The 57,671-nt window shown below is 72.3% G+C and carries 48 protein-coding genes (2 of these 48 cut by a window edge); 36 read left to right on the forward strand and 12 right to left on the reverse strand.

What is annotated here, in order from left to right; genetic code table 11:
• The 6 genes from mqnE to MTQ01_RS11470 form a co-directional block, all read left to right on the forward strand.
• A protein-coding gene (gene mqnE, locus MTQ01_RS11445) for an aminofutalosine synthase MqnE (protein ID WP_247489336.1) crosses the window boundary here: on the forward strand, positions 1-360 show its end. 807 nt of this gene lie to the left of the window's left edge; 360 of the gene's 1,167 nt are visible here — the last part of the coding sequence; its start codon lies off the left edge, out of view; the stop codon is at positions 358-360.
• Between the two features lie 2 nt (positions 361-362).
• Positions 363-887, forward strand: coding sequence for a GNAT family N-acetyltransferase (locus MTQ01_RS11450; RefSeq protein WP_247489338.1), 525 nt, complete (start codon positions 363-365; stop codon positions 885-887).
• A 133-nt stretch (positions 888-1,020) separates the two neighbouring features.
• On the forward strand, positions 1,021-1,467 hold the full coding sequence (locus MTQ01_RS25295; protein WP_374207705.1) for a DUF4229 domain-containing protein: 447 nt from the start codon (positions 1,021-1,023) through the stop codon (positions 1,465-1,467).
• 527 nt (positions 1,468-1,994) lie between these two features.
• On the forward strand, positions 1,995-3,443 hold the full coding sequence (locus tag MTQ01_RS11460; RefSeq protein WP_247489340.1) for a dicarboxylate/amino acid:cation symporter: 1,449 nt from the start codon (positions 1,995-1,997) through the stop codon (positions 3,441-3,443).
• A gap of 283 nt (positions 3,444-3,726) precedes the next feature.
• Complete coding sequence (locus MTQ01_RS11465) at positions 3,727-5,682, forward strand: long-chain fatty acid--CoA ligase (RefSeq protein WP_247489342.1); 1,956 nt, start codon at positions 3,727-3,729, stop codon at positions 5,680-5,682.
• 202 nt (positions 5,683-5,884) lie between these two features.
• A complete protein-coding gene (locus MTQ01_RS11470; protein ID WP_374207706.1) occupies positions 5,885-6,397 on the forward strand; it encodes a GNAT family N-acetyltransferase in 513 nt (170 codons plus the stop codon).
• Between the two features lie 239 nt (positions 6,398-6,636).
• On the opposite strand, the gene MTQ01_RS11475 is transcribed toward MTQ01_RS11470, so the two are convergent.
• The gene (locus MTQ01_RS11475) at positions 6,637-6,840 is read right to left on the reverse strand and encodes a cold-shock protein (protein ID WP_093718378.1); all 204 of its coding nucleotides are present in this window, start codon (positions 6,838-6,840) and stop codon (positions 6,637-6,639) included.
• Positions 6,841-7,156: 316 nt separating this feature from the next.
• Here MTQ01_RS11475 and MTQ01_RS11480 point away from each other — a divergent pair, with 316 nt between their 5' ends.
• From MTQ01_RS11480 to MTQ01_RS11515, 8 genes are all read left to right on the forward strand, one after another.
• Positions 7,157-8,041 (forward strand): menaquinone biosynthesis protein, encoded by an 885-nt coding sequence (locus tag MTQ01_RS11480; protein WP_247489346.1) that lies wholly within the window; start codon positions 7,157-7,159, stop codon positions 8,039-8,041.
• 207 nt (positions 8,042-8,248) lie between these two features.
• Positions 8,249-9,976: a serine/threonine-protein kinase gene (locus MTQ01_RS11485; RefSeq protein WP_247489988.1), complete on the forward strand. Its 1,728-nt coding sequence runs from the start codon at positions 8,249-8,251 to the stop codon at positions 9,974-9,976.
• A 95-nt stretch (positions 9,977-10,071) separates the two neighbouring features.
• On the forward strand, positions 10,072-12,219 hold the full coding sequence (locus MTQ01_RS11490) for a hypothetical protein (RefSeq protein WP_247489348.1): 2,148 nt from the start codon (positions 10,072-10,074) through the stop codon (positions 12,217-12,219).
• 142 nt (positions 12,220-12,361) lie between these two features.
• Positions 12,362-13,807: a hypothetical protein gene (locus tag MTQ01_RS11495; RefSeq protein ID WP_247489350.1), complete on the forward strand. Its 1,446-nt coding sequence runs from the start codon at positions 12,362-12,364 to the stop codon at positions 13,805-13,807.
• A 236-nt stretch (positions 13,808-14,043) separates the two neighbouring features.
• Positions 14,044-16,377 (forward strand): hypothetical protein, encoded by a 2,334-nt coding sequence (locus tag MTQ01_RS11500; protein WP_247489352.1) that lies wholly within the window; start codon positions 14,044-14,046, stop codon positions 16,375-16,377.
• Positions 16,364-17,791, forward strand: a complete 1,428-nt coding sequence (locus tag MTQ01_RS11505) for a hypothetical protein (RefSeq protein WP_247489355.1) — start codon at positions 16,364-16,366, stop codon at positions 17,789-17,791. The genes MTQ01_RS11500 and MTQ01_RS11505 overlap by 14 nt, the downstream gene beginning before the upstream one ends.
• Positions 17,792-18,048: 257 nt before the next feature.
• Positions 18,049-19,245: a cyclic dehypoxanthinyl futalosine synthase gene (mqnC, locus tag MTQ01_RS11510; protein ID WP_247489356.1), complete on the forward strand. Its 1,197-nt coding sequence runs from the start codon at positions 18,049-18,051 to the stop codon at positions 19,243-19,245.
• A gap of 8 nt (positions 19,246-19,253) precedes the next feature.
• A complete protein-coding gene (locus tag MTQ01_RS11515) occupies positions 19,254-19,775 on the forward strand; it encodes a hypothetical protein (RefSeq protein ID WP_247489358.1) in 522 nt (173 codons plus the stop codon).
• Between the two features lie 134 nt (positions 19,776-19,909).
• Here MTQ01_RS11515 and MTQ01_RS11520 read toward each other — a convergent pair whose 3' ends face one another.
• Both MTQ01_RS11520 and MTQ01_RS11525 read right to left on the reverse strand, forming a co-directional pair.
• Complete coding sequence (locus tag MTQ01_RS11520) at positions 19,910-20,413, reverse strand: DUF3515 family protein (RefSeq protein ID WP_247489360.1); 504 nt, start codon at positions 20,411-20,413, stop codon at positions 19,910-19,912.
• 181 nt (positions 20,414-20,594) lie between these two features.
• Positions 20,595-21,944 (reverse strand): MFS transporter, encoded by a 1,350-nt coding sequence (locus tag MTQ01_RS11525; RefSeq protein WP_247489363.1) that lies wholly within the window; start codon positions 21,942-21,944, stop codon positions 20,595-20,597.
• Between the two features lie 216 nt (positions 21,945-22,160).
• Here MTQ01_RS11525 and MTQ01_RS11530 point away from each other — a divergent pair, with 216 nt between their 5' ends.
• Positions 22,161-22,730 carry a CGNR zinc finger domain-containing protein gene (locus MTQ01_RS11530; protein WP_247489365.1) on the forward strand — a complete coding sequence of 190 codons (570 nt, stop codon included), beginning with the start codon at positions 22,161-22,163 and terminating at the stop codon, positions 22,728-22,730.
• A 62-nt stretch (positions 22,731-22,792) separates the two neighbouring features.
• Positions 22,793-23,488, forward strand: a complete 696-nt coding sequence (locus tag MTQ01_RS11535; RefSeq protein ID WP_247489367.1) for a demethylmenaquinone methyltransferase — start codon at positions 22,793-22,795, stop codon at positions 23,486-23,488.
• A 114-nt stretch (positions 23,489-23,602) separates the two neighbouring features.
• Here MTQ01_RS11535 and MTQ01_RS11540 read toward each other — a convergent pair whose 3' ends face one another.
• Positions 23,603-24,277: a TIGR00266 family protein gene (locus MTQ01_RS11540; RefSeq protein WP_247489368.1), complete on the reverse strand. Its 675-nt coding sequence runs from the start codon at positions 24,275-24,277 to the stop codon at positions 23,603-23,605.
• A 206-nt stretch (positions 24,278-24,483) separates the two neighbouring features.
• Between MTQ01_RS11540 and MTQ01_RS11545 the strand changes: the two genes are divergently transcribed.
• Entirely contained in the window at positions 24,484-25,776 is a 1,293-nt protein-coding gene (locus MTQ01_RS11545; RefSeq protein WP_247489371.1) for a geranylgeranyl reductase family protein, read from the forward strand.
• Positions 25,777-26,131: 355 nt separating this feature from the next.
• Here the strand turns inward: MTQ01_RS11545 and MTQ01_RS11550 are convergent, their stop codons facing one another.
• On the reverse strand, positions 26,132-26,953 hold the full coding sequence (locus MTQ01_RS11550) for a C40 family peptidase (protein WP_247489373.1): 822 nt from the start codon (positions 26,951-26,953) through the stop codon (positions 26,132-26,134).
• A 1,256-nt stretch (positions 26,954-28,209) separates the two neighbouring features.
• Here MTQ01_RS11550 and MTQ01_RS11555 point away from each other — a divergent pair.
• From MTQ01_RS11555 to nuoN, 14 genes are all read left to right on the forward strand, one after another.
• Positions 28,210-28,569: an NADH-quinone oxidoreductase subunit A gene (locus MTQ01_RS11555; RefSeq protein ID WP_211040500.1), complete on the forward strand. Its 360-nt coding sequence runs from the start codon at positions 28,210-28,212 to the stop codon at positions 28,567-28,569.
• Between the two features lie 77 nt (positions 28,570-28,646).
• Complete coding sequence (locus tag MTQ01_RS11560; protein ID WP_211040499.1) at positions 28,647-29,201, forward strand: NADH-quinone oxidoreductase subunit B family protein; 555 nt, start codon at positions 28,647-28,649, stop codon at positions 29,199-29,201.
• Positions 29,198-29,971 (forward strand): NADH-quinone oxidoreductase subunit C, encoded by a 774-nt coding sequence (locus MTQ01_RS11565; protein WP_247489375.1) that lies wholly within the window; start codon positions 29,198-29,200, stop codon positions 29,969-29,971. The genes MTQ01_RS11560 and MTQ01_RS11565 overlap by 4 nt, the downstream gene beginning before the upstream one ends.
• On the forward strand, positions 29,971-31,338 hold the full coding sequence (locus MTQ01_RS11570) for an NADH-quinone oxidoreductase subunit D (RefSeq protein ID WP_247489377.1): 1,368 nt from the start codon (positions 29,971-29,973) through the stop codon (positions 31,336-31,338). Before MTQ01_RS11565 ends, MTQ01_RS11570 begins: the two co-directional genes overlap by 1 nt.
• Positions 31,335-32,189 (forward strand): NADH-quinone oxidoreductase subunit NuoE, encoded by an 855-nt coding sequence (gene nuoE / locus MTQ01_RS11575; protein WP_247489380.1) that lies wholly within the window; start codon positions 31,335-31,337, stop codon positions 32,187-32,189. The genes MTQ01_RS11570 and nuoE overlap by 4 nt, the downstream gene beginning before the upstream one ends.
• Positions 32,186-33,535: an NADH-quinone oxidoreductase subunit NuoF gene (nuoF, locus tag MTQ01_RS11580; protein WP_247489381.1), complete on the forward strand. Its 1,350-nt coding sequence runs from the start codon at positions 32,186-32,188 to the stop codon at positions 33,533-33,535. The genes nuoE and nuoF overlap by 4 nt, the downstream gene beginning before the upstream one ends.
• Entirely contained in the window at positions 33,532-36,063 is a 2,532-nt protein-coding gene (locus tag MTQ01_RS11585) for an NADH-quinone oxidoreductase subunit G (protein WP_247489383.1), read from the forward strand. Before nuoF ends, MTQ01_RS11585 begins: the two co-directional genes overlap by 4 nt.
• Before the next feature lie 50 nt (positions 36,064-36,113).
• Entirely contained in the window at positions 36,114-37,478 is a 1,365-nt protein-coding gene (gene nuoH, locus MTQ01_RS11590; protein WP_247489990.1) for an NADH-quinone oxidoreductase subunit NuoH, read from the forward strand.
• Complete coding sequence (gene nuoI, locus MTQ01_RS11595; protein WP_247489385.1) at positions 37,471-38,145, forward strand: NADH-quinone oxidoreductase subunit NuoI; 675 nt, start codon at positions 37,471-37,473, stop codon at positions 38,143-38,145. Before nuoH ends, nuoI begins: the two co-directional genes overlap by 8 nt.
• Positions 38,142-39,098 (forward strand): NADH-quinone oxidoreductase subunit J, encoded by a 957-nt coding sequence (locus MTQ01_RS11600; protein WP_247489387.1) that lies wholly within the window; start codon positions 38,142-38,144, stop codon positions 39,096-39,098. Before nuoI ends, MTQ01_RS11600 begins: the two co-directional genes overlap by 4 nt.
• Positions 39,098-39,397, forward strand: a complete 300-nt coding sequence (nuoK, locus tag MTQ01_RS11605; protein ID WP_211040491.1) for an NADH-quinone oxidoreductase subunit NuoK — start codon at positions 39,098-39,100, stop codon at positions 39,395-39,397. The genes MTQ01_RS11600 and nuoK overlap by 1 nt, the downstream gene beginning before the upstream one ends.
• Positions 39,398-39,410: 13 nt before the next feature.
• Positions 39,411-41,312: an NADH-quinone oxidoreductase subunit L gene (gene nuoL, locus MTQ01_RS11610; RefSeq protein ID WP_247489389.1), complete on the forward strand. Its 1,902-nt coding sequence runs from the start codon at positions 39,411-39,413 to the stop codon at positions 41,310-41,312.
• 12 nt (positions 41,313-41,324) lie between these two features.
• Complete coding sequence (locus MTQ01_RS11615) at positions 41,325-42,932, forward strand: NADH-quinone oxidoreductase subunit M (RefSeq protein ID WP_247489992.1); 1,608 nt, start codon at positions 41,325-41,327, stop codon at positions 42,930-42,932.
• Positions 42,929-44,578, forward strand: a complete 1,650-nt coding sequence (gene nuoN / locus MTQ01_RS11620; protein WP_374207707.1) for an NADH-quinone oxidoreductase subunit NuoN — start codon at positions 42,929-42,931, stop codon at positions 44,576-44,578. Before MTQ01_RS11615 ends, nuoN begins: the two co-directional genes overlap by 4 nt.
• A gap of 168 nt (positions 44,579-44,746) precedes the next feature.
• On the opposite strand, the gene MTQ01_RS11625 is transcribed toward nuoN, so the two are convergent.
• The 3 genes from MTQ01_RS11625 to MTQ01_RS11635 all read right to left on the reverse strand — a co-directional run bounded on the left by MTQ01_RS11625 (position 44,747) and on the right by MTQ01_RS11635 (position 47,747).
• Positions 44,747-45,496 (reverse strand): MerR family transcriptional regulator, encoded by a 750-nt coding sequence (locus MTQ01_RS11625; RefSeq protein ID WP_247489392.1) that lies wholly within the window; start codon positions 45,494-45,496, stop codon positions 44,747-44,749.
• A gap of 207 nt (positions 45,497-45,703) precedes the next feature.
• Complete coding sequence (locus tag MTQ01_RS11630) at positions 45,704-46,453, reverse strand: NPP1 family protein (protein WP_247489996.1); 750 nt, start codon at positions 46,451-46,453, stop codon at positions 45,704-45,706.
• A 796-nt stretch (positions 46,454-47,249) separates the two neighbouring features.
• On the reverse strand, positions 47,250-47,747 hold the full coding sequence (locus tag MTQ01_RS11635; protein WP_247489394.1) for a hypothetical protein: 498 nt from the start codon (positions 47,745-47,747) through the stop codon (positions 47,250-47,252).
• A 248-nt stretch (positions 47,748-47,995) separates the two neighbouring features.
• On the opposite strand from MTQ01_RS11635, the gene MTQ01_RS11640 reads away from it, so the two are divergent.
• Entirely contained in the window at positions 47,996-48,334 is a 339-nt protein-coding gene (locus MTQ01_RS11640) for a DUF1905 domain-containing protein (protein WP_282613563.1), read from the forward strand.
• 164 nt (positions 48,335-48,498) lie between these two features.
• Here the strand turns inward: MTQ01_RS11640 and MTQ01_RS11645 are convergent, their stop codons facing one another.
• Both MTQ01_RS11645 and MTQ01_RS11650 read right to left on the reverse strand, forming a co-directional pair.
• A complete protein-coding gene (locus MTQ01_RS11645; RefSeq protein WP_247489397.1) occupies positions 48,499-49,434 on the reverse strand; it encodes a serine hydrolase in 936 nt (311 codons plus the stop codon).
• Entirely contained in the window at positions 49,431-50,465 is a 1,035-nt protein-coding gene (locus MTQ01_RS11650; protein WP_247489399.1) for a LysR family transcriptional regulator, read from the reverse strand. Before MTQ01_RS11650 ends, MTQ01_RS11645 begins: the two co-directional genes overlap by 4 nt.
• Positions 50,466-50,691: 226 nt before the next feature.
• Here MTQ01_RS11650 and bla point away from each other — a divergent pair, with 226 nt between their 5' ends.
• The gene (bla, locus tag MTQ01_RS11655; protein WP_247489401.1) at positions 50,692-51,684 is read left to right on the forward strand and encodes a class A beta-lactamase; all 993 of its coding nucleotides are present in this window, start codon (positions 50,692-50,694) and stop codon (positions 51,682-51,684) included.
• A gap of 247 nt (positions 51,685-51,931) precedes the next feature.
• Complete coding sequence (locus tag MTQ01_RS11660) at positions 51,932-53,503, forward strand: amidase family protein (protein ID WP_247489403.1); 1,572 nt, start codon at positions 51,932-51,934, stop codon at positions 53,501-53,503.
• Between the two features lie 402 nt (positions 53,504-53,905).
• On the opposite strand, the gene MTQ01_RS11665 is transcribed toward MTQ01_RS11660, so the two are convergent.
• On the reverse strand, positions 53,906-54,433 hold the full coding sequence (locus MTQ01_RS11665) for a DinB family protein (protein WP_247490000.1): 528 nt from the start codon (positions 54,431-54,433) through the stop codon (positions 53,906-53,908).
• A gap of 290 nt (positions 54,434-54,723) precedes the next feature.
• Positions 54,724-55,593: a GNAT family N-acetyltransferase gene (locus tag MTQ01_RS11670; RefSeq protein WP_247490002.1), complete on the reverse strand. Its 870-nt coding sequence runs from the start codon at positions 55,591-55,593 to the stop codon at positions 54,724-54,726.
• A gap of 125 nt (positions 55,594-55,718) precedes the next feature.
• On the opposite strand from MTQ01_RS11670, the gene MTQ01_RS11675 reads away from it, so the two are divergent.
• Complete coding sequence (locus MTQ01_RS11675; protein WP_247489405.1) at positions 55,719-57,152, forward strand: serine hydrolase domain-containing protein; 1,434 nt, start codon at positions 55,719-55,721, stop codon at positions 57,150-57,152.
• 87 nt (positions 57,153-57,239) lie between these two features.
• Positions 57,240-57,671 carry the 5' portion of a histidine phosphatase family protein gene (locus MTQ01_RS11680; RefSeq protein ID WP_247489407.1) on the forward strand. 204 nt of this gene lie beyond the right edge of the window, so 432 of the gene's 636 nt are visible here — the first part of the coding sequence; the start codon lies at positions 57,240-57,242; its stop codon lies off the right edge, out of view.

A 57,671-nucleotide genomic window follows, 5' to 3' on the forward strand; every position in this document is an offset into this window, starting at 1 on the left:
CAGGCGCGCACCACGATGGCCTCGGGCGCCGAGGCGCTGCGTACCTTCGCGGTCTCCCGGCTGCTGTTCGACAACGTCCCGCACGTGAAGGTGTTCTGGGTGATGCACGGGGTGCAGACCGCCCAACTCGCTCTCCAGCACGGCGCGGACGACATGGACGGCTCGGTCGTCGAGTACAAGATCACTCACGACGCGGACAACTTCGGCACCCCCGACAAGCTCGGCCGCGAGGACCTGCTGGAGCTGATCACCGACGCGGGATTCCGGCCGGTGGAGCGCAACACCAGGTACGAGATCCTCCGCGAGTACCCGGGCCCCGACCCGCAGCGCCGCGAGTCCCCGCAGCCGATGAGGCTCTGACCGTGGTGCTGCGATACGAGCTGGACCCGGTCGCCGACCAGCAGCTCGCGACCGGGATCAGCCGGCTGTGGGCGGACGTCACCAACGCCGGCGGCGCGGTGGGGTTCCTGCCGCCCGTCACCCCGGCGGAGACCCGGCCCGAGGTGATCATGCACTTCGCCGCGGTCTCCGAGGGCCGCACCCGTCAGCTGGTGGGGTTCGACGCCGACGGTGAGGTGAAGGCCACCGCCTACATCACCTTCAACCGGCGCTCCCTGATGCGACACTGGGTGTGGCTCTACACCGTGATGGTCCACCCCGATCTCCAGGGCCGGGGCGTGGGCCGGGAGTTGATGTCCGCGGTCGCCGAGGAGGTGCGCGGCTTCGAGGGGGTCGGGGCCATCCGGCTCACCTGCCGGAGCAACCAGGGCAACGAGCGCTTCTACGAGGCGTGCGGCTACAAGGAGGTCGGGCGGGTGCCCGGCGCCATCAAAGTCGGCGAGGGCGAGTACCGCGACGACGTCACGATGTGGCTGACGCTCTCCTGAGGGCGGACGCCCGCGGGCGTTCCCGGTGGGGCGCGCGCGAGGGCGTGCGCCGGGTGCGTCCGGCCCGTACGTCCGGTGCGTGCGTCAGGTCCGCACCGCAGTCAGCAGACCCGCAGCAGAAGGATGATCCGCAGTGACCAGCACACAGAGCACGCCGCGCTCGGGCAAGCCCGCAGACGAGGCCGGGGGCAAGCCCGCCGACAAGTCCGAGGGCAAGCCCGCCGTCACGGCCGCGGACGAGTCCGCGGGCAGGTCCGAGGTCGCGTCGGCGACGGGTGGGAAGCCGACCGCGGCGCGCGCCACCCTGCACTACACGCTGCTGCGGCTCGCGCTGTTCGTCGGGACCTTCGCGGTGCTGGCCGCGCTGGCCTGGGTCGGAGTGATCCCCGAGGGCATCGGCAAGTCCAACCCGCTGTGGCTCTTCGCGCTGGCCATCCTGATCTCCGCGCCGCTGAGCCTCGTACTGCTGCGCAGGCAGCGGGACGCGATGTCCGAGCAGATCGTGCCCAAGGTCGAGCGGGCCTCGTCGAGCTTCAAGGGCAGGCTCGCGGAGAACCGCAGCCGCGAGGACGAGGTGTGACAGCCGCTGCCGCTGCCGCTCGCGGTCGAGCACGGCGTCCGGCGCTGTAACGCTCGTCACTCACCTTCGCGCACCCCGACGGGAATCTCCTTTCCCGCTCGGGGTGTTGTGCTTCCACGAGTTCCGCAGTAAAAGTTTGGCTTTGAGTGCATCAAAGCCTGGGTGTTAGCGTGGAGGCCATGACAAACGCAGCCGTACGACCCGCACCGGCGAGCGCGACGCTCGTCGCGCGGCTGCACGTCGACCTCTGCCGCTGTGTCGTCGCGGCATGTCCCCCCTGTACCGGCCGGGCCCGACCCGGCTGTCGCCGCGGCTGACGCAGCCGGTCGGCGCGGACACACCGGTCAGCCGGGTCTCCGCCGCCGACCGTCTCCCGCAGTCCGGCCGACCGCGTCCCGGCTGCCCCCGCGCCGGACACGCACCCGGCACGCCCGCCGCGCAGCGCCGCTCGGCCCCCGCCCGCGCCTCGACGGCGCACCGCTGTTCTCCCCACCGCCCGTCTCCTTCCACGCACCCGGAGTGTGCCCGTGTCCTCCTCGTCCCCGACGTCCGCTCCCAGACCCGCCGAATCGCGCGGTCTGCTCGCACGCATACCCAAGGTGCCGTTCTGGGCCCAGATCCTGGCCGGTCTGGTGCTCGGCGTGCTGCTGGGCTGGCTGGCCCGCAGCGGTGACATCTCCTGGCTCGGCACCGCGCTGGAGCGGATCGGCGGCACCTTCGTCCAGCTGCTGAAGCTGGCGGTGGCGCCGCTGGTGTTCTTCGCCATCGCCATCTCCATCACCAATCTGCGCAACGTCTCCAACGCGGCCCGGCTCGCCGGTCGCACGCTGCTGTGGTTCCTGATCACCTCGCTGATCGCGGTCGGTGTCGGTATCGCCATCGGCCTGCTGAACAACCCGGGCTCGGGCAGCGAGCTCGACCCCAAGAGCGGTACGGCGCCCGAGACTTCGGGCTCCTGGCTGGACTTCCTGACCGGCATCATCCCGGAGAACGTGATCACGCCGTTCACCGAGCTGAACGTGCTGCAGATCGTGTTCATGGCCGTGGTGACCGGTGTCGCCGCGCTCAAGCTCGGCGCCAAGGCCGACCCGCTGCTGACCTTCGGCGAGTCCGTGCTCGCGCTGCTGCAGAAGGCGCTGTGGTGGGTCATCCGCCTCGCCCCGCTGGGCACCCTCGGTCTGCTCGGCAACGCGATCAACGAGTACGGCTGGGGCCTGATCGGCGACTACGCGACCTTCACCCTCGACGTCTACATCGGCTGCCTGCTGATCCTCTTCGGTGTCTACCCGCTGCTGCTGGCACTGGTCGCCAAGGTCAGCCCGCTGCAGTTCTTCCGCGGTGCCTGGCCCGCGATCCAGCTGGCCTTCGTCTCGCGCTCCTCGGTCGGCACGATGCCGGTCACCCAGAAGGTCACCGAACGCCTCGGTGTGCCGAAGGAGTACGCCTCCTTCGCCGTGCCGTTCGGCGCGACGACCAAGATGGACGGCTGCGCGGCGATCTACCCCGCGCTGGCCGCGATCTTCGTCGCGGAGATCTTCGAGGTGAGCCTCGGCATCCAGGACTACCTGCTGATCGTCCTGGTGTCGGTCATCGGCTCCGCGGCGACGGCCGGTCTCACCGGCGCGGTGGTCATGACGACCCTGACCCTCTCCACCCTGGGCCTGCCGCTCGAGGGCGTGGGCCTGCTGCTCGCCATCGACCCGATCCTGGACATGATCCGCACCGCCACCAACGTGGCCGGGCAGGCGGCCGTACCGGTGCTGGTCGCCGCGCGCGAGGAGATCCTCGACCTGGAGACGTACAACTCGGCCAAGAGCTTCGACATCGAGGCCGAGAGCGGTGCCGACGAAGCCGGCTCCCCGGGCGGCTCCGACGGCCGGTCCGACGGAGGCGCGGGCGGCGGTTCCGACAGCGGTTCGGACGGCGGTACGGGCGGGCCCTCGGGCTCCCGGCCCGATCCGGTTCCGGCTTCCTGAGGCCGACGCCTCCCGGCGCCCCGGGCCGCCTGCGCACCCGCGGTCCTTCTCGAAACAGCACGGCGCCCGCCGGTCAACCTCCGGCGGGCGCCGTGCTGTTGTCTGTGCGTTGCCGCGGGGTTTCGATCAAGCACGCGCGGGACCGCCGGTCGTTCCGTGCCCGTCCGGTGAAAGTCCCGCCCCGTCCCCTCCCGGGTCTGGCCAAATACGCGCGCGCACGAGACCCTACTCCTCAGTAATTGTTGAAACTCTGTCAACAGCACGAGCGTTGGAGGGAGGCCGTATGTCCGCGCAACGTTCGCCCGCGGGCCACGACCCGAACCAGGCCGCCCTCGACCTCCCGGAAGTGCTTCGCCGCCCCGACCTCCGCCAGATCGCCGGCGTGGTGCGCGAGGCCGAACTGGCGCCGCTCGCCCCGCCGGTGCTGGAGGGCTCCCTCGCCGACATCCCGTTCCTCAACGCGGCCGAGGCGCCCGCCGACGTGGTGTACTCCCGCAAGGACGAGACCGGCCACTGGTACGACGTCACCTCCGGCGAGTTCGCCGCCGAAGTCCTCGCGGTGGCCAAGGGGTTGATCGCCAGCGGGCTCCAGCCGGGCGACCGGCTCGCGATCATGTCGCAGACCCGCTACGAGTGGAACCTGCTCGACTTCGCCGCCTGGTCCGCCGGCCTGATCACCGTCCCGCTCTACCCGGGTTCCTCGGGCTCGCAGATCCGCACCGTCCTCCAGGACGCCTACGTCTCCGGGATGGTCGTCGAGGACGTCGAGGGCGTGCGCGAGGTCAGCGCGCTGCGCGGCGCCGTACCGGATCTGGAGCACCTCTGGCAGCTGGACAACGGCGCGGTCGGCCAACTCGCCGCCGCCGGCCGGAGCATCCCCGACGCCCTGGTCCACGAACGCCGCCGGGCCCAGCAGCCCGACACCGTCGCCACCCTCATCTACACCTCCGGCACCACCGGCCGTCCCAAGGGCTGCGTAGTCACCCACGCCAACTTCTTCGCCGGCGTCGACAACGCCGTGAGGCTGCTCGACCCGGTGTTCCGCGGCGTCTCGGGCCAGCCGGCCAGCACGCTGCTCTTCCTGCCCCTCGCCCACGTCTTCGGCCGGATGGTCGCCGTGGGCTGCCTGCGGGCGCGCGTACGACTCGGCCACCTCGCCGGCATGCAGGCCGAGCAACTCCTCGCGGATCTGCGCACCTTCCGGCCCACCTTCCTGCTCGCCATCCCGTACGTGCTGGAGAAGGTCTTCAACACCGCGCGCGCCACGGCGGAGGAGATGGGCCGGGGCTCGTCCTTCGACCGGGCCGCCAGGATCGCCTCGCGCTGGGGCGACGCCTGGAGCCAGAGCCTCAAGGGCGAGGGGAAGGGCCCCGGTTTCGGTCTGCGCGCCGCCCGCGGGGTGTACGACTCGCTGGTCTACAAGCGCATCCGTGCGGCGCTCGGCGGCAACGTCCGCCATGTCATCTGCGGCGGTTCGCCGCTCGGCGAGCGGCTGAGCGCCTTCTACGCAGGCGCCGGCATCGAGGTGTACGAGGGGTACGGCCTCACCGAGACCACCGCCGCCGTCACCGTGACCCCGCCGCTGCGCCCCAAGCCCGGTACGGTCGGCTGGCCGATGCCGGGCATGGCCGTCCGGATCGCCGACGACGGCGAGATACTCCTGCGCGGCGGCCAGGTCTTCTACGGCTACTGGGACTCCCGGCAGCAGACCGTGCCCAAGGAGACCGACGACGAGGGCTGGTTCGCCACCGGCGACATCGGCGCGCTCGACGACGAGGGCTATCTGACGATCACCGGCCGCAAGAAGGATCTGCTGATCACCTCCGGCGGCAAGAACGTCGCGCCCGCGCCCCTGGAGGACTGGCTCCGCTCCCATCCGCTCATCGACCAGGTGCTGGTCGTCGGCGACAACCGCCCGTACCTCACCGCGCTGGTCACCCTGGACCCCGAGGGCCTCGCGCACTGGCGGCGGATGCACAAGAAGGACGATGTGCTGCTGCACCGGCTGGTGGACGACGCGGAGCTGCGGGACAACATCCAGCAGGCGGTCAACGAGGCGAACAAGCTGGTCTCGCGCGCCGAGTCCATCCGCCGCTTCGCCGTCCTCCCGCTCCAGTTCACGGCCGAACACGGCCATCTCACACCGACGTTGAAGCTGCGCCGGGCGGCGATCCTGCGCGAGTTCTCCCGCGACATCGCCGACCTCTACGCGCGCGACGGCCTCGACTCGGGCGACTGACCCCGCCCCCGCCCCCGCTCCCGCGCGGGCGCCGGGGCGCGTGCGGGGCGCCCGGGTGTGCGGAGCGGCGGGCGGCGTCGCGGTTGGCGGCGGTCGTGGGCGGGTACGTACCCGCGACCTCCTCCCGCGCCGAAGGTATCGCGGGCGTGTCGGTGGGTACTGCTCAACCAGTCACGGTGCGACCGGTGCTGGTCCGGTCGGGGTGGAAAGGAGCGTCGTGGGCTTCACGTTGCGGGTGCCGACGGAAGAGGACGCGTACGTCTGGCACGAGCTGTTCGACGACCCCGAGGTCATGGAGTTCCACGGCGGCAGGGCGCATTCGGTCGCCGTCTACGAGGAGTTGACGGCCCGCCAGCGCGCGCACGACGCCACTCTGGGCTACTGCCTGTGGACGGTGCTGAGCCCGAGCGGTGTTCCCGTCGGGTTCGTCGGCGCCCAGCCCTGGCAGCCGCAGGACTGGGGCCCGGTGGGCGAGATCGAGATCGGCTGGCGTCTGGGGCGCGAGCACTGGGGCCAGGGATACGCGACCCGCTGCGCGCAGGAGACGCTGCGCCGGCTGAAGGAGATGGGCGTGCCGCGGGCGGTCGCCATGGTCGCCGAGGGCAATCACCGTTCGGCGGCGGTGGCCGAGCGCCTGGAGATGCGGCACGTCGAGTCGTTCACGATCCCGCACCGCGGCACCCGCGGCCGTCGCTACGAACTCGCCCTGGCCTGAGGCCGGTTCGGCCGCCCCGGCACCGGGTCTCGCGTCGGCCGGTCTCGCAGGCCGGTCTCGCGCCGGCCACCTCCGGCGCAGGCCGGTCCCGCGCCGGCCGGGCGGCGGGGGCAGCCCCCGCGCCGGGGCCGGGCCGCGTCCGCCGGTTCGGTTCGCGTCCGGCGGGGGCGGGCACACATGCAGGAGCCCCCGCTGGCAGCGGGGGCTCCTTGGTGCTCAGCAGGTGCTGAAGCTTCAGATCAGAGAGCGGTGACGTTCTCCGCCTGCGGGCCCTTCGGGCCCTGGGTCACATCGAAGCTGACGGCCTGGTTCTCCTCGAGAGAACGGAAGCCGTTGGCGTTGATTGCGGAGTAGTGGACGAAGACGTCGGGGCCTCCGCCTTCCTGAGCGATGAAGCCGAAGCCCTTCTCGGCGTTGAACCACTTCACGGTTCCGGTAGCCATAAGCCCTCCTTGGGCCTATTAAGGGTCGCCCTGCTCCAGAACCTGCAAGAAGTCTGAAAATGACGAAAGCCTGCGGTCACAAGGTCCGCAGGCTCTGTACTGCAAGGGAAACCAAACTGCAACTTGCGGCGAGCCTAGCACGCTGAGTAGGCGAGAGGGAAGGGTTGAAAGATCGCTGCGAGCGTACTTGCAAGGTGGTGTCGCGAGGGTTCTGCGCGGCGCTGACGTGGGTAGAGGAGCAGGTTGGTGCGCGGCCGCCCGGCGAGCCGGGCACCGGTCGGAGGGCCGCGGGCGGTGCAGGCGTACGCTCCGAGGTGTGAGCGCACAACCGAACGCACCCCGGTCCCGCCCGCGAGTCGGGCACATCCAGTTCCTGAACTGTCTGCCCCTCTACTGGGGGCTCGCGCGGACCGGGAGTCTGCTCGATCTGGAGCTCACCAAGGACACTCCGGAAAAGCTCAGTGAACAGCTCGTGAACGGTTCTCTCGATATCGGGCCGATCACTGTTGTTGAATTTCTGCGCAATAGCGACCGGCTCATCGCCCTACCGGATATCGCGGTCGGCTGCGACGGCCCGGTGATGTCCTGCGTCATCGTCTCCAAGGGGCCGCTGGAGGAGCTGGACGGGCAGCGGGTCGCGCTCGGATCGACGTCGCGCACCTCGGTGCGGCTGGCCCAGCTGCTCCTCGCGGAGCGCTACGGGATCGCCCCGGACTACTACACCTGCCCGCCGGACCTGGGCCTGATGATGCAGGAGGCACAGGCCGCGGTGCTTATCGGGGACGCGGCGCTGCGGGCCTCGCTGCACGACGCGCCGCAACTCGGGCTGCGGGTGCACGATCTGGGGCGGATGTGGAAGGAGTGGACGGGACTGCCGTTCGTGTTCGCGGTGTGGGCGGCCCGCCGCGATTTCCTGGAGAGCGAGGCGGAGACGGTCCACGAGGTCCATCGCGCATTCCTCGCCTCGCGGGATCTCTCGCTCCAGGAAGTCGCCAAGGTCGCCGAGCAGGCGGCGCGTTGGGAGTCTTTCGACGCCGAACTGCTCGCCCGCTACTTCACCACTCTCGACTTCCGGCTCGGCGAACGGCAGCTCGCCGGTATTCGCGAGTTCGCGCGGCGCACGGCGCAGGACACCGGGTATCCGGCGGACGTGCGCGTCGACCTGCTGCCCGCCCCCACGGGGGACACCGCCCGCTGGTGACCGCCCGGCGCGCCGCTCCCTCCCACGCCGCTCCTGTCCGGCCCGCCGCGCCCGTCCGCCGTGCCCTCCGCGCGCCGTACGGTCCGTCGAACCGCCGCCGCACGCCGACCGGTTCACCCGCGGGTGCCGGACGTCGCGACCCCGGCGAAGTTCCGAACGACAGGCCCTAGGCTTGCGCCGACGTTCGAACAGGGAGTGGGACAGCAGATGCAGCCGCTGGGGGAGGACGATCCGCGCTCGATCGGCGAGTACCGACTGCTGCGGCGGCTCGGCGCCGGAGGAATGGGCCTGGTCTACCTGGGGCGCAGCCCGGGCGGTCGTACGGTCGCGGTGAAGGTGGTGCACGCGCACTACGCGGCCGACGAGCACTTCCGGGCGAGGTTCCGGCTGGAGATCGAGGCGGGGCGCCGCGTCGGCGGCGACTGGACGGCGCCGGTGCTGGACGCCGACCCCGACGCGCCGACGCCGTGGGTCGCGACCGGCTATGTGGCCGGGCCCTCGCTGCGGCAGGCCGTGGAGACGCAGGGCGCGCTGCCCGAACAGACCGTACGGGCGCTGGGGGCGGGCCTGGGCGAGGCGTTGACCGCGGTGCACCGGCTGGACCTGGTGCACCGGGACGTCAAACCGTCCAATGTGCTGCTGACCCTGGACGGGCCGCGGCTGATCGACTTCGGAGTCGCCCGGGCGACCGATGCGACCGCCTCGCTGACGGCGACCGGGGTGTCCGTCGGCTCGCCGGGCTTCATGTCTCCCGAGCAGGTGCTGGGCCGGGACACCGACCGGGCGGCGGACGTCTTCTCGCTCGGCGCGGTGCTCGCCTTCGCGGCGACCGGTGAGCCGCCCTTCCCCGGGTCCAGCTCGGCCACACTGCTCTACAAGGTGGTGCACGAGGAGCCCGAACTCCACGCGCTCACGGGCGAGTTGCGCGAGCTGGTGGCCGCCGCCCTGGACAAGGACCCGGCCCGGCGGCCGACTTCGGCGATGCTGGCCGACCGGCTGAGCGGCGGCGAGGGCGCGGCGACCCTGGTCGTCCCCGGCTGGCTGCCGCCGCTGGTCGTGGAGGGAGTCAGCCGCCGGGCGGTGGAGCTCCTGGGGCTGGAGGCCGACGGCTCCGCACCCCGGACGGATGCCCGGCCGCCCGCGGACACCCCGACCGCTCCGCTGGGCGGTTTCGGTCCGCCGGGCTCCGGGCTGCCGTCCGCGTCGCCGTACCGTACGCCGCCCCCGCAGCCTGCGCCGTACCCGCACCTCGCCGCCCCCCACCCGAGCCCGGCGGCTGCCGCCCGGCCCATGGCGGCCTCGCCGCGGCCCGGTTGGAGCCAGGGACACGGCACGATGGCGCCGCACTCCGGTGACACCCCGCCGCCGGGCGCGCCCGTGCGGCAGCCGCCGCGCGCCAAATGGGGCAAGGGGCGGCGGATCGCGCTGGCTGTCGGGCTCGTCATCGCCACGGGTGTGGTGCCGGGCGGGATCTCGCTGATGCTGCCGGACGGCGGCGGTTCGGGCGGCGGTTCCAGCTCCGGCACGGACTCCGGCGGCAAGGGCGGAGCCACGAAGGACGACGATCCGTCGGCGCTGCCGGTGAAGTGGGTCGGCACCTGGCGCGGCGTCATCACCTCGCGCGCCGGCGACCGGATCGATCTGACCACCACCATCCGGGCGGGCAACCGCGAGGAGCGACTGGTGCGTACGACGCACGACGTCCAGGGCGTGCAGTGCAAGGGCGTCGCGAGGGTGGACCGGATCACCGAGGCCAAGCTCGAACTCACCGAGTTCTCCGACGGGGACTCCCCGGAGGTGCTGGGAATGAAGGTGTGCGCGGAGGGCTCCTCCAGGGCCGACCTCCTCCTCGGCGAGGACGGCACCATGACCTACCGCTCGCACGAGGAGCGCAGCGGGCGCCCCACCGGCGAGTTGGACAAGGACGGCGACTGACCCGGCGGTTCGGTTCCCGGCCCCGCGTCATAGCCTGGAAGCTCGCGCCGGCCGCTGCCCGCCGGCTCGGGCGAAGGCGGCGAAGGAGAGGTGCGATGCGCGCGCGAAGAGCCGTTCGGCTGCTCCTTCCGCTGCTGGCACTGGGCTGGCTGGCACTGGGAACACCGACCGCATCCGCGGCCCCCGCGGCAGTAGCGGCACCCGCTGCGCCTGCCGCTTCGACTGCCGCGCAGGACGACGGGTACTGGGAGCCCACCTGGCGGGAACGGGCGCAGGCCGAGTTCTACGCCGAGCGGCTGCGCGAGTCCCCGGTGTACATCACCGACCAGGCGCCGCGGGTGATGCCGCGTTCGGCCGCCCCCGACTTCCGCGCGCAGGCGAAGCGCACCGGGGTGCCGACGTACGTGCTGGTGCTGCCGTACGAGGTGGTCACCGTCGAGCAGCGGCTGCTGCGCGCGATCCACGAGGAGTTGGGCGAGGACGGCATGTACGTCCTGGTCGAGGCGGACGGCGGCGGCATCGGCGGTGTCGACGTGCTGACCACCTCCGCCGAGGCCCGCGAACCGGCCCTGCGGGCGGCGCGCAGCGCCTCCTCCCGGCTGCCCGACGACGCCACCGCGCTCGACCACTTCCGCTATTTCGTCGACGATCTGCGCGACGGCAAGGGGCCCGGCTCGGGCGACGAGGACCCGGACGACCTCTACGCCGACCACGAGTCCCGGCGGACCCACTCCGTGCTGACCGGGATCGGGACCGTGCTGCTCCCGGCGCTGGTGCTGCTGGTCGGTGTCGCCGAGGTGCGCCGCCGCAGCCGTACGGGCGAGGCGCGCGGCGGACGCGGCGGCACCCGGCGGGCGGTCGTCGCGACCACCGGCGGCGCGCTGGCGCTGGCCGTGCTGGTGCCGTTCGGCGCCGGCGCGTTGGCCACCGCGACCCGGGCCGGCGGTTCACCGGACCCGACCGCCCGCGACATGGCGCTGCGGGTGGACCGGGTCGCGGCGGGGCTGCGCGAGAACCCGGTGTACGCCGACGAGGAGCAGCCGCCGCCGCTGAACCCGAAGCGGCTGCGCGCGCTCGAACGGCGAATACAGGCACTGGACGTGCCCATGTACGTCGTGCTGATGCCCTCCGAGTACGACGACGAGTCGGACGGCGACGCGGAGGCGTTCCTCGCCCGGGTGCAGGAGTCCACGGGCCGCGACGGGCTGTACGTCTCCGTCGACACCTCCGGACTGACCTACGGCTTCGTCCGGCTCGCCAACCACGGCGCCCGGCTGGCGGCCGAACCGCTGCGCCAGCTGCCCGAATCCGTGCGCTACGGCGCGGACGACGACGCCGACGGGGTCGACCGCGCCGACGCCGATGTGCGCGAGGCGAGCCTGTCGGCGCAGCTGACGGCGCTGGTCGAGCATGTGGCCGACACACCTACCGGCCCGCCGGGCCAGCCCGAGCCGGAGTACGACGTCCCCGACCCGGTCGCCGAGAACACCCTCGCCCCGCTGCTCTCCGGCCCGTTCTGGACCTCGCTGCGGGTGACCGGCCTGGTGCTGCTCGGTGCCGGCGGTGCCTGGGCGCTGGCCCGGTGGCGGCGTCAGGGCGCGGTGCGGACCGGGAGCGGCGGGGCGGCGGACACCGCCGAATCGCCGTACGAGGACACCCCCGAGAACCCCTCGGCGCGCTGGCTGCGCGGGGCTCTGGTGCGCGAACTGGACGCTCTCCAGGAGGAGTTGCCGAAGTTCGGGGGCAGCGAGCGGGCCCGGGTGCAGGCGTGGGAGTGCCTGGACGCCGCGCTGCTCCAGCTCTCCGAGCACGGTGACTGGCGCCTGGCCAAGCAGATGCCCGAAACGGAACTCGCCACCGCCCTCGTACTGGTCAGGGCCGGCACCACGGCGCTCGCCACCGCGGGCGGAACACGTGGCCAGCGCAAGGGCGTCGGGCGGCTGTGCCATCTGAACCCGCTGCACGGCAGGGCGCCGCAACTGCTGGACGTCACCTCCTCGGTGGCGCCGCGCGGCAGCCGGGCGCTCTGCGGGCACTGCGCCCGGCTGCTGCGCAACCCCTCGCAGCAGAAGGCCCGTGCCGCCGCCGACCGGCGGGCGCTGCGGCTGCCCGGCAGCGTGGGCGAGCGCTCGGTGCCCTACAGCGGCGTTGCCGGGCCGCTCGGCTCGCTGGCCGCCGACGGCGAGGTGACGGTCGCCGGTCTCGTCTCGCAGGTGAAGGAGCAACTCGGTGTCCACAGCTAGCTCTTCGCGCCCCGCCGCGTGCTCGGAACGCCCCGCCGCCGCAGGCTCTGCCCGCCCGGGGGCGGGCGCGTTCCGGGCCTCGTTCCGGGGTGTCCGCTCGGGTCCGGTCGGACGGGGCGGTCCGGCTGCCCGGCTGCGCGGTGTGCTGCCGCTGGTGGCGGGAGCGCTGCTGCTGGCGCTCTGCGCGCCCGCCGCTGCTGCCCAGCCGTCCCAACTCCCGTCCGTCCAGCGGCAGTCGGCCGAGTCGATCAAGGCGGCCGAGTCGATCAAGGCGGCCGAGTCGGCCAAGTCGGTCGAGTCGGTCGCGGTCAGCGAGATCGCCGAACAGCTGAAGCAGTCGCCGGTCTACGTCGACGCCGGTTATCGCGCCCAGGTGTCCGACGCCCAACAGCGGAAGCTGGCGCGCCAGATCGAGAAGACCGGTGTCAACCTCAAGGTCGTGCTGGTCACCTTCCGCTCCGAGGACCGCTGGGGCGGCGACGCCAAGCAGTTCGCCGGCGCGCTGCGGGACCGGCTGGAGGTCGCCGACGACGAGCATCTGATCCTGCTCACCCCCAACTCCTGGTACGGCAAGAGCATCAGCGGCTTCGAGTGGCCGGACGACAACCGCTACGACGCCAACTACGCCGCGATGGCCGTCTCGGTGCGCCACGACGAGAAGAGCATGCCGATGGCGGACCAGGTCCGCCGCGCGGTGGAGATCATCGACGCCGGTACGGGAATGCGCGAGTACGAGAAGGCCCGCGAGGACAACCCGTTCAAGTACTCCACCGGCGGTCGCGACGGAGGCGGGCCCGGCGCGTGGCTGGTCGCGGGACTCGTCGCCCTGGTGCTGGTGCTCGCCGGGCTGCTCGGCTGGGCGCTGTGGCGCAGGCGCAGAACCGGCGCCGGGCTCGCGAAGCTTCCGCAGCACGTCTACCTGGCCGCGCGCGCTGCCGACGAGGACGCCGTGCGCCGGCGGGCACAGGAGGAGGTGCTGGCGCTGGGCGAGTCGGTGCGCGACCACCGACCCGCAGGGGCCGGTCCGGGCGCCCCCAACTCCTCGGGCACATCCGGTACTTCGGGCGCCTCGGCGGACGACACCGCGGCCCTGCGGCTGGCGCTGGACGCGTACGACAGCGCGGGACGGGTGCTGGACGCCGCCGGCGGACTGCCCGATCTGGTCGGTGCGCTCGCCCTGGTCATCGAGGGCCGGGACGCCCTCACCGCCGAGGACCGGCAGCGCAGGGGACGCCGAACCGGCGGCGCCGGTGCCGCCGCGCGACTGCCCGCCCACCGCCTGCCGTTGTGCTTCTTCCATCCGCTGCACGGCCGCGCCCACACCAGGGTCCACTGGCGCGCGCTCGGCAGCCGGGAGGCGCTGGACGTGGCGGCGTGCAAGGAGTGCGCGAGCGCGGTCCGCCACCGCCGGGTGCCCGAGGCGCTCACCGACCGGTACCGCGGCAGGTCGGTGCCGTACTTCGACGTGCCCGCCGAGCAGAGCCTGTGGGCGGCGACCGGCTACGGCTCGTTCGGCGACGAACCGCTCGCCGTGCGCGTACAGCGCGGCGACTTCACCCGCGCCGCCGCAGCCCGCGCCCGCGACTGACACCCCCGACCGATCCGCCGACACACCCCGGTCGCCGCGAAACGGACCGCTCCGCACACCGTCCGGCGTGCGCGACCGCCCGAACCGGCCGCGCACGTCAACCGGTTCGGGCGACCGGGATCGGACGGACCGTACGGGCAGGGCGGATACGGGCCGTGCGGGTACGACCGGCGGGGGTACGGGCTGACAGGGGTACGCCGCGCCAGGCGGGCAGAGAGCGTAAGGAGAGGCAGCGCATGTACGCGAGACGGTCCCGGGACACCACTGTGCCGTCACCGCCCCCTGCCCGCGCTCGTACCCGCTTGCGGGCCGGTGTCCCGCTCACCGTCCTGCTCGCGGTCGCCGTGCTGTGCGGAGTCCTGCTGCCGGCGTTCGCCCTGTTGTCCGCGGACCGTGCCGAGGCAGGCACCATCGGGACGCCCCCGACCGCGACCGGCCCCCAGCCGGCGCACGGCACCCACGCCGCACCCGCCACGCTGCCGACGCACGCCGCACCCGCCACGCTGCCGGCACCCGCCGCCCACGCCGCGCGGCCAGGACAGCCCGCGCGCTCGGCGTCGACGGGCTCCGGCGCGAGCGACTCGGCCGCGCAGGCGCGCTACTACGCGCAGCAGCTGCGCAGTTCAACGGTGTACGTCTCCGACCAGCTGGCCCGGCTCGTCCCGCGTTCGCTCGGTCCGCGCTTCGCCGCGCAGCTGCGGCGCACCGGGGTGCCGGCCCGGTTGCTGGTGCTTCCGCACCACACCCACTCGACCCATGTCGACCTGCCGGCCGCCGTGCACCGGGAGTTGGGCCGCGAGGGCCTGACCCTGGTGCTGGAGGTCGGTTCGGGTTTCGAACCGAACCGGCTCACCGCCGCGCACAGCGGTGTCGATCTGCCGGTCGAGAGGGCGAGGGAGCAGGTCGGGAGCCGGCTGCCGCACGACGCGACCGCGCTGGACCACCTGGGGCGCTACGTCGACGCCCTCCTCGGCCGGCCCGCGGACGCCCCCGGCGGGCCCCACGACCGTTCGCGCGACGGCCGCGTCCTCGGCATCGCGACGGTGGCGTCGACGACGGGCGTGCTGTTCGTCGGCTGCCTGCTGGTGCGCCTGTGGCGCGGACGCCGCGACGAGCACTACTGGATACCCGTCCTCGCGGCGACGGCGGTCGCGTTCGCGGTGCCGACGGTCACCGACGCCCTGACACAGGTGCCGCGCTCCCAGACCGTCACCACCCCCACCGCGCGCGACCTCGCGGCCCGTGCCGAACGGGTGGCCGCCGGGCTGCGGGACTCGCCCGTTTACGACGACCGGGAGTCGGCCGCGGCGCTCCCCGAGGACCGGTGGCGGTCCCTGGCCGGGCGCTACGAAGCGCTGGAGACACCGGTGTACGTGGTGCGGCTGCAGATGTCGCCGGACGACGAGTCCGCCGGTCGCGGGGAGCGGTTCCTGAAGCGGCTGCACACCACGACCGGCCGCGACGGCCTCTACCTCCTGGTGGAGACGGAGGGTGCGACGAGCCGTCTGCGACTGGCCAACCACGGCGTCGAGTTGGACGACCGGGCCCTGCACGAGTGGGCCGGCCCGCGGTACTTCGGGCTGCCGGGCGACCCGCGCGGACGCCGGGCCGACGACGCGGACCCCGGCAGCGGGGACCGGCTCCACCGTGAACTCGCGGCGTTCGCCGAGCTGGTGGACGAGGCCCCGCCGGGCCCGCCCGTCCGGCGCCCCGGCGGCGAGCCGCCCGAGGTCGAGCCCGTGGAGCATCTGACCGCCGTGCCGCTGATCTCCGACGAGTTCTGGAGCGCCTCGCGCAACGGCGCTCTCCTCGTCGGTGGAAGCGCCCTGGGTCTGTGGCTGCTGTACTCGGTGGCGGCCGACGGGCTCCGTCGCCCGGCGGCGGGCGCGCCGCCGCCCCCACCCATGCTGCCGGGGACGTACCGAGCCGTGCCGGACCGGCAGTACGCCGCCGCGCCGGCCCGTCCCGGCAGGCGCTGGCTGCGGCGTCGGGCGCAGCTGGAGCTGCGCGCCCTCCACCGGGAGCTGGCCGGTTTCGCCAAGGACCACGAGGCACGGATGCGCGCGACGGACTGCCTCGACCTGGCGACACTGCTGCTCGACCGGCGCGGGGAGCAGCGCATCGCCTCCGAGGTGCCGACCTGTGAACTGGCCACCGCCCTGGTGCTGGTGCGGCTGGGCCAGACCGCGCTCGACACCGGCGGCGACCCGGCGTACGAGTACACCGAACGGCTCTGTGTGCTCAACCCCCTGCACGGCGTCGCCTCCGCCGCGGTGCCCCTGCTCCCGGACGAGGACGGGCCGCAGGGCCCCTCCCGCGGCGGGCGGTGCTGGATGTGCCAGTCGTGCCGGACGGAGGTGCTCTGGGACCGGAGCGGCAGCGACCCGGTGGCGACCCGAACCCGCCGCGCACGGCGCAGGGTGCTGATGCTGCCCGACAGGACCGCGTCGCGTCGCGCCGTCGCCCACCACCGCCACCACGGCGCGCTCGGCCGCAGCACGTCCTCGGGCGTGACGGACCCGGCCGTACTGATCGACGAGCTGAAGGGAGAACTCGGTGTTCACCACTAGAAGTCGGAGTGCGGCCGTCGGTCCTGCGGGCGCGCTGCGGGCCGACGCCGGCGAGGCCCCGGCTCGCAACCCCGCGCCGCGAGGTGCACCCGCCGTCGCGGTCGTCGTGGTGGCGCTGCTGCTCTGCGCACTGGGCGCCTCCCCGGCCCGCGCGGACCGGGCGCCGACGATGGAGGAGATCGTCGAGGGCCTCAAGTCCTCGCCGGTGTACGTCGACGAGAGCTACCGCTCCGAACTGCCGCTCTCCGCACGGCGGGCGCTGGCTGAGGAGGCCGGGGCGACCGGACTGCGGCTGAGCGTGGTGCTGGTGCGGCTGAAGCCGGGTGACGCCTGGAACGGCGACCATGTGCACTTCGGCGAGGCGCTGCGGGACGCGCTCGGCCGGCCCGACGGGGAGCACCAGGTCGTGATCGTCACCACTGCCCAGAAGGACCGCACCCTGCACGCCTTCGAGTGGCCCAAGGGCGACCGGCACCAGGCGGGCGCCGCCGCGAGGGCGACCTCCATGGAGCACGAACTGCGCGGTGTGCCGCTGCGCGAACGCCTCAGCCGCACCATCGAACTGGTCGGCAGCGGCGAGGGGATGGTGGCGCTCGACCGCGTACTGGCCGAGAAGATCTCGGGCGGCAAGCGCAAGGGAGGGGACGAGTCGGCGGGCGAGGACGACAGCGCGGCGGGCCGGGACTCCGGCCCGTCCTGGGGATGGGCGGCGCTGCTGATCCCGGTGGTGCTGCTGGCCGGGTGGTGGGCGGCGGCCCGCCGCCGCGCCGACACCGCGCTGCCGCTGGCACCGCACGTCTTCGCCTCCGCCAGGCAGGAGAGCGAGGGCGCGCTGCGGCGCCGCGCGAAGAAGGAACTGCTCGCTCTCGGCCAGGAGTTGGGCGCGCACCGCTCCACCGCGGACGACCGGACCGACCCCGCCCCGCTCCGTCTGGCCCTCGACGCGTACGCCGCGGCCGGCAGGGTGCTGGACGACGCCACCGGCACACCCGACCTCGCCGGCGTTCTCGCGCTGGTCACCGAGGGGCGCGACGCCCTGGAGGAGGACGACCGGGCACGGGCGGAGGGCGCCTCGCGGAAGGCCGCCGAACGTCCGCTGCCGCTGTGCTTCTTCGACCCGCTGCACGGTCGTGCCGAGCGCCGCCACCTGTGGCGACCCATCGGCCGCCGGGACACCCTGGACATCGCCGCCTGTGCGCACTGCCTGGAACTGCTGGCCCTGCGGCGCAGCCCGCGGATGCTGGCGGACCACCACGACGGCACCGGCGTGCCGTACGCCGAGGTGCCCGCCGAGCAGAGCCTGTGGGCGGCGACCGGCTACGGCTCGTTCGGCGACGAACCGCTCGCCGTGCGCGTACAGCGCGGCGACTTCACCCGCGCCGCGGCAGCCCGCGCCCGCGCCGCCCGCGACTGACGCCCCCGACCGTCCCGCGCCGCCGCCGCCGCCCGCGAACGCGTCGCCGCGCCAGTCCCGCCGCCGGCTGACCGCGCCCGTCCCGCCGCGCGGTGCACACCGCCGCCGGGCCTCGTGCCGCTGTGCGCCGGTACGGCGGCACGTCGGGCGGACGCCGGGCGCCGGGTGCGGGGTGCGGGGTGAGGCCGGGCGAGGGCTTCGCCGGTGCTCGCGTACGCTGGGACGGTCGTGACCACCCCGGGGAAGGAGCCGTTCCGGTGCCCGAGAACGTCGACATCCAGTCCGTACTCGACCGGGCCGCGGCAGGCGGCCGGATCACTCCCGAAGAGGCGCTCGTCCTCTACCGGGACGCCCCGCTGCACGCGCTCGGCCAGGCCGCGGACGCGGTGCGCCGCCGCCGCTACGCCGGTACCGAGCACCTCGCGACGTACATCATCGAGCGGAACATCAACTACACCAACTCCTGCGTCACCGCGTGCAAGTTCTGCGCGTTCTACGCCCCGCCGAAGAGCGAGAAGGTGTGGACCCGCGATCTGGACGACATCCTGCGGCGCTGCGCGGAGACGGTGGAGCTGGGCGGCACCCAGATCATGTTCCAGGGCGGCCACCACCCCGACTACGGCGTGGAGTACTACGAGAAGCACTTCGCCGCGATCAAGGAAGCCTTTCCGCAGCTGGTGATCCACTCCCTCGGCGCCTCCGAGGTGGACCACATGGCCCGCATCTCCGGTGTCTCCGCCGAGGAGGCCATCCGCCGCATCCACGCGGCCGGCCTGGACTCCTTCGCCGGCGCGGGCGCCGAGCTGCTGCCCGAGCGCGCCCGCACCGCCATCGCGCCGCTCAAGGAGTCCGGCGAGCGGTGGCTCGAAGTCATGGAGATCGCGCACAACCTGGGCGTGGAGTCCACCTCCACGATGCTGATGGGCACCGGCGAGACCAACGCCGAGCGGATCGAGCACCTGCGGATGATCCGCGAGGTGCAGGACCGCACCGGCGGCTTCCGGGCGTTCATCCCGTACACCTACCAGCCGGAGAACAACAAGCTGCGCGGGCAGACGCAGGCGACTCTCTTCGAGTACCTCCGCATGATCGCCATCTCCCGGATCTTCCTGGACAACGTGGCGCACATTCAGGGCTCCTGGCTCACCACCGGCAAGGACGTCGGCCAGCTCTCCCTGCACTACGGCGCGGACGACCTCGGCTCGGTGATGCTGGAGGAGAACGTCGTCTCCTCCGCCGGCGCCCGGCACCGCTCCAACCGGATGGAGCTGATCCGGCTGATCCGCGCGGCCGGCCGGGTCCCCGCGCAGCGCGCCACCACCTACGAGCACCTCGTCGTCCACGACGACCCGGCGAACGACCCGGTGGACGACCGCGCCGTCTCGCACATCTCCTCCACCGCGATCGAGGGCGGCACCGCACATCCCGGCCTGAAGCTCGTCGACGCCAACTGAGGGGCCCCGTGCGGACGTTGCACATCGGCGAGGACGACGGACTCGCCCTGCTCGCCGACGGTGAGCTGATCGCCGCGCTGGGCCCGGCCGAGCAGTTGGCCGCGGCGCACCCGGCTGCCCGGGAGCGCCGCTGGGCCGGACGTCTGGACGCGGGCCGCTGCGAGCGGGACCCCGCCGAGTACCTGGAGCGCACCTACCACCCGGACCCGCGCGAGGCCGAGCAGCTGGGCTCGGCGCCGATCACCGGCGAAGCCGCCCTGGCCGCGCTGGAGTTGACCCCGACCCGCTGGGGCGAGTCGGCCCGGCGCGGCGTGCGGAGCCTGCTGGCCTCGGGCGTCACCTGCCTCGCGGGCCCGCTCACCACCGAGCCCGCCCGCAACGCCGTACGCCGTGCCGGGCTGCCGGTCCGGGACCTCGGCCACCCGCCGCGGCTGGCCGTCGGCAACCGGGCCGACTTCACCGTCCTGGCCGCCGACGGCCGCTGCCTGGCCACGGCCCTGTCCGGCCGCCTCCTCCACCGCACCCGCTGACCCGCCGCCCGCTGACCGGCACAGACCCATCACCCCCTGCACGGGACGTACGGAGCACGGGCATGTGTACGCACAGGCGCACCAGGCTGGCGGTGGGTACGGGACTCAGTGGGGGCGTTACGGAGCGGCGGGGTTCAGCTCAGGCACTTCTCGGTCTGCTCGACGGGCTTGACGAGCTTGCTGAGTTCGATCAACACCGAGTCCAGTGCGGGGACTTCGTCGGCGACGGAGGCCTGCACTCCGGGCTCCCGGCCGAAGGTGAGCAGCACCTTGCGGCCCTCGCCGCTCTCCCGCTCCCGCCAGAGCCAGTCGACGCCGTCGACCGTCGCGCAGGAGTCGGCCGAGGGGACCGGCCGCTTCATCCCGCAGCGCAGCACGACGCTGCCGTCGCCCCACGAGGCGGCGCCGGCCGCGTCCGTGTCGTCGCGTTCCATGCCGTCCAGCCGGTCCGGGTAGCCCTTCTCGATCCGTACGCACGCGGGGTCGTCGGCCAGCGGGGCGGGCTCCACCTCGACGCCGGAACCTCCGTCCGCGGTCATCGCCCGCACGGTGAGCACGCCGACCACGACCAGCGCGGCCAGCGCCGTCGCGACAAGGACGCGCGTACGGCGGGAGAGCTTGGATGTGCGGGCGATCAAGGAAGTACCTCGGGAGTCTCGACAGGCCGGGACAAACGGTACGCGGGTGTGGGAGCGGCGCGTCGGGCGGGGGACCGCCGACGCCGTGCCGGCGGCCCGTGTGCGCGGGAGGTGCGGGGTCGTCGGTGCGGTGCCGCGTCGCTCGTGCAGGGCTTGCGCGGCCCGGCTCGCGCGGCGTTCCTCATCGGGCGGGGCGGTGCCCGCGGCCGGCGAGCAGTCCCAGCGGTACGGCTGCGAGCTGGGTGGCGGCGAGACACAGCAGCAGCGTGCCGGGGGAGACGCTGCCCGCCGCGACGCCCACCAGTGCCGCCCCGGCCGCGGCGGCGGAGATCTTCAGCCCGGCGGCGGTGGTGAAGACCTGGGCGCGCAACCGGGCCGGCGAATGGTCGGCGCGGATGCGCAGCGTGGCGCCGAGCAGCGGGCCCTCGGCCGTACCGGCTGCCGCGAAGAGTGCGACGCACTGCGCCCAGTGCGAGGTGAACGAGGCGGCGGCGAGCGCCAGTCCGAGTCCCAGCAGACTCCAGGAGGCCAGCGCGGGTGCGGGCGCCCGCGGCCACCAGCGTGCGCAGGCCAGTGAGCCGAGCAGCGCGCCGACCGCGAACGCCGTGACCAGCAGGCCGCCCGCACCGGGGGAGCCCCGGCTCTCCGCCAGCAGTACGGCGGTGGTGCCAAGCCCGCCGAGTCCGACGAAGGCCAGCGTGGTGCTGGTGGTGATCGCGCGCAGCTGGGGAATCCGCAGGACGGCCAGCAGCCCGGCGACCAGATCGGCCCGGAAGGAGGGAACTCGCTGCCCGGCCTCGCTGTCCGTGGCGCGTCTGCTGTCCGTGGCGCGTACGCTGTCCGGCCCGTCCTCGCCGTCCGTGCCGCGTCCGCTGTCCGGCCCGTCCTCGCCGTCCGTGGCGCGTCCGCCGGTCGTCGTGCGGCTGCCGGTCGGCTGTGCGGTCGGGTGTGGGACGAGCGGTGGTCGTCGGGCGGGCAGGCGCAGGGCGAGCAGTGCCGCCAGCGCCGCCGAGCCGGCGAGGGCGACCAGCGCGTACGCGGGGGAGGAGGTCACCGCGACCACGGTGGCCGCCGCCGGTCCGCCGACAGAGGCCGCGTTGTACACGGCGGCGTCCAGACCGTAGGCCCTGCCCAGGCGTTCGGGCGGGACGAGGTCGGCCAGCAGGCTGGACAGCCCGCCGGAGACCACCGGTCCGCACGCGCCGCCGAGCGCGGCCACCGCGAGCGTCAGCGGTGCCGGGACCTGCCCCAGGCAGGCCGCGAGCACCGCGATGGCCGCGGCGAAGCCGCCCAGCGCGGCGACGTACCAGCGTCGTACCCGTCGGGCGCGCGCGAGCAGTGCGCCTGCGAGCGGGGCGGCCACGACATGCGGCGCCATCCAGGCGGTGAGGACGAACGCGCCCTCGGCCGCTCCACCTGTGCGGTGCAGCGCCAGCAGCACCACCGCGACGGCGACGCCCTCGTCCGCGGACCTGGCGAGCAGCGCGGTCGCCAGACAGCCGCGCAACCCAACCGCCTGCTCTCGGTGCACTGCCGCCCTCCCCGTGCATCTCGCCCGGTTCCGTCCAGCCGCCGGACCGCTCCGCGCCGTCCGGACCGCGCCCCGCGCCCGTGCCGGTCGCGTCCCGCGCCGCCATGGCCCGTACGTCGTGTAATGCCTTAACATCACAAGACGTTACACCGTGCTGCCCGCCGCCCGACCCGGCTCTCGCCGAACGGGCCGGGCACAGCGAGGAGGAGAGGCACCGTGCCGCAGCAGCCGGACCGACCGGCCGACGACGGGCCGCGGGGGTTCCGTCCCGCCGAGCGGCTGGTCGAGGCCGCCAACGCCGTACGCCGTTCGCCCCTGCTTTCGCGTGCGGAGCTGGCCGCGCTGCTGGTGCGGCACGGCGAACGCGCCGCCGACGTCCGCGCCGACGCCTTCAGCGAGGCGGACGCCGACGAACTCCGGGACGCCGCCCGCACGTTGGCCGACGTACTCGCCGAGCGCGACCCCGACCGCGTCGCCGAAGCGCTCAACGAACTGCTCGCGCGCCACGGCGCCCCGCCCCGGCTCTCCCGCCACGACGGCCACCCCTGGCATCTGCACGTCGACCGTGGCGAGCAGGCCGGCTGGGGCGAGTGGTTCCTGGCCTCCGGCGCGCTGGCGCTGGCCCAACTGCTCACCGAGCGCGGACGCGTCGCCTGGGGGGAGTGCGCCGCGTCCGGCTGCCGCACGCTCTTCCTGGACACCGGGCCGGGCAGCGCGCGCCGCTACTGCTCGACCGGCTGCGCGACCCGGACCCGGGTCGCCGCGCACCGCCGTCGGCAGCGGTGAGGCGCGGCACGCGGCGGCGGGGGTGGTGCGCCGCCCGCCGGGGCGGTGAGGAGAATGGGGAGATGACTCGCGCTTCGCTGGACAAGCAGCCGCACGAGGTCGCGTCGATGTTCGACGATGTCGCGGCCCGGTACGACCTGACGAACGACGTGCTCTCCCTCGGCCAGGCCCGGCTCTGGCGCCGAGCCGTCGCCCGTGCCGTGGACGCCCGCCCGGGCGAGCGGGTGCTGGACCTGGCCGCCGGTACGGGCACCTCCGCGCTGCCCTACGCGGCCGACGGCGCGTACACCGTGGCCTGCGACTTCTCGCTCGGGATGCTGCAGGAGGGGCAGCGCAGGAATCCGCAGCTGCCCTTCGTCGCCGGCGACGGCACCCGACTCCCCTTCGCCGACGGCACGTTCGACGTGGTCACCAACTCCTTCGGGCTGCGCAACTTCCAGGACGTCGACCTCGCACTCGCCGAGCTGCTGCGGGTCACCAAGCCGGGCGGGCGGGTGGTGATCTGCGAGTTCAGCCAGCCGGTCTGGAAGCCGTTCCGCACCGTGTACACCGAGTACCTGATGCGCGCGCTGCCGCCGCTGGCACGCACGGTGTGCAGCAACCCGGACGCCTACGTCTACCTCGCCGAGTCCGTGCGCAGCTGGCCCGACCAGCCCGCGCTGGCGGGGCGGTTGCAGCACGCGGGCTGGCAGCGGGTCGCCTGGCGCAACCTCTCCGGCGGCATCGTCGCGCTGCACCGCGGTCACCGCCCGGACTGACGCCCGCCCCGGCTCACGGCCGCCCCGACTCAAGGCCGCCCCCGCGCCCGGCCCCCGTCTCCGCCTCCCCGCCCAGCCCGCGTCTCCGCCTTCCCGCCCGTCCTCGCCCGGTCCTCAGCCCCGGGCGGGCAGGGCCCCGGCGAGCCAGGCGAGCAGCGCACGGGGGTCGCGGCTCTGGGACCACAGCAGTCCGGGACCGGTGAACTCGAAGACCAGCCCCTCCCCGGACTTCAGGGTCTGCATCACGCCGCCGGCCACCTTGCGGGTGGTGTACGAGACGCTGTCGTCGAAGGCGACGAGGTGGCCGGAGTCCAGGACAATCCGCTCGCCGGCCGCCAGTTCGATCTGGTCCACCGCGCCGTAGCAGGCCGCGAGCACCTGGCCCCGGCCCTCGCCGTGCACGAGGAAGCCGCCCTCTCCGCCGGCGAGGTTCTTGAATCCGCCCCAGCGGGTGTCGAGTTCGATGCCGTCGGAGGAGGACAGCCAGGAGCCTCGCGAGAGGTTGACGCTGCCGTCGACGTCGAGCGAGATCAGATCGCCCGGCAGCTGCGACGCGAGATCGACCCAGCCACCCTGCGGCCCTGCCGTGAAGCGGGTGATGAACAGGGACTCCCCGCCGAGCATGCTGCGCTTGAGCCCCTTGAACAGCCCGCCCTCGGCCTTCGCCTCGACCTCGATCCCGTCGGAGGTCGCCATCATCGCGCCCGACTCGCCGCGTATGGATTCCCCGGCGTCCAGATGCACCCGGGCCACCGCGAAGGACGGCTTGTGACGTGTCTCGATTCTCATGTCCACCCAGTTCCTGGCGAATTGCCGCGATCAGTGGGCGACGACTACCCACAGTCGGCCGGGCCACTCCTCCGGCGGGGCCCGCCGTCGGCCACCACCCGCGGGCGGGGTGCGCCGCGCCCTGCCGGGGCGGACCTGAGCCCATGACCCGCGCGGCGCCCCTCTAGACTTCAGACGTCCAGCGCCTCTATCTCGCGGGAGTCCTCGTGGCGGAGCCCCTCACGAAACCAGCCTCTGAGCAGCACGCCGATGTGATCGTCGTCGGGGCCGGGCCTGGTGGGTCCGCCGCGGCGTACCACCTGGCGCGCTCGGGACTCGACGTCCTGCTGCTGGAGAAGACCGCCTTCCCCCGGGAGAAGGTCTGCGGCGACGGGCTCACCCCGCGCGCGACCAAGCAGCTGGTGTCGATGGGCATCGACATCTCCGAGGAAGCCGGCTGGCTGCGCAACAAGGGACTGCGCATCATCGGCGGCGGCCACCGACTCCAGCTCGACTGGCCCGAGTTGGCCGCGTACCCGAACTACGGACTGGTCCGCAAGCGCGACGACTTCGACGAGCAGCTCGCCCGCGCGGCGCAGAAGGCCGGCGCCCGGATGTACGAGCGCTGCAACGTCCAGGAGCCGATCCTGGATCGTACGGGCCGCATCACCGGTGTGCACGCCAAGCTCGGCGAGGAGCGCACCCCGACCACCTTCCACGCCCCGCTGGTCGTCGCCGCCGACGGCAACTCCACGCGGCTGTCGCTGAAGATGGGCCTGCACCGGCGCGAGGACCGCCCGATGGGCGTCGCCGTGCGCACCTACTTCACCTCGCCCCGCCACGACGACGACTATCTGGAGTCGTGGCTGGAGCTGTGGGACAAGCGCGGCGGCGAGAACAAGCTGCTGCCCGGCTACGGCTGGGTCTTCGGCATGGGCGACGGCACCTCCAACGTGGGCCTGGGCATCCTCAACAGCTCCAAGGCGTACAAGGAGTTGGACTGGCGCGAGGTGCTCAAGGCCTGGTGCGCCTCGATGCCCGAGGAGTGGGGCTTCACCCCGGAGAACATGACCATGCCGATCCGTGGCGCCGCGCTGCCGATGGCGTTCAACCGGCAGCCGCACTACACCCGCGGTCTGCTGCTGGTCGGCGACGCCGGCGGGCTGGTCAACCCCTTCAACGGCGAGGGCATCGCCTACGCCATGGAGTCCGGCCAGATCGCGGCCGAGGTCATCGTCCAGGCGCAGGCGCGGCAGACCCCGGCCCAGCGCGAACTGGCCATGCAGCGCTACCCGAAGGTCCTCAAGGACACCTACGGCGGCTACTACACGATGGGCCGCGTCTTCGTGAAGCTCATCGGCAACCCGAAGATCATGAAGCTGGCGACCGAGCGCGGGCTGACCCATCCGATGCTGATGCGCTTCACCCTGAAGATGCTGGCCAACCTCACCGACCCCACCGGCGGCGACGCGATGGACCGCGTCATCAACGGGCTGACGAAGCTGGCCCCCAAGGCCTGACGCCCCTCGCCCCCGCCCGACCCGCGGCGTCGTCCCGTGCCCGCACGGACGGCGCCGTTCGGCGTCCCCGGCGGGTCGGCACCTGGCGTCGGAGCGTACGGGCCGCCGCGTCGCCGTACGGGCACGGCGTACGTCGTCCGAGGCGCGGCGCCCGGTGAACGGGCGCTCGGGGCGCGGCGGTCGGCGCGGCGGTCGGGCCGGTGCAGTCTGAGTCGGCGCTCGGGCCCGGCAACGCCTCAGGCCCCCGCCGGTTTCCCGACGAGGGCCTGAGGCACGGCTGCGCTCGGAGCTGCGCCGCTCAGAGGCTGCGCTGCTCAGTGCCGACCGGAGGAGTGCCGGCCGGAGGAAGCGCCGCTCAGAGGAAGCGGACCGCGCCCGAGGGGGTGCCGCCCCAGTTGAGCGGGTGCATGGCGACGCCGGAGCTGGGGTTCTGGGCGCCGACGTACTGGCCGTCGCCGACATAGATGGCCACATGGGTGGCGCTGCCCTTGCCGCCCCAGTACAGGACGTCACCGGGCTGGAGGTTGCCGAGGCCGACCTCGGTGCCGGCCGAGGACTGGGCCTGCGAGGTGCGCGGCAGGCTGACGCCCGCCTGCTTGAGGGCGGCGGTGGTGAGTCCGGAGCAGTCGTAGGCGTTGGGGCCGGTGGAGCCCATCACGTACGCCTTGCCGACCTGCGCGCGGGCGAAGTTGGCGACGGCGGCGGCGGTTCCGCTCGCCGGGGCGGACGGGGCGGCGTCCGAGGAGCCGCCTCCCTGGCCGTCCGGGGCGGTGCGCTCGGCGCTGCGGGCGGACCGCAGTTCGGCCTCGCGCTCGGCGGCTGCCTCCTCGGCTGCCTGCCTGGCGGCTTCCTTCTTCGCCTCCTCGGCCTTCTTGGCCTTGGCGGCGGTCTTCTGCGCGGCCTGCTGGGCGTCCGCCTTGGCGGCGTCCAGCTCGTACTGGACCGCGATGCTCTGCGTCGCGTAGACCGCCTGGTTGGTGCCGGTGGAGACCTGGGAGCCGAGCGTGGGCAGCTCGGCGGTGTCGGCGTGGTCGCCGCTCTCGGCGGCGACGGGGGCGGATGCGCCGGTCACCGCGAGGGTCGTGAAGACGCCACCGGCAACACCCGCGGTGAGGAGCGAGTTCCGGGAGGAAACACGGGGTTTCCGGTGGCGGCGTATATGAGCGTTCGAGGACATGGGGTCCTGGCTACCAGGGGGAGAACGTTCCGCTCAAGCAAGGTGGTTTGCGCCACAACGGGCGTGCCGCCGTCCGATATGGGGTGTTTGAGTATCCGTCACGTCGTCAGCTTTACCTGATCAATGTCCAACTACGGTCCTGTGACCATGCAGTTGCCCGATATGTCGGCTCGCGCGACCGGCCTAGCATGTCTCGGCCCGGTAACGCCAGCACGACGGTTGCCGGCGAGGTCGAGGTGTGCCACAGGTCACATTCCGGGTGACACCGACGGCTGTGCAAATCTCTCAGTGAGTCAGAAAGGCCGCATCCAGGGGCATTTCAGGCGCACACTGTGGGGCGTTTTGCCCCTCTTCGCTCCCGGCTCGTTCGGCCCGCAGGAACCCCGGCGACACTTCCGGGATCCCCGCCGCGGGGTGCTTCCGGTGCCGAACTGCCCGCGGTGCGCCCGGAGTTGAACGCCCGGGTCTGAATCTCGCGGCCGGGGAGCGGCCGGCACCGTCGACGGGCTGAGCCAATCCGCCGGCGGGGCTGTGGTTCCCGGGCGTGGCAACCGGTCGGCATGTGCCGTGAGTCGGTGGCTCTTCCGTGCTCCTGCTCTCTTCGCTCCGACGCAAACGTGCGAAAGGAGGAAAGGGGGAGAGGGGAGTGGCAAGGGGGGAGGGGTGAGTCGGGGGCGGGTGGTCCGTCGCCAACAGGCAGTACGGGGCGCGGCGCCGGGTCGACCGGGGTGCCTCGTCTGCTCGTGAATGTGCGGGCATTCACGAACGGTGACGCCTTGTGACGTTGTGTCCGTTTCCCCGCGTCCGGGCTGTTGCGCCGCGACTTCGGAAGCAGGCGTTCGACGGCTCCCCGGAGGGGCGCCGCGGAAGCCTCCGCCGAGGTGAAGGAAGCCTTACCTAACACGCCTTCTCTCACATTGCAAAGTTGCATGTATTGACCAAGTCAAGGTAGGAGATTCGCGCTCTGACCAGGGAAGGTCGCTCAACTTCTCACCCGCCGTGAGTAATTGGGTGCTTTGCGTATGAAGATCGTTACGCGCGAGTAAAGTTGAGGTGAAGCCGGGTGGCAGAGATCACAAAGTGAGTCCTGCACCCCGTGTCGCAGGTCACAAGGTCCGGGGCATAGGATGCGAGGCGCATTGGGCTTGTGAACTGCCTCACATACGCGCGATCTTGGCGTATCGCCACCCCGGCGAGAAGCGGTGAGCGGGCCCGCATACCCACTAGTCAGCGGCGACTGGAAGGAGCGAGGAGCGGTGAACGCGTACGTCCCCATCCTCGTGCTCGGAGCTCTGGGTGCGGCCTTCGCGGTGTTCTCCGTGGTGGCGGCCTCGGTGATCGGGCCCAAGCGCTACAACCGCGCCAAGCTCGACGCTTACGAGTGCGGTATCGAGCCCACCCCCATGCCGGAGAGCGGCGGGCGCTTCCCGGTGAAGTACTACATCACCGCGATGCTGTTCATCGTCTTCGACGTGGAGATCGTCTTCCTCTACCCCTGGGCCGTCCACTTCGACGCCCTCGGGATGTTCGGCCTCGTGCAGATGCTGATCTTCGTCGGCCTCATCGGTGTCGCCTACGCCTACGACTGGCGGCGAGGAGGTCTGGAGTGGGACTGACCCGAGCGCGCCACCCCCGCGCCCCGCGCGCGACGACACGCACAGCACCCAGGACCTGAGAGCAGAGGCGATTTCAGATGGGACTTGAGGAGAAGCTGCCCAGTGGCTTTCTGCTCACCACGGTGGAGCAGGCCGCGGGCTGGGTGCGCAAGTCATCGGTCTTTCCGGCGACCTTCGGCCTCGCCTGCTGCGCCATCGAGATGATGACCACGGGTGCGGGCAGGTACGACCTGGCCCGCTTCGGCATGGAGGTCTTCCGCGGTTCCCCGCGGCAGGCGGACCTGATGATCGTGGCCGGCCGCGTCAGCCAGAAGATGGCACCCGTGCTGCGGCAGGTCTACGACCAGATGCCGAACCCCAAGTGGGTCATCTCCATGGGCGTTTGTGCTTCCTCGGGCGGCATGTTCAACAACTACGCCATCGTCCAGGGCGTCGACCACGTCGTACCGGTCGACATCTACCTGCCCGGTTGCCCGCCGCGCCCCGAGATGCTGCTCGACGCCATCCTCAAGCTGCACCAGAAGATGCAGGAGGAGAAGCTCGGCGTGAACCGCGAGCAGGCGGCCCGCGAGGCGGAGGAAGCGGCCCTGAAGGCCCTGCCGACGATCGAGATGAAGGGGCTGCTGCGATGAGCGCGGACAAGTCGCCCGAGAAGAAGGGCTCTTCGCCCGGCCCGTCCGCCGGTGACGCGCAGGAGCCCGAGAGCCCCGAGAGCACGGTGCCCGCCCAGCGCGAGGACCTCGGCGACGTCATCGCCGTGCGCCGCGGCATGTTCGGCGCGCGCAACGGCACCGACACCTCCGGCTACGGCGGTCTGGTGCGCACCGTGCGCCTGCCCGGTGGCAGCAGCCGCCCGTACGGCTCGTACTTCGACGAGGTCGCCGACGAGCTGGAGGGCGCCCTGGAGGAACAGGACGTCGCGCCGGAGAGCGTCATCGAGAAGACGGTCGTCGACCGCGACGAACTGACCTTCCACATCGCCCGCGAGCACCTGGTGCGCGTCTGCCAGACGCTGCGCGACGACCCCGCCCTGCGCTTCGAGTACTGCACGGGTGTCAGCGCGGTGCACTTCCCCGGCGACACGGGCCGCGAGCTGCGGGCCGTCTACCACCTGCGGTCGCTGACCCACAACCGGATCATCCGGCTGGAGGTCAGCGCCCCGGACGCCGATCCGCACATCCCCTCGGTCGTCTCGGTCTACCCGACCAACGACTGGCACGAGCGGGAGGCCTACGACTTCTTCGGCCTGATCTTCGACGGCCACCCGGCCCTCACCCGGATCATGATGCCCGACGACTGGCAGGGCTTCCCGCAGCGCAAGGACTACCCGCTGGGTGGCATTCCGGTCGAGTACAAGGGCGCCCAGATCCCGGCGCCCGATCAGCGGAGGTCGTACAGCTGATGAGCAACACCTCACAGGAAACGCACACTTCGGAGCGGGAGATCCACGCCTCCGAGGCGACCGCGCGCGAGACGACCGAAGGCACCGTCTACACCGTCAGCGGTGGGGACTGGGGCGAGGTCGCCGCCGCCGCGGCCAAGAGCGACGACGAGAAGATCATCGTCAACATGGGTCCCCAGCACCCCTCCACCCACGGAGTGCTGCGGCTGATCCTGGAGATCGACGGCGAGACGGTCACCGAGGCCCGCTGCGGCATCGGCTACCTGCACACCGGTATCGAGAAGAACCTCGAGTACCGCACGTGGACGCAGGGCACCACGTTCGTGACGCGGATGGACTACCTCACGCCGTTCTTCAACGAGACGGCGTACTGCCTGGGCGTGGAGAAGCTCCTCGGCATCGAGGACCAGATCTCCGACCGCACCGACGTCATCCGGGTGCTCCTGATGGAGCTCAACCGTCTCTCCTCCCACCTGGTGTGCATCGCCACCGGTGGCATGGAGCTCGGCGCCACCACCGTGATGATCTACGGCTTCCGCGACCGCGAACTCGTCCTGGACCTCTTCGAGTTGATCACCGGCCTGCGGATGAACCACGCGTTCATCCGGCCCGGCGGACTCGCCCAGGACCTGCCGCCCGGCACCATCGACGCGCTCCGCGAGTTCCTCAAGAAGATCAAGAAGAACCTGCCGGAGTACGACAAGCTCTGCACCGGCAACCCCGTCTTCAAGGCGCGGCTCCAGGACATCGGCTACCTCGACCTCGCCGGCGCGGTCGCACTCGGCGCCACCGGCCCGATCCTGCGCTCCGCGGGACTCCCGCACGACCTGCGCAAGGCGCAGCCGTACTGCGGGTACGAGACGTACGACTTCGAGGTTCCGACCACCGACACCTGCGACTCCTACGGCCGCTTCCTGCTGCGCCTGGAGGAGATGAACCAGTCGCTGCGGATCATCGAGCAGTGCGTCGAGCGCCTGGCGGAGCCCGGCCCGGTGATGGTCGAGGACAAGAAGATCGCCTGGCCCGCGCAGCTGGCGCTCGGCCCGGACGGCATGGGCAACTCGCTCGACCACATCAAGAACATCATGGGCACCTCGATGGAGGCCCTGATCCACCACTTCAAGCTGGTGACCGAGGGCTTCCGGGTACCGCCGGGACAGGCGTACACGGCGGTGGAGTCGCCCAAGGGCGAACTCGGGGTGCACATGGTCTCCGACGGCGGCACCCGCCCCTACCGGGTCCACTTCCGCGACCCCTCCTTCACCAACCTGGAATCCATGGCGGCCATGTGCGAGGGCGGCCAGGTCGCCGACGTCATCGTGGCCGTCGCGTCCATCGACCCCGTGATGGGAGGTGTCGACCGATGACGGACGTCAGCCTCGGCATGCCGCAGCTGCCCGCACCCGACTTCCCGGCCGAGGTGCGCGAGCGCCTCGCCGCGGACGCGGCGGAGATCGTCGGCCGCTACCCCGACAGCCGTTCCGCGCTGCTGCCGCTGCTGCACCTGGTGCAGTCGGAGGAGGGCCACGTGACCCGCACCGGTGTGCGGTTCTGCGCGGAGACGCTGGACCTCACCACCGCCGAGGTCACCGCGGTCGCCACCTTCTACTCGATGTACCGGCGCAAGGCCGGCGGCGACTACCAGGTCGGCGTCTGCACCAACACGCTCTGCGCGGTGCTCGGCGGCGACGCGATCTTCGAGGAGCTCCAGCAGCACCTGGAGATCGGCAACGGCGAGACCACCGAGGACCGGAAGGTCACGCTGGAGCACATCGAGTGCAACGCGGCGTGCGACTTCGCCCCGGTGCTGATGGTCAACTGGGAGTTCTTCGACAACCAGACCGTCGAGTCCGCCAAGCAGCTCGTCGACGACCTGCGCGCCGGGCGCGAGGTGCGCCCCACCCGCGGCGCCCCGCTCTGCGACTTCAAGAAGACCTCCCGCATCCTGGCCGGCTTCCCCGACGAGCGCCCCGGCGCCGTCGAGGCCACCGGCGGCGCGGGCCCCGCCTCACTGGCCGGTCTGCGACTGGCCAAGGGCGAGGTCAGCGCGCCCAGGGTGGTCAGCCCGCGCGCGGAGTCCGTGCCCGAGGTCGACCTCCCGGCCGACGACCAGCCGCCGTCGAGCCACCCGAGCTCGCACGACGCTCCGCAGGAGACCTCCGAGTCGGACCCCTCGGGCCCCGGCACCACCGGCAACTCGACCGAGGGGGACCGATGACGGCCACCGAGTCACCGGAGAAGCTGCTCTCTCCCGTCCTCTCCTCCTTCTGGGACGCGCCCGACTCCTGGACGCTGGAGACCTACCGGAACCACGAGGGGTACGAGGGCCTGGCCAAGGCGCTCGCCATGGACCCCGACGAGCTGATCGCCTACGTCAAGGACGCGGGTCTGCGCGGCCGAGGCGGCGCCGGCTTCCCGACCGGCATGAAGTGGCAGTTCATCCCGCAGGGCGACAACAAGCCGCACTACCTCGTCGTCAACGCCGACGAGTCCGAGCCGGGCACCTGCAAGGACATCCCGCTCCTCTTCGCCAACCCGCACTCGCTGATCGAAGGCATGATCATCGCGTGCCACGCGATCCGCTCCTCGCACGCCTTCATCTACCTCCGCGGTGAAGTCGTCCCCGTGCTGCGGCGGTTGCACGAGGCGGTGCGCGAGGCGTACGAGGCCGGCTACCTCGGCCCGGACGCGCTCGGCAGCGGCAAGCCGCTGGACATCACCGTGCACGCCGGCGCCGGCGCGTACATCTGCGGTGAGGAGACGGCGCTGCTGGACTCCCTGGAGGGACGCCGCGGCCAGCCCAGGCTCCGCCCGCCCTTCCCGGCGGTCGCGGGCCTCTACGCCTGCCCGACGGTGGTCAACAACGTCGAGTCCATCGCCTCCGTTCCGGCCCTGATCAACAAGGGCAAGGACTGGTTCCGCTCGATGGGCACCGAGAAGTCCCCGGGCTTCACGCTCTACTCGCTGTCCGGGCACGTCGCCACGCCCGGCCAGTACGAGGCCCCGCTCGGCATCACGCTGCGCCAACTGCTCGACATGAGCGGCGGGATGAGGCCCGGACACCGGCTGAAGTTCTGGACGCCGGGCGGTTCCTCCACCCCGATGCTCACCGAGGAGCACCTCGACGTGCCGCTCGACTACGAGGGCGTCGGCGGCGTCGGTTCGATGCTCGGCACCAAGGCGCTCCAGTGCTTCGACGAGACGACCTGCGTCGTGCGGGCCGTCACCCGCTGGACGGAGTTCTACGCGCACGAGTCCTGCGGCAAGTGCACGCCCTGCCGCGAAGGCACCTACTGGCTCGTCCAGTTGCTCCGCGACATCGAGGCCGGCAAGGCCGAGATGGCCGACATCGACAAGATCGACGACATCGCGGACAACATCAACGGCAAGTCGTTCTGCGCGCTGGGAGACGGCGCCGCCAGCCCGATCTTCTCCTCGCTGAAGTACTTCCGCGAGGAGTACGAGCAGCACATCACCGGCCGCGGCTGCCCCTTCGACCCGGCCAAGTCGACCGTCTGGGCCGACAACGGCTCCGACAACGCTCACCTGGAGGTGAACGCGTGACTGTGACGACCAGCGCCAAAGCTTCCGGCGGCGAAGGCGACGCGGCACCGCCCGAGGACCTGGTCACGCTGACCATCGACGGCGTGGAGGTGAGCGTCCCCAAGGGCACGCTCGTCATCCGGGCCGCCGAGCTCATCGGCGTCGAGATCCCGCGCTTCTGCGACCACCCGCTCCTCGACCCGGCCGGCGCCTGCCGCCAGTGCATCGTCGAGGTGGAGGGCCAGCGCAAGCCGATGGCCTCCTGCACCATCACCTGCACCGAGGGCATGGTGGTGCGCAGCCAGCTGACCTCGCCCGTCGCCGACAAGGCCCAGCGCGGGGTGATGGAGCTGCTGCTCATCAACCACCCGCTGGACTGCCCGGTCTGCGACAAGGGCGGCGAGTGCCCCCTCCAGAACCAGGCCATGTCGCACGGCGACGCGGACAGCCGCTTCGAGGGCAAGAAGCGCACCTTCGAGAAGCCGGTGCCGATCAGCAAGCAGGTGCTGCTGGACCGCGAGCGCTGCGTGCTGTGCGCACGCTGCACCCGCTTCTCCAACCAGATCGCCGGCGACCCGATGATCGAACTCCTGGAGCGCGGCGCGCTCCAGCAGGTGGGCACCGGCGAGGGCGACCCCTTCCAGTCGTACTTCTCCGGCAACACCATCCAGATCTGCCCGGTCGGCGCGCTCACCTCGGCGGCGTACCGCTTCCGTTCGCGCCCCTTCGACCTGGTCTCCTCGCCCTCGGTGTGCGAGCAGTGCTCGGGCGGCTGCGCCACCCGCACCGACCACCGCAGGGGCAAGACCATGCGGCGGCTGGCGGCGGACGACCCCGAGGTCAACGAGGAGTGGATCTGCGACAAGGGCCGCTTCGGCTTCCGCTACGCCCAGCGCCCCGACCGCATCTCCACCCCGCTGGTCCGCAACCCGGACAACGGCGAGCTGGAGCAGGCCAGTTGGCCCGAGGCGCTGGAGGCCGCCGCCCGCGGCCTGGCCGGCGCCAAGGGACGCACCGGCGTGCTGCCCGGCGGCCGGCTGACGTACGAGGACGCCTACGCGTACGCCAAGTTCGCCCGGGTCGCGCTCGGCACCAACGACATCGACTTCCGCGCCCGTCGGCACAGCGCCGAGGAGGCCGGGTTCCTCGCCTCGCACATCGCGGGACGCGGCCTGGACCTCGACGGCTCCGGCATCGACCACCGCGCGCTGGAGAAGGCCCCGGCCGTGCTCCTCGTCGGCTTCGAGGCCGAGGAGGAGGAGCCCGGAGTCTTCCTGCGGCTGCGCAAGGCGAACCGTGTGCACGGCCAGCGCACCTTCTCCCTCGCCACCCACGCCACCCGGGGCCTGACGAAGGCGGGCGGCACGCTGCTGCCGGCCGCGCCGGGCACCGAGCCCGAGTGGCTGGCCGCCCTCGCCGAGGGCAGCGGGCTCGACGGGCCCGGGGCGCGCGCCGCCGAAGCCCTGCGCGAGCAGGGGGCGTTGCTGATCGTCGGCGAGCGGCTGGCGGCCGTGCCCGGCGGTCTGACCGCCGCGGTGCGCACCGCGCAGGCCACCGGCGCCACTCTGGTGTGGATTCCGCGCCGGGCCGGCGACCGTGCCGCGATCGAGGCGGGCGCGCTGCCCGGGCTGCTGCCCGGCGGTCGTCCCGACACCGATCCGCGGGCCCGCGAGGAGACCGCCGCCGCCTGGGGCGTGGGCGAACTCCCGAGCACTCCCGGTCGGGACCTGGACCAGATCGTCGAGGCCGCCGCCACCGGTGAGCTCGGCGCGCTGGTCGTCGGCGGCGTCGAGGTGATCGACCTGCCGAACCCGGCGAGGGCGCGCGAGGCGCTGGAGTCCGTCGGTTTCGTGGTGAGCCTGGAGCAGCGGCCGAGCGAGGTCACCGACCGCGCCGACGTCGTGCTCCCGGTCTCCGCGGTGATGGAGAAGTCCGGCACCTTCCTCAACTGGGAGGGCCGCGCAAGGCCGTTCGAGGCGGCGATCAAGCCGGACCAGATGACGCGCCGCTTCGTCTTTCCCGACGCCCGCGCGCTCAACATGCTGGCCGACGCGCTGGACGTGCACCTCGGCCTGCCCGACGTGCGCACGATCCGCGCAGAGTCCGACCGCCTCGGCGGCTGGACCGGCGGGCGCGCCGACGGTCCCGACACCGCGGCGGTCGCACTGCCCGCCGCGGGAGTCGGCGAGGCGCTGCTCGCCGGCCACCGGATGCTGCTCGACCGGGGCCGCCTCCAGGACGGCGACGAGGCGCTCGCCGGTACCCGGCACGCCGCGGTCGCCCGTCTCTCCCCGGCCACCGCGCGGGAGATCGGCGTCGCCGACGGCGAACTCCTGGAGGTCACCGGGCCGTCGGGCACCACCGGCTTCCCGCTGGCGATCACCGAGATGCCCGACCGGGTCGTCTGGCTCCCGCTCAACTCCGCGGGCCGCGGCGTCACCGCCGACACCGGCGCCCGGACCGGGGAGCTGGTCCGGATCGCCCCGGCCGACCCGGCGGACGAGAGCGCACCGGCCATCCGTGACAACGCGCCGGAGGTGCACGAGTGAGCCCCGTCCCCCACGCCCCCGCGGTGAGCCTCGCCGCGGAGGACCTGTCGATGTTCGGCACGGACCCGCTGTGGCTGATCGCCCTCAAGGCGGTGTTCTGCTTCGCGTTCCTGATGGTGACCGTGCTCGTCTGCATCGTCTTCGAGCGCAAGGTCGTCGCCTGGATGCAGCTGCGGATCGGGCCCAACCGGCACGGTCCCTGGGGCATGCTCCAGTCGCTCGCCGACGGCATCAAGCTGATGCTGAAGGAAGACGTCATCGTCAAGGGCTCGGACAAGTTCGTCTACGTCCTGGCACCGATCCTGGCCGCCGCCCCGGCCTTCCTGGCCATCGCGGTGATCCCCTTCGGCCCGGCGGACAACCAGGTGTCGATCTTCGGCACCCGTACGGCGCTCCAGCTGACCGACATGCCGGTGGCGATCCTCTTCATCCTGGCCACCGCCTCCATCGCCGCGTACGGCGTGGTGCTGGCCGGTTGGGCCTCGGGCTCGACGTACCCGCTGCTCGGCGGCGTCCGTGCGACGGCCCAGATCATCTCCTACGAGGTGGCGATGGGGCTCAGCTTCGCCGCCGTCTTCCTGCACTCCGGCTCGATGTCGACCTCGACGATCGTCGGGGCGCAGGCGGACACCTGGTTCGCCGTCGTGCTGCCGATCTCCTTCCTCATCTACATGGTGGCGATGGTCGGCGAGGCGCACCGCGCGCCGTTCGACATGCCGGAGTCCGAGGGCGACCTGGTCGCGGGTTTCCAGACGGAGTACTCGTCGATCAAGTTCGCCATGTTCATGCTCTCCGAGTACATCCACATGGTCACGGTCTCCGCGCTCGCGGTGACGCTCTTCCTGGGCGGCTGGCGCGCACCCGCGCCGATCTCCACCTTCTGGGAGGGCGCCAACGAGGGTTGGTGGCCGATGCTGTGGTTCGTCGCGAAGCTGCTGATGGTCCTCTTCCTCTTCGTGTGGCTGCGCGGCACCCTGCCCCGCATCCGCTACGACCAGTTCATGAAGCTGGGCTGGAAGGTCCTGATCCCGGTCTCGCTGGTCTGGTTCATGCTCGTCGCCACCGTGCGCGCCATGCGCAACGAGGGGCACGACTTCACCCAGGTCATCGTCTGGGTCGCCGGAGCGGTCCTCGGCGTACTGGTCATCTCCTTCATCGTCGATCTGTTCCGCGACCGCAGGGAGAAGGCCGAGGAGTCGCTGCGGTCGGCCGAGGAGGAGGAAGAAGGGTCCAAGCCCTTCGACCCGATGGCCGGCGGCTACCCCGTACCGCCGCTGCCGGGGCAGACCCTGCCACCCGTGCCGCGCAGGAGGTCCCGTGCGGACCGTGAGCCGGTGACCGTCGCCGCGGGCGGCCCGGAAACCGGTGCCGCCGAGCCGAAGAGCGCCGCCAGCAAGGAGTCCGACGATGGCTGATTTCGAGAATCCGGTTGCCGGCTTCGGCGTGACCTTCAAGGGCATGTTCAAGAAGCGGCTCACCGAGCAGTACCCCGAGTACAAGAAGCCGACCGCGCCGCGCTTCCACGGCAGGCACCAACTCAACCGTCACCCCGACGGGTTGGAGAAGTGCATCGGCTGCGAGCTGTGCGCCTGGGCCTGCCCCGCCGACGCGATCTACGTCGAGGGCGCGGACAACACCGAGGAGGAGCGCTACTCGCCCGGTGAGCGCTACGGCCGCGTCTACCAGATCAACTACCTGCGCTGCATCCTGTGCGGACTCTGCGTCGAGGCGTGCCCCACCCGGGCACTGACCATGACCAACGAGTACGAGCTCGCCGACCGCACCCGCGAGTCGCTGATCTACACCAAGGACGAGCTGCTGGTCGGGCTCACCGAGGGCATGGTCGACTCGCCGCACGCGATCTTCCCCGGTATGACGGAGAAGGACTACTACAGCGGTCTGGTCACCGAGGCCGCCCCCGGCACCGAGCGCCAGGTCGCCCTGACCAAGGGCGAGGTGACGCCCGACCCGGAGGCGGACGTGGACTCCGCGGCCCGCAGTCAGCACGACGTCGCCGACCGGGAGGCCGCCGAGGAGCGGTCCGCCGAGCGGCAGGTCGCGAGCAAGGAGGCCGGGGCATGAGCACGCTGGCTTCCACCACCTCCAGCGCCGAGGCCGTGCAGTTCTGGCTGCTCGGCGGCATCGCCGTGGCGGGTGCTCTCGGCACCGTCCTGCTGCGTCGGGCCGTGCACGCGGCGCTGTGCCTGGCCGGCACGATGGTCATCCTGGCGATCTTCTACCTCGCCAACGGCGCGTACTTCCTGGGAGTCGTCCAGATCGTCGTCTACACCGGCGCGGTCATGATGCTGTTCCTCTTCGTGCTGATGCTCGTCGGTGTCAGCACCGCGGACTCCCTCAAGGAGACCCTCAAGGGTCAGCGCCTGATGGCGGCGACCTGCGCACTGGGCCTGGGCATCCTGCTGGTCGCGGGCATCGGCCAGGCGGCGCTCGGCACCTTCACCGGCATCGAGCGGGCGAACGAGGCGCAGGGCGGCAACGTCCCGAGCATCGCCGAGCGGCTCTTCACCGAGTACGTCGTCGCCTTCGAGGTCACCGGCGTACTGCTGACCATCGCGGCCGTCGGCGCCACCCTGCTGACCCACCGCGAGCGCACCGAGATGGCCAAGTCCCAGCGCCAGCAGGCCGAGGAGCGCACCCGCTCCGACCACCTGCCGCCGCTGCCGGCCCCCGGTGTGTACGCGCTGCACAACGCGGTCGACCGTCCCGGCCTGCTGCCCGACGGCACCCCGTCCGAGCTGACGGTGAGCCCGACGCTGCGCGCCAGGAACCAGATCCGCGAGGTCTCCCCGGAGAAGCTCAACCAGCTCGCCGCCCTGGAGCAGCGCACGGCCGACTACCACGGCCAGCCCCGCTACGGGCAGCGCAGCCAGGGCGTCGTCGGCGGTACGGACCTGGGTCGCGCGGGCGCCGAGCAGGACAGCCCGACCGAGGACCAGGTCCGCGTCGAGCCCGGGCAGGGGCCCGGTGACGGTGAATCAGACAACGGGCAGTCGAGCGGCGAGGAGGCCCGTTAGTGGACCCGGTGAACTATCTCTATCTGGCCGCTCTGCTGTTCACCATCGGTGCTTTCGGTGTGCTGATCAGGCGGAACGCCATCGTCGTCTTCATGTGCATCGAGCTGATGCTGAACGCGGCGAACCTGACTCTGGTCGCCTTCTCCCGCATGCACGGCAACCTCGACGGCCAGATCATGGCGTTCTTCGTCATGGTCGTCGCCGCCGCGGAGGTCGTGGTGGGTCTCGCGATCATCGTCATGCTGTACCGCTCCCGTCACTCGGCCTCGGTCGACGACGCCAGTCTGATGAAGCTGTAAGGGGTAGCAACCAGTGGAGTCATTGATCGGACTGCTCGTCGCCGCGCCCCTGTTGGGCGCAGCCGTACTGCTGTGCGGCGGGCAACGCTTGAACCGTACGGGCCATCTGCTCGGCACCGCGCTGGCCGCGGTCTCGTTCGTGCTCGCCGCGGTGCTCTTCTTCGACATGGTCGGCCGGGACACCGACGACCGGGCCCTGCACCAGCACCTGTGGAGCTGGGTGCCGGTCAACGAGTTCCAGGCGGACATCGCCTTCCAGCTCGACCAGTTGTCGATGACGTTCGTCCTGCTGATCACGGGTGTGGGCACGCTCATCCACCTGTACTCGATCGGCTACATGGAGCACGACGAGCGCAGGCGCCGTTTCTTCGGCTACCTGAACCTCTTCCTCGCCTCCATGCTCGTGCTGGTCCTGGCGGACAACTTCCTGCTGCTGTACGTCGGTTGGGAGGGCGTGGGCCTCGCCTCGTACCTGCTGATCGGCTTCTGGCAGCACAAGAAGAGCGCGGCGACCGCGGCCAAGAAGGCGTTCGTGGTCAACCGCGTCGGTGACGCGGGCCTGGCCATCGCGATCTTCCTGATGTTCACGACGTTCGGCACCTTCGCCTTCGGGCCGGTGTTCGCAGACGCCGAGGCCGGCGGCGCGAGCCAGGCCACGCTGACCGGCATCGGCCTGATGCTGCTGCTGGCGGCCTGCGGCAAGTCCGCCCAGGTGCCGCTCCAGTCCTGGCTCGGCGACGCGATGGAGGGCCCGACCCCGGTCTCGGCCCTCATCCACGCCGCCACCATGGTCACCGCGGGCGTGTACCTGATCACCCGTTCCGGCGCGATCTTCAACGCCGCGCCCGACGCCCAGACCGTGGTCGTCGTGGTCGGCGCCGTGACGCTGCTCTTCGGTGCGATCGTCGGTTGCGCCAAGGACGACATCAAGAAGGCGCTCGCCGGCTCCACGATGTCGCAGATCGGCTACATGATCCTCGCGGCCGGACTCGGCCCGATCGGCTACGCCTTCGCGATCATGCACCTGGTGACGCACGGCTTCTTCAAGGCTGGCCTCTTCCTCGGCGCCGGCTCGGTCATGCACGGCATGAACGACGAGGTCGACATGCGCAAGTACGGCGGCCTCCGCAAGTACATGCCGGTCACCTTCATCACCTTCGGCCTCGGCTACCTGGCCATCATCGGCTTCCCCGGCCTCTCCGGCTTCTTCTCCAAGGACGCCATCATCGAGGCGGCCTTCGCCAAGGGCGGCACCCAGGGCTGGATCCTGGGCGTGGTGACGCTGCTGGGCGCGGCCATCACCGCGTACTACATGACACGCGTGATGCTGCTGACCTTCTTCGGCGAGAAGCGCTGGCAGCCCGACGCGGAGGGCAACATGCCGCATCCGCACGAGTCGCCGAAGACGATGGTCATCCCGATGGTGGTGCTGGCCTTCGGCTCGGTCTTCGCGGGCGGCCTCTTCAAATGGGGCGACGCGTTCGTCAACTGGCTGGAGCCGGTGACCCGGTTCGAGCACGGGCACCCGCCGCTGAGCGTTCCGGTGATCACCGGACTGACCGTGGTGGTGCTGCTCATCGGCGTCGGTGCGGCCTGGTTCCAGTACGGCCGCGCCGCGGTCCCGGTGATCGCCCCGCGCGGCAGCCTGCTGACCCGCGCGGCCCGACGGGACCTGCTCCAGGACGACTTCAACCACGTGGTCCTCGTACGCGGCGGCGAGCACCTGACCCGTTCCCTGGTCTACGTCGACAACAAGATCGTCGACGGCGCGGTGAACGGAACCGCCGCCTTCTACGGCGGACTGTCCGGGCGGCTGCGGCGGGCGCAGAACGGCTTCGCCCGCAGTTATGCGGTCTCGATGTTCGGCGGTGCGGCACTGCTCGTCGCTGCCACCCTGCTGATGAGGGCGGTCTGATCCATGGCTGACATGTCATTTCCCCTGCTGACCGCGACAGCCGTGCTGCCGGCACTGGGCGCGGTCGCCACCGCGGCGGTCCCGGCAGCGCGGCGCACGGTCGCCAAGTGGGTCGCCTTCGTCGTCTCGCTCGGCACCCTGGCGCTCGCCCTCGTCGTGGCGATGCGCTTCGATCCCGGCGGCGACAGGTACCAGCTCACCGAGTCCCGTTCCTGGATCGCCGACTTCGGCGTCCGCTACGAACTGGGCGTGGACGGCATCGGCGTGGCGATGATCGCGCTGACCGCCGTCCTCATCCCGTTCGTCATCGCGGCCGGCTGGAACGACGCGGATCCGGTCGAGGGCGAGAAGACCGGTCGGAGCTGGCGCCCCACCCAGGGCTTCTTCGCGCTGATCCTGATGGTCGAGGCGATGGTGATCATCTCCTTCGCCGCGACCGACGTCTTCCTCTTCTACGTCTTCTTCGAAGCCATGCTGATCCCGATGTACTTCCTCATCGGCGGCTTCGGCGACCGCGCGCACAGCCGCGGTGAGGACGAGGGCGCCAAACAGCGCAGCTACGCCGCGGTCAAGTTCCTGCTGTACAACCTCGCCGGCGGCCTGGTGATGCTCGCCGCGGTGGTCGGGCTGTACGTCGTCACCGCCGACCAACTCGGCGAGGGCACCTTCTCGTTGCAGCAGATCGCCGAGGCACGCGCCTCGGGCGAGCTGACCATGGGCACCAACGTCGAGCGGATGCTCTTCCTCGGCTTCTTCATCGCCTTCGCGATCAAGGCGCCGCTGTGGCCGCTGCACACCTGGCTGCCGAACGCGATGGGGGAGTCCACCTCGCCCGTCGCGGTGCTGATCACCGCGGTGGTCGACAAGGTCGGCACCTTCGCGATGCTGCGCTTCTGCCTCGGCCTCTTCCCCGAGGCCAGCGCCTGGGCCACCCCGGCGGTGATCGCGCTCGCGCTGATCAGCATCATCTACGGCGCGTTGCTGGCGATCGGCCAGCGCGACATCAAGCGCCTGGTGGCGTACGCCTCCATCTCCCACTTCGGCTTCATCGTGCTCGGCATCTTCGCGATGACCAGCCAGGGCCAGGGCGGTGCGACGCTGTACATGGTCTTCCACGGCATCTCCACCGCGGCGCTGATGCTGGTGGCGGGCTTCCTGATCTCCCGTCGCGGCTCGCGTCTGATCGCCGACTACGGCGGGGTGCAGAAGACCGCTCCGGTGCTCGCCGGCACCTTCCTGATCGGTGGTCTGGCGACCCTGTCGCTGCCCGGACTGGCGCCGTTCATCAGTGAGTTCCTGGTGCTGGTCGGCACCTTCAGCCGCTACCCGGTCGCCGGCATCGTGGCCACCGCGGGCATCGTGCTGGCCGCCGTCTACGTCCTGCTGCTCTACCAGCGGACCATGACCGGGCCGGTCGAGAAGCCCGAGATCGCGAAGATGCCGGACCTGCGGCCCCGCGAAATCGCCGTGGTGGCACCGCTGATCGCCATGCTGATCTTCTTCGGTCTCTTCCCGAAGCCGCTGACCGAGATCGTCAACCCGGCGGTCGAGCACACCATGTCGGATGTGCGCAAGACCGACCCTGAAACAGCACAGTCGGACGCGGAGGCGGCCAAGTGAGCGCACTGAACGCAAGCCCGGACGGCGCTGTCCACAACCTGTGGACACACGCCGCCGAAGCGCCCTCGATCGAGTACCTCCAGCTCTCCCCGGCCCTGATCGTGCTCGGGGCGGCGGTGGTGGCGATCCTGGTCGAGGCATTCGCCCCGCGCAGTGCCCGCTACTACCTCCAAGTGGGCCTGGCCGGACTGGCGTTGGCCTGCGGCTTCGCCACGACGGTGGGCCTCGCGGTCGGCGGTTACGCCACCGACAAGGCGGCCGTCGTCGGTATCGGCTCGCTCTCGGTCGACGGCCCCGCGCTCTTCCTCCAGGGTGTGATCCTGGTGGTCGCGCTCGTCTCCGTCGGCACCTTCGCCGAACGCAGGCTGGAACCCGTCGCACACGGCGCCCGGGTGGACTCCTTCGCGGCCCAGCCGGCCTCGGTGCCGGGCGGCGAGGGCGAGCAGGCGGCCATCAAGGCCGGCTGGACCACCACCGAGATCTTCCCGCTGCTGCTCTTCGCGGTCGGCGGCATGATGCTCTTCCCGGCGGCGAACGACCTGCTGACGCTCTTCATCGCGCTCGAGGTCTTCTCGCTCCCGCTCTACCTGCTGTGCGCGCTGGCCCGTCGCCGGCGGCTGCTCTCGCAGGAGTCGGCGGTCAAGTACTTCCTGCTCGGCGCGTTCTCCTCGGCGTTCCTGATCTTCGGTATCGCGCTGGTCTACGGCTACGCGGGCAGCGTCCAGTACCCCGTCATCGCGGACGTCGTCGACGGCACCGTGCAGAGCCCGTCCCCGGCGCTCGCCGCCTCGATGAGCAACGACGTGCTGCTGCTCGTAGGCATGGCGATGATCCTGATGGGCCTGCTCTTCAAGGTCGGCGCCGTGCCGTTCCACATGTGGACGCCGGACGTCTACCAGGGCGCCCCGACCCCGGTCACCGGCTTCATGGCCGCGGCCACCAAGGTCGCCGCCTTCGGCGCGCTGCTGCGACTGCTCTACGTCGTGCTGCCGGGTCTGAGCTGGGACTGGCGGCCGGTGATGTGGGGCGTCGCGATCCTGTCGATGGTGGTCGGCGCGGTCGTCGCGATCACCCAGACCGATGTGAAGCGCCTGCTGGCGTACTCCTCGATCGCACACGCCGGCTTCATCCTCGCCGGCGTCGTCGCCATGAACGACCGGGGCATCTCCTCGGTCCTCTTCTACCTGCTCGCCTACTCCTTCGTCACGGTCGGCGCCTTCGCCGTCGTCACGCTGGTGCGCGACGCGGGCGGCGAGGCGACGCACCTGTCCAAGTGGGCGGGTCTCGGGCGGCGTTCGCCGCTGGTGGCCGCGGTCTTCGCCATCTTCCTGCTGGCCTTCGCCGGTATCCCGCTGACCTCGGGCTTCGTCGGCAAGTTCGCCGTCTTCGCGGCGGCGGCAGAGGGCGGTGCCGCCCCGCTGGTCGTGGTCGGTGTGCTCTCCTCGGCGATCGCCGCGTTCTTCTACGTCAAGATCATCGTGCTGATGTTCTTCAGTGAGCCGGCACCGGACGGGCCCACCGTGGCCATTCCCTCGGTGCTCACCACCGGCGCCATCGCGATCGGCGTCGTCGTCACCCTGGTGCTGGGCATCATGCCGCAGTACTTCCTCGACCTCGCCTCCACGGCGGGCGTCTTCGTCCGCTAGCACGCGGCACGGTCGGGGCCGACTCGGCTGCGGGGCCCGGGAGTTCGTACGCCACGGCGTACGCTCCCGGGCCCCGTTGTCGTGTGCCGGTGTGTGTGCGGTGGTCCCGGGGCGCGCGTCCCGGGGCGCGGGTCTCGGGGTGGTGGGTTCCGGTCGGCCGGGGTGGGGTCAGGGGGTGGCGTCCTGGGCGTGCTGGATGAAGGAGAGCATCTGCGGAGTGGGGCCGCCGTAGTTCTGGGCCAGGACCTCCGCGTTCTCGGCCTGCATCCGGTAGAGCGAGTCGCGCAGTCCGCTGTCGCCTCCGTGGAACGCGGCGACCAGTTCCATCCAGCGGGAGGCGAGCGCCCGGGCGCGCGGGTCGGACGGGTCGGTGCCGGCGTCGATCTCCGCCTGCACCTTCGCCATCAGCACCGGCCACTCCTGCTCGACGGCGGCGACGGCCTCCTCGCCGACCTCCTTGCGGCGCTCCTGCATCGCCTGCAGCTGCTCGGCGGAGAAGTACTCGCCCATCTTCTGGTCCATCGTGTGCGCCTCTTCCATGAGTGCGAGGAGATCGGCGGAGTTGTGGACGCGTTCGCCGTCGGCCAGCAGCAGGAGTCGGCTGCGCATCAGCCGCAGGGCGTCGAGCTGCTGGTCGACCTGCGCCAGTCGCTCGCGCAGCAGGTCGGCCAGCGGCAACTCCCCGTCCAGCGCGGTGCGTACGGACTCCAGCGAGAGCCCGAGTCCGCGCAGCGTGACGATGCGGTACAGCCGGGCGACGTCCGTCTCGCTGTAGAGACGGTGGCCCCCCGCGGTGCGTGCCGAGGGCTCCAGCAGCCCGATCCGCTCGTAGTGGTGCAGCGCGCGGACGGTCAGTCCGGTCTGCCGGGCGAGCTCGCCGACCTTCCACTCCATGATGTCCTCGTTCTTGTTGAACAATCCCCTATGGGTGGTTGTCGTCGGTTTTCCGGCGACATGGAAGACGTTAGGACCTACACCTGCGTCAGGTTCAAGTCGATTGTCGGGGGCGGGTGTCGGGGTGCTCGTCGGCGGCCGGTCGCGGGCACGGCTCCGCCCCGGAGCGAACCCGCGCGGGGCGGGCCGTTCCGGGGCGGCGGGGTCCGGGTCGGGGTCCGGGGGGACCGGTCAGGCGTGGGGATCGAAGGGGATGTCGTCGGGCATCGCCTTCTCCAGGTGGGAGTTGAAGGTGTCGTCCTTGATGCCCAGGGTGGCGCTGCCGAAGTCCGCCTCGACGAGCTTGTCGCGCAGGCCCTCGGGGTAGCCGTCCCAGCCGACGAGGTCCGGCTGGCGCCAGTCGCCGCGGTGGTTCTCCGGCGGCTCGTCGTTGTCGTTGGCCAGGCGGAAGCAGTGGGTGGTGATGCCGTCCTTGTGGTAGACGATCTTGGGGTTCGGCCCTTCGAACCGTACGGAGTCGCGGTTGTGCACGTCGAAGCCGCCGTGGGCGGAGGTGGCGACGTACTGCACCTCGTCGTTGTGCACCCAGACCACGACGTGCTCCCAGTCGTGGCGGTGCCCCGCGGCGCCGCCGCCGTGGGCGGCCTGGTCCTTCTCGAAGTACGAGCCGTAGACGATCGCGCACCAGTCGTTGTTGCACTTCTCGCGCGAGTAGGTGTTGACGTTGTCCAGGTCCCAGTCGTCCCGGCACTGGCCGTTCATGTCACCGCCGATGCCCAGGCCGGGCGCGATGGTGCCGTCCGGGCCGATGGCGGGGGTGGCGTAGCAGCCGTCGGTGTCGTAGTCGTACACCGGCTGGAACCTCTGCTCGGACTCGCTCGCCTGCTCGGGCAGCTTGCCCGGCGGTTCGGCGGAGGCGACGCCCGGCACGGCGAGGACCAGTGCGAAGGCGGCGGCGCCGACGAATCCGGCGCGGCCCATGCGGCGTCCGGCCCGACGGGGGCTGCCCGCGGGGGAGTTGGGGAGCTCGGGGGAGATGCGGGGGGTGTGGGGGGAGTGCACCCGTTTCCTCCAGTGTTCTCTTGTCTGTGCAACGTGCCCTGGCCCGGGCCGGGTTGGGGGACGCGGTCGGCGCCAGGGTCGGTCGGCACAAGTCTGCTGATTGACTCGGCCTTGTCCAGGGGGAGTTCGACCGGTGGGCAGACTCTGCCCGTACGGGCACGGGGGTGGTTGAGCGTGAGGTGAAGCGCACCGTTCGGCGGAGTGAATCCTCGACGGGGCGGTGCGCAGGGGGAGTTGGGGCCGAGTGCGGGCGGGCCCCGCGTTCCGTGCGGGCGGCACGGGTTCCGCTCCGGCTGCAAACGGTCGGAACTCGGTCGTGTTGTGCCGGGGCGGCGGGTGCGGGCGGGACGGTCCGCGCGCCGGTCCGCGGTGCGGCGCCGTACGGTCCGCCGGTGTGCGACGGCCCAGCGGCGGCCAAGCGACCGTGCGACGTGCCGCTCGACGGGCCACGGGGCGCTCCGGCTCCGGCGCTCCCGGTGCGCGCAACGCCCCTCGGTGCGCAACGCCCCCTCGGCGGGGCGTGGTTGACCGCCTGGGGTGGCAACCGGCCGTACGTGCGGCGCAGTTGGCGTCGGCGTCAGGCGCCGGGCGTGCGGGCGCCGGGCGTCGGGCGTGCGGGAGTGTGTACGTGCGTGAGGCCCCGTGCGCTCGGATCAGCGGGTGATCGGGCGCGCGGGGCCTCGTGCGGAATCTCGCGGTGCGACCGCGGGGCGGGTCAGCCCTTGGGGATGAGGTCCTCCAGGCCGTCGAGGCCGGTGGGCATCTCGGACGGTGCGTCGGCCTGGCGGGCGAAGGTGTCGGTGGCGCCGCCGTTCCACTCGATCTTCAGGGACTTGGCGTCCACGCTCTCCACCGAGCCGTTGGTGCGCTCCTCGTTGCCGCCGTTGGGGCACTTGAGGGTGAGGCTCGGCTTGCCGTCGTCGGTGACGCGGCCGGAGCAGATGTTCTCGTCGTGGACCAGCGAGGCGCCGTCGCCGACCACCGTGAGGATCAGGTCCTTGCCGTCGGTCTTGGCGGCCCAGATGCCGGTGAGCGAGCCGGGTGCGGCGTCGGTCGGGTCGTCGTTGCCCTCGCCGTCGGTGCCCTGGGACTCGTTCTGGGACGGCTTGCCCTCGTCCTTCGAGCCGTCGTCGTCGCTGCTGCCGCAGCCGCTGAGGAGCAGTGCCGCAGCCATCGCGACGGCTGCCCCGGTGAATCGCGCTGACCTGCGCACGTGCGTCTCCTTGGTCGTCGTTCAGAACCGAAGCAAAGCTAGCAGGCATGTGCCGGTGCGCAGGCGGTTCCTTCGCTGCAGGATCGTCACGGGCTCGCGACAGCGGGCCGCGCCGCGGCCGGGTGCGGCCCGGGTCGGGCGGGGTGCCGGCGGGCGGACTTCGGCGATGAGTTTCCGGGGGCGGATCGGTCCGCCTCTGTGGGGACGGTTGTCGATGCGCCCGCCGCATCGGGAAGGAGAGGTTCGTCATGGCTGGTCAGCGGAGTCCGAGCGGATCGGACGCACAGAGCGCGGACGGAGCGGAGCAGAGCGTCACACCGCTTGACGTGGAGTTCGTCGCCACGCTCCGCAAGAGCACCGAGCCGGGCGGTCACACGTATCTCGTCTGGCCGGAGTCGGTGGAGTTCTTCGGCACCGGAGGGCGGGTGAAAGTGCGCGGGACCGTTGACGCGGAGCCGTTCGACAGCTCGTTCATGGCACTGGGGGACGGGCGGCACAAGCTGCCGGTGCGGGCGGGGATCCGGGCGGCGATCGGGAAGGAGGCGGGTGAGACCGTCACGGTCCACCTGCGCGAACGGCTGGGCTGACCGCGACCGGCGAGGCGGTGCGCGTCGCGTGCCGGGGACGTACGGCTCGGGCCCGGGGACGTACGGCTCGGCGGGGAGTGTGCCGCGTACCCGCGAACACGCGTACCCGCGGGCACGTGCGGCTCGGGCCCGCGGGGAGTGGGCCCGAACGGGCCGCGCTCCGTTCAGCGTTGCCGCAGATGGTCGTGGAGGCGGCGGGCGACGGCTGCCATCAGCGCCTCGGCCGCCGGCTGGTGGGTGGCGGGCACCCGTGACTCGGTCAGCACGACGACCGCGAGCACACGGCCGTCGGCGTGCTCCACCACGCCCATTTCGTGTCGCAGATTGAGCAGGGTCCCGGTCTTGGAGGACCAGGACGAGGCGTCGGCGGCGAAGTCCGGTGCGAGCCGGTGCCGCAGTACGTTGTGGGCCATCAACTCCCGCACCGAACGCGCCACTTCGGCCGGCAGCGCACAGTCGGCGGGCGGGTTCCAGAGTGCCTGGAGGAGATCGGCGCAGGCCCTGGCCGTGCAGGAGTTGGCGTGGCTGACGTCCAGCTGTGGCACCCGGTGGCCGCGGCCGCGGGTGCCCGAACCGATGGCGAGGGCGTGGGCGAGGTGGCTCTCGTCGGCGGAGAAGCGTTCGGCCGGGGTGTCGCTGAGCTCGTCGATGGTGTGGCGGACGGAGAAGCCGCGCAGGCCGAATCCGGCCGTCAGCTCGGCCACCCGGGCGGGCGGAACGAGCGCGAACAGCGCCTCGGTGGCGGCGTTGTCGCTGAGGCACAGGCTCAGATAGACGAGGTCGGCGAGCGCGATGCGCGCCGGGTGCAGGAAGCGGCTGACGCCGGTGGGGCCCGGTGTGCGGGCCCGGCCGGGCTCGACCTCCACCGGCTGACCGCCGTCGAGCTCGCCGCGTCTGACCAGCTCCAGCACGGCCGCGGCCAGCGGCACCTTCACCAGGGACGCCGAGACGTACTCGACGTCCGGATCGAGCGCCAGCTCCTCGCCGGTGTGCAGATCGCGCACGAGCACGGAGGCGGCGAGCCCGCCCTCGTGCAGCTCCGCGCGGGCCTCGGCGAGCAGCGCGGTCGTACTGGCGACGGTCTCGGTGGTGCGGCTCATCGCGGGGTCTCTTCCGTGGCTTCGGCGGGGGTGTCGGATGCGGAGGCGGCAGCGTCGGGTGCGTCGGCCCGGGCGGTCGTGGTGGCGGTGTCGCCGGACGAGGCGGGTGCTTCGGGTGTGCCGGGTGCGGGGGCAGCGGCTGCGGGGGCGTCGGCTGCGGGGGCGTCGGCGCCCAGGCGTCGGGCGAGTACGGCGCCGAGGCGGTCGTGCACCCTGTCGACGTCCGCCTGCTCGCCGCCGCCGAGCACATAGCCGCGCGCGAGCGGGAGTTCACCGAGGGGACGCCAGTGCAGTCCCAGTTCCTCTGCCTCCAGCCAGGAGCAGAGCAGCAGGTCGCGGGTGCCGTACACCTCCGCCGCCGCGGCCGGCAGGTCTTCGGCGGTCGCGTACTGCGCGGGGCGCAGCCCGAGGGCGTCGCAGAGCCGGCCCAGCCGGTCGCGCACATGAGGTACGTCGTCCTCGGGCTGGAGCCAGATGCGCCGGGCCGGCCCGCTGTCCCGTCGGCGCGGGCGCAGGGTCTCGACGTACAGCTTCCGCACGCCCGGGTCGGTGACGCCGGCCAGGCCCAGCTCCACCTGCCACTGTGCGTCCTCGGCAGGCGCGGCGAGCAGAGCCACCCGGGCCTCGCGGGTGTGCAGCGACTCGGCGCGCTCGGGCGGCGGCGCCACCAGTAGACGCAGGGGTACGCCGCGTGCGCGTGCGTCGGCGACCAGTCCGGCGAGGGCGGCGGCGCCGCAGCCGTCGGGCACCGCCAGCCGCAGCGGCCGACCGGCCACGGCGCGCGCCTCGTGCTCCAGCACCTCGGCGGCGCGGACCAGGCGCCGCGCGCCGGGCAGCAGCTCCCGCCCGGCGGCGGTGAGCACCGTGCGGCGCTGGGAGCGCTCCAACAGCCGTGTGCCCAGGTGCTCTTCGAGCGCGGCGACGCGGCGGCTGGCCACCGACTGGGACATCTGCGCGGCGGCGGCGCCGAGAGTGAAGCTGCCGCGTTCGCTGACGTGCACGAAGGCGCGGCAGGCGGCCACCAGATCCATGGCCACATCCTAGGGGCGCCCGCCCGGCCACAGCCATGCGGAATCCGCATCACACCGCGCGATTCTGGCTTGGACGGCATGGCAAGCGCCGGGCAGGATCTCCCTCATACCGGTCGCCGTACGGCTAACCCGCCGCAACGGGATGTATCGACCCGCGCGTTTCCCGGTGCGCGCGCATTCCGCAGCCCGCTCGGGCTTCCGCCGCCCCTCAGGAGGTTCCTCCGCCATGCCCAGCTCCGTGTCGCCCGGTCGACCCGCCTCCCTGCTCTCCGCGCCCGGCTCGGCCGCCCGCCGGGCCGCGCTCGCCGCACTCGTACTGCTCCCGCTCACCGCCTGCGGCGCCTCCGCGCCCGCCGAGGGTGCCGGCGCCGCACGCAGCGAACTGCGCACCGCCGCCGACGCACCGACCGCTTCCACCACCCGTACGCCGGTCGACGTGAGCAAGGAACTCCGCGCTCTGGAGCGGAAGTTCGACGCCCGGATCGGGCTGCACGCGCTCAACACCGGTACGGGCGAGGAGATCACCCACCGCGCCGACGAGCGTTTCGCCCACTGCTCCACCTTCAAATCGCTCGCCGCCGGTGCGCTGCTGGCCACCCACAGCCCCGCCGAGCGCGAACGCGTGGTCACCTACACCGAGGACGACCTGGTGGAGCACTCGCCGGTGACCGAGAAGCACGTCGACACCGGTATGACGCTGAACGCGCTCGCCGCCGCGACCCTCCGGGAGAGTGACAACACCGCCGTCAACCTGCTGCTCGAGGAGGCCCTGGGCGGTCCGAAGGGCCTCGAGTCCCACCTCCGCGAGGAGCTCGGCGACCGCACGACCAACATCGACCGCTACGAGCCCGGTCTGAGCGACGGCACACCGGGCGACAAGCGCGACACCAGCACCGCACGCGCGCTCTCCGCCGACCTGCGCGCACTGCTGCTCGGCGACGCCCTGAACAAGCGCGACCGCGCGCAGCTCACCGACTGGATGCACACCAACATCACCGGTGACACCCTCATTCGGGCGGGCGTGCCGGACAGCTGGAAGGTGGCCGACAAGAGCGGCGCGGGCGGCTACGGCACCCGCAACAACATCGCGGTCGCCTGGCCGGACGAGGGCGAGCCGATCGTCATCTCCGTGCTCTCCAGCAAGGACCGCGAAGGCGCCGAGCGCGAGGACGAACTGGTCGCCGAGGCCGCGGAGATCGTCGCCGACGCGATCGGCTGACCCGGCCCCGAACCCGGCGCCGAACCCGACCCGGACCCGGCGCGAACACCACCCGGCGCGTCCCGGCGCGGCCTGGCGCGTCCGGCCGGCCGACCCGCTCGGCCGGCCACCGCCACCGCCCTGCGGACAACTTCGCGCAACGCCGTCGAATCCCCCAACTCCTTGTAGAGACAAAGGAGTTGGGGCTCGTCGCGAACGGTACGCGGCGTTCCCGAGCGGTGCCGGTGCGTGGTTATAGTCGCTGCTTATGACTGACTCCCCCTCCTGGACCTGGACGCCGCCGACCCCGAGCCGGGTCGAGGCCAACTCCCGCGAGCACGGGCTCGGCCTCGACCCGCGCACCGCGGAGGCGGCCGTCGACTTCGGCGCCGCGGTCGGCGATCTGTACGAGCGGGTCGGCCGGTGGTGGCAGGAGGAGGCGGCGCGCACCGAGCCGGCGCACGTACCGAGGAAGCCGGGCGACGATCCCTGGAACGCCGCGCAGTACCGCGTCCAGGTGCCGGCCACGGGCAGCGGCGCACTGGACGGGCTGTCGCTGGCGGTCAAGGACTCGATCCGGGTCGGCGGTGTGCCGCTGGTCTACGGCTCGCGGATGCTGGAGGGCCCGGCTGCCCGCACCTCGGCCACCGTCGTGACCAGGGCGCTCGCGGCCGGCGGGAGCATCACCCACATCGGCAGGTCCGACGACCTCGGCCTCGCCATCACCGGCGACCAGAACCACGCCGGCCCCGTCCTCAACCCGTGGAACACCGGCCACACCCCGTGGGGTTCGAGCAGCGGTACGGCGGCGCTGGTCGCCGCCGGCGAGGTGGACGCGGCGATCATGGTCGACCAGGCCGGATCGGGCCGGGTGCCGTCCGCCGGCTGCGGACTCGCCGCGCTGATGCCCACCCGCGGCGTCATCCCGATGACGGGAGTGCTCGGGCTGACAGGGGTGCAGGACCGGGTGGTTGCGGCCTCCCGGCGGGTGGTCACCGTCGCCGCGGTCGCCTCCGTGCTGTCCGGCGGAGACGGCCACGATCTGCGCAGCGGACCCGAACTGGCCACCAGGGACTGGACGTTCGGGCTGGACGGCGATGTCGCCGGTATGCGCGTCGGCATCGTCACCGAGTCACTGGCGCCGGAGGTGACCGACCCGGCCGTGGCCGACGCCGTACTGGCCCGGGCACGGGAGTTGGCCGCGCTCGGCGCGCAGGTGCGCGAGGTGAGCGTGCCGCGCTACGCCGACGCCTCGGCGCTGGCGATGATCCTCACCGTCCACCGCGGCATACCCGATCTGCTCGCCACCGGACTCGGCAGTTCCGCGGTGCTCGGCGGTGACCCGCTGCTCGCCGAGCACGTGGCGGCCGTACGCGCCGAGGACCCGGCCGCGCTGGCGCCGACCGTACGGGTCTCCACCGGCGCCGCCGCGCACGAGGGCGGGCAGGCGCCGGGCGTCTGGCTGGCCGCGGCGATGGACCTGATCCCGCGGCTGGCGGCCCAGTTCACCCGGCACTTCGCCGGGGTCGCCTCCGGTTCGGAGCCGGGGTCGGACGGTGTCGACGTACTGCTGACCCCGACCGTCCCCAGCGTCCCGCCCGTACTGCCGGACGGGATGGCGATGGTGGAGGAGCTGGGCCGCGCGATGGGTCCCGGCATCACCCACGCCTGTGCGCACAATCTGACCGGTCTGCCCGCCGGACAGGCACCCGCCGGACTCGTCGACGGACTGCCGGTGGGGGTGCAGATCATCGCGCCGCCACTGATGGAGGCTCAGATCCTGCGCGTGCTTGCGGCGTTGGAGCCCGCGGGCGGATTCCCCGCGGCTCCGCGCGGCTGAGCAGCACCGAGCCGACGACGCCAACCCGACCCGGAGAGCGGGCCGTTGGCCGCGTCCTTCGGCCCCGGTCGTCGAGTGCGGCAGGCGGGCACAGCCGGCGTCGCCCTGCGAGCCGTTGGCCGCGCGGTACGGACGTCGTGCAGAGCAACTACGGCTGGCGCGCACGCTGTTGGGCGCCTCTGCCGGTCGTTCGCCCCGCTCGGGTGCGGCACGACGCTCGGGCGGTGTCGCAGGCAGGCGTTGGAGGCAGGCGTTGGAGGCGACGCCGTACGGGTGCAAGCCGGTGCCGCACGGCCGACCGGCACCGGCGCGTCGAGGCTGCGTGTCGGATCGGAGTGCCGGGTGCGGCGTGAACCGGTGGTGTGTGCAGGGCAGTTGGGGCGCCAGCCGGCCGCCGGCTGCTCAGGACTGTCCGGTCTCCCGGGCGGGCCGGTCGGCCGAACGCTGCATCCGGAGCCCGCCGATCTCGGCGACGTTCTTCATCAGCTCGGCGTTCACCCAGGCCACCATGTGCCCGACGGTGTGGCGGGGGTCGTTCTGCCAGGGGAACGGTGCGGTGGCGGCGAGTGCGCTCTCCGTCAGTCCGTCCAGCCCGTCCAGCCAGTCGGTGCGCAGCTCGCGCAACCACTCGACCGTCGGTTCGCCGGGGCCCGGCCACACCACCTCGGTGCGCTCGCGCGGGGTCCTGCCGTGCACATGGTCGGCTGCGACGCCCCACCACCAACCGATGTGCCAGCTCACCCACGCGACGGTCGGCAGCGGTACGGGGTCGGGCTCGGCCTCAGCGAAGTCCGGAACCCAGGAGTCGTCCTCGGTGCGGTGAACGGTCCAGCGGTTCACGGTGGGTGCCCAGAGGAAGTCCTCGGGCTCCAGCAGCTCGAGGTGGTACTCGAAGAGCGACCAGGTCAGCTCGAACTGCCAGCGCAGCAGGTCGAGGGCGGGCGGCGGTCCGGCCGGTTCGGAGGCTTCGGACGGACGGGCGGCGACGTGCGTGTCGCGGTCTTCGGTCACCGGCAGACCCTCGCACACCGCCTGCCCCGCCGACACCGATTAACCCGCCCGTCGGGGCGCGCGCCGTCGGGTCGAGCGGGGCCGGGGCGGGGCCGGTACCGGCGGCCCGGGTCGCGCGCCGTCGGCCGACTGCCGCCGGGCCGCGCGCCCGGCTCACCGCCGTTCCCGGCGCGCCCGGTGCGTTCAACTTCCCTCCCGTCGCGGCTGGTTCAGGCGCTGCGGGCCAGGTCCGGCACCGGAGTCCCCGCTTCGAAGCCCGCCGAACGATAGGTGGCGACGCCGCCGACGTTGGCGGTGGGAGTGGAGACCAGCGCGCTGGAGGCGCCCAGCTCGCGGAGCGCTGCGAGGGCGGCGAGCGTGATCGCTCTGCCGTACCCGTGGCCCCGGTGGTCCCGGTGCACGCCCATCGGCTCCAGCACGCCCGGCCTGCCGGGTCCCGCGGACCAGACCGTCACCGTCGCCACCGCCGCGCCCTGTCCGTCGCGTGCCAACAGGCAGCGTGCGTCGGCGTAGGCGGGGCCGGCTGCCATCGTCCGCCAACGCTCCTCGTCGAACGTCGACTTCTCGAACGCCGCGCGCTGCACCGCGGCGCGCGGACCGACCCCGGCCTCCTCGACCACCTCGATCCTGATGCCCGGCTCCGGAACCGGCTCCGCCAGATCGCGGGAGAACGGCGTCCACGGCTCGTCGGTGTGCCAACCCGGCCGCTCCAGCAGTACCTGCCGCAGCCTCGCGTCCTCCGGCGCCTCCAGGCACACCGGCCCCGCCGGCAGTACGCCGCGCTCCGGTTCGGCGAGGTCGTCCGCCATCCGCACCGCGAGCTCCTCGTCCTGCCGAAGCTCGGGTGCGACGGTCGCGCGGAGCAGGTCCGGGCCGTCCAACAGCCCCACCGCCAGCAGCCGTTCGCCGTCCCGCCAGACCCGCAGGGCGTCCGCGGTGCGCTGCGCGCCGAAGCGCCAGAACCAGCCCACGTCACCGGGGTGCAGCAGCACCCCGTCGCCGTCCCGCTGCCATGCGCCGAGGGTCTCCAGAACCCGGGCCGTCCCGTCGATGTCCGGCGTGCTCACCACTGTCGTCATACCGGCATCCCACACCCGGTACCGCTCCTCGCGCATCTGCTTTCCGCCGGGACCGACCGAGGGGGCTCCGCCCGCTCAACTACTGTGCTGGTCACAGGAGTCGGACGGCGAGGGGTGGCTGCACGGTGTCGGACGCACGCGACGAACCGAGCGGTCTGGACGCACACTGCGCCCGGATCCTCGCCGAGCACGGCTGCGCCTCGCTCTCCCTCGCGGTGGCCCGCGGCGACGAACTGGTGCTCACCCGCGCGTACGGCTTCGCGGACACCGCCGCTCGGCGGCCGGCCACACCGGAGACCGTCTACGGGCTGGCCTCCGTCACCAAGGCGTTCACCGCCACCGCCGTCCAACTGGCCGCTGCCGACGGGGTGTTGGACCTCGACTCACCCGTACCGGCCGGGCCCGCCCGCGCCGGCGCCGTCACGGGCGCCGAGGCGCCGGAGATGCCGACGGCGCGCCAACTGCTGTGCCACCGCGGCGGGTTCCCGACGTACTACGACTTCCACTACGACGCCCGGCGCGATCCCGGCCCGCTGCCGATCGACTGCGACCGATACCGCGCGCTGCGCCGTCGACCCGGCGCCGGATTCGAGTACTCCAACCTCGGCTACCGCGAGTTGGGCCGTCTGCTGGAGGCCGCGACGGGACGGAGCCTCGGGGACCTGCTGCACGAGCGGATCGCCGAACCGCTCGGCCTCACCGGCTTCCACTTCGGCCCCGCTCCCGCAAACCCGACGCCCGCAAGCCCGACGCCCGGAAGCCCGACGACCGGTCGGCCCGCTGTGGACGGTGTCGCCGGTCGCTACACCGTCGACGGGCGCGCCTACGACCTCTGCCACACCAACCACCCGGCCGCCGGCGCGGGTTGGGCCACCGCGGGAGACGTCGCGCTCTTCGCCCGCAACGTCTCCTCCCTGCTCGGCTCCGCCGCGGCCGATCCGTACGACGACGCCCTGCCGATCAACGACCGGCTCGGCTACGGCCTGGGCCGGATCGTCTCGTACGGCCCCGGCCCGGAGGTCCACAGCCACGGCGGTGGCATGGGCGGGGTGGCCGCGATGATGGTCGACGTCCCGGAGCACGAGCTGTCGGTCGCGGTACTCACCAACTCCACCGGAAAAGGCGCCCGCGACGCCGTCCTCGACCTCCTGATGGCCCACCTCGTACCCGGCTTCGACCGCGAACTGGTGAGCCCCGTCACCGAGTTCGAGCGCCCGATGGCCCTCGCCGAGGGCGCGTGGGCGGGTGCGATCGACACCGCCGAGGGCAGCGTCCCGCTGAGCGTCGCCGTGACGGCGGGGCAACAGGTGCGACTGCGCCTCGGCGACCTGCCGCCGGTGACGGTTCCCGCGACCGCCACCGACCGCTGCGCGCTGCGTGCCGTCGCACCCCTCCAGCTCCCGACCGCCGATGCCCGTCTCAACAGCCCGAGCCTCGGACTCGAACTCCGTTTGCGCGACGGCGACTTGACCGGCCGAGCCATCGCGTTCAAGAACGGCGACCGCGAGGGCCGGCTCGGTTCCTTTCTGCCGCACGACTGCACCCTGAGCCCCGCGTAGCCGGCCCTTCTCGTACGCTTCCTGGTTGCCCCCCAGGGACGCACCGCCCGACGCCGGGGCGTCGCCCACTCCCAGAGGCAGGTTCTTGTGCGGACTCTCCATGTCGTCACCCACCCCGAGGCGACGCACCACGTCGACGGAGTCGTCGGCGGCTGGCACGACTCCCGGCTGACGGCGGCGGGAGTCCGTGCGGCGACCGCCGCCGCACGGGAGCTTCGGGCCCGAATCCCGGACGGTGCCGCGGTGGAGCTGTACTCCTCGGATCTGCTGCGCACCCGGCAGACCGCCGACGAGGTGGCCGGGGTGTTCGGCGTGCGGGCGACGCTGGACCGCCGACTCCGGGAGAAGTCGTACGGCGTGGCGGAGGGCCGTCCGCAGGAGTGGCTGGACCGGCGCTTCGTCCCGCCGCCGCCGGACGGAGAGCGGATGGACCACGACGAGGGTGTGGAGGGGGCGGAGACGAAGGAGCAGTGGGTTCGGCGCGTCTACGCGGCTACCGAGGAGATCGTGCGGCGGCCG

This window comes from Streptomyces sp. XM4193, from assembly GCF_023072595.1.
In the GTDB taxonomy this organism is placed as follows: domain Bacteria; phylum Actinomycetota; class Actinomycetes; order Streptomycetales; family Streptomycetaceae; genus Streptomyces.

What these genes read in the sequence shown, in the direction of transcription:
- MTQ01_RS11465 (WP_247489342.1), top strand. Translation starts at nt 3,727, where the DNA reads ATGTCCGCGCAACGTTCGCCCGCGGGCCACGACCCGAACCAGGCCGCC.
- MTQ01_RS11475 (WP_093718378.1), bottom strand. Translation starts at nt 6,840, where the DNA reads ATGGCTACCGGAACCGTGAAGTGGTTCAACGCCGAGAAGGGCTTCGGC.
- MTQ01_RS11485 (WP_247489988.1), top strand. Translation starts at nt 8,249, where the DNA reads ATGCAGCCGCTGGGGGAGGACGATCCGCGCTCGATCGGCGAGTACCGA.
- MTQ01_RS11490 (WP_247489348.1), top strand. Translation starts at nt 10,072, where the DNA reads ATGCGCGCGCGAAGAGCCGTTCGGCTGCTCCTTCCGCTGCTGGCACTG.
- MTQ01_RS11500 (WP_247489352.1), top strand. Translation starts at nt 14,044, where the DNA reads ATGTACGCGAGACGGTCCCGGGACACCACTGTGCCGTCACCGCCCCCT.
- MTQ01_RS11535 (WP_247489367.1), top strand. Translation starts at nt 22,793, where the DNA reads ATGACTCGCGCTTCGCTGGACAAGCAGCCGCACGAGGTCGCGTCGATG.
- MTQ01_RS11540 (WP_247489368.1), bottom strand. Translation starts at nt 24,277, where the DNA reads ATGAGAATCGAGACACGTCACAAGCCGTCCTTCGCGGTGGCCCGGGTG.
- MTQ01_RS11550 (WP_247489373.1), bottom strand. Translation starts at nt 26,953, where the DNA reads ATGTCCTCGAACGCTCATATACGCCGCCACCGGAAACCCCGTGTTTCC.
- MTQ01_RS11560 (WP_211040499.1), top strand. Translation starts at nt 28,647, where the DNA reads ATGGGACTTGAGGAGAAGCTGCCCAGTGGCTTTCTGCTCACCACGGTG.
- MTQ01_RS11565 (WP_247489375.1), top strand. Translation starts at nt 29,198, where the DNA reads ATGAGCGCGGACAAGTCGCCCGAGAAGAAGGGCTCTTCGCCCGGCCCG.
- MTQ01_RS11570 (WP_247489377.1), top strand. Translation starts at nt 29,971, where the DNA reads ATGAGCAACACCTCACAGGAAACGCACACTTCGGAGCGGGAGATCCAC.
- nuoE (WP_247489380.1), top strand. Translation starts at nt 31,335, where the DNA reads ATGACGGACGTCAGCCTCGGCATGCCGCAGCTGCCCGCACCCGACTTC.
- nuoF (WP_247489381.1), top strand. Translation starts at nt 32,186, where the DNA reads ATGACGGCCACCGAGTCACCGGAGAAGCTGCTCTCTCCCGTCCTCTCC.
- nuoH (WP_247489990.1), top strand. Translation starts at nt 36,114, where the DNA reads ATGTTCGGCACGGACCCGCTGTGGCTGATCGCCCTCAAGGCGGTGTTC.
- nuoI (WP_247489385.1), top strand. Translation starts at nt 37,471, where the DNA reads ATGGCTGATTTCGAGAATCCGGTTGCCGGCTTCGGCGTGACCTTCAAG.
- MTQ01_RS11600 (WP_247489387.1), top strand. Translation starts at nt 38,142, where the DNA reads ATGAGCACGCTGGCTTCCACCACCTCCAGCGCCGAGGCCGTGCAGTTC.
- MTQ01_RS11615 (WP_247489992.1), top strand. Translation starts at nt 41,325, where the DNA reads ATGTCATTTCCCCTGCTGACCGCGACAGCCGTGCTGCCGGCACTGGGC.
- MTQ01_RS11630 (WP_247489996.1), bottom strand. Translation starts at nt 46,453, where the DNA reads ATGGGCCGCGCCGGATTCGTCGGCGCCGCCGCCTTCGCACTGGTCCTC.
- MTQ01_RS11640 (WP_282613563.1), top strand. Translation starts at nt 47,996, where the DNA reads ATGGCTGGTCAGCGGAGTCCGAGCGGATCGGACGCACAGAGCGCGGAC.
- MTQ01_RS11645 (WP_247489397.1), bottom strand. Translation starts at nt 49,434, where the DNA reads ATGAGCCGCACCACCGAGACCGTCGCCAGTACGACCGCGCTGCTCGCC.
- MTQ01_RS11650 (WP_247489399.1), bottom strand. Translation starts at nt 50,465, where the DNA reads ATGGATCTGGTGGCCGCCTGCCGCGCCTTCGTGCACGTCAGCGAACGC.
- bla (WP_247489401.1), top strand. Translation starts at nt 50,692, where the DNA reads ATGCCCAGCTCCGTGTCGCCCGGTCGACCCGCCTCCCTGCTCTCCGCG.
- MTQ01_RS11660 (WP_247489403.1), top strand. Translation starts at nt 51,932, where the DNA reads ATGACTGACTCCCCCTCCTGGACCTGGACGCCGCCGACCCCGAGCCGG.
- MTQ01_RS11670 (WP_247490002.1), bottom strand. Translation starts at nt 55,593, where the DNA reads ATGACGACAGTGGTGAGCACGCCGGACATCGACGGGACGGCCCGGGTT.